The organism is Burkholderia sp. MSHR3999, assembly GCF_000833595.1.
Lineage (GTDB): Bacteria > Pseudomonadota > Gammaproteobacteria > Burkholderiales > Burkholderiaceae > Burkholderia > Burkholderia ubonensis.
The window spans coordinates 512569-569381 of record NZ_JRFO01000007.1; the positions used below are offsets into that span (position 1 = coordinate 512569).

A 56813-nucleotide genomic window follows, 5' to 3' on the forward strand; every position below is an offset into this window, starting at 1 on the left:
TGTCCACGCCGTTCGGACACGCGTTGCGGCTGTTGGGCGACGTATTGGTTTATTGAGGTCTCCCATGACGCTTGCCAATTTTGTCAAAACACTCGTCGGCGGGAATCGCGACGATTCCCTCAAAAAAGCGCGGCTCGACGCGTGGGATGCGTGGCTGCAACCACTCGCGGGCGACTCCGGCGTCGGTCGCGACCCCGGCTACGAGGACGCGTTCTTCGAACTGCGGGATGAAACGCAAAAGCTCTCCGGCATTGACGACGGACTGATCGTCCGATCTTGCGAGCAGCTGATCAAGGAAACCGGAAAGGACCTGCGACTGGCCGGCTACTACGCATTCGCCCGGCTGAGGCAGGATGGGCCGGCCGGCTTCGCGGACGCACTCGAATTGGCAGCCGCGCTCGTCGACCGATTCGGCGCGGCAGTGCTGCCCGCGCGCGCCGAGGCGAAGAAGGGCGCGCTCGAGATGCTGGCGACGACGCGCATGCTCGATCTGCTCGACAGCCGCGGCGCGTTCGCGCCGGTCGATCTCGAGCGGGCGCTCGCCGCGCTCGATGTGTTGTCGGCCGACATGGCTACCTGGCCCGAAGCCGCGCGCCCGAACCTCCAGCCACTCGTTTCCCGGTTCGCGCGCAACGATGAATCCGCACGGAACACGACCCAGGAGCCGGTGACGTCGTCTGCTGTGACGTCTCACGCTTCGTCGAACGCAATCGCGTCGACGCGCGACCTGCTGGATCAGGCGCGAAAGATGGCGGTGTGGCTACGCGATCAGGAAAGCGGCTATCTGCCCTCGGTTCGACTCGTGCGCACCGTCCGCTGGGACACGCTGCACGAGGTTCCGCCGGCGGATGTCGCGGCCCGGACGCGTCTCATGCCGCCGCGCAGCGAGCTGCGCCAGCAGATGAAGCGGCTCGTGTTGCAGAAGCAGTGGCACGAGTTGCTCGAACGTGTCGAAGGCGCGTTCATGGAGGGCGTGAATCATCTTTGGTTCGACTTGCAGTACTTCCAGCACGTCGCGCTCGATCACGTCGGTGCGCCGTACAGCACTTGGCGCGCGTTGCTGCAGGCGGATTTCGCGCTGTTCCTCGAACGGTTGCCGGGCATCGAGCGGTTGGCGTTCAACGACGGCACGCCGTTCGCCGACGATACAACGCTCGAATGGATCGCACGGCATGCCGTCGTGCGTGACCTCGAAGCGGGCGAGACCGTTGCGCCGCTGCCGGTGTCGGCCGATAGCGAGGGCGATGCCGCCGGCGACTGGCCGGAAATCGAGGCGCAGGCGCGCGAGCTGGCTGCGCGCGAAAGTGTCGAGGCTGCTTTCGCGTGGCTTGAAACGCTTCCCGGCATGAGGACCGATCGCCATCGCTACCTGCAACGGCTCGTGATGGCGCGCCTCGCCGATCATTCCGGCCGGCCCGATACGGCGCTCGCGCTGCTTGCGGAACTCGACGCGTCGTCCCGATCGCTGCCGCTGATGCGCTGGGAGCCGGCGCTGGTCTTCGAGGTCAAGCAGCAGCTGGTCCGGGCGTTGAAGGCGACGAGCAACCGCAAGGACGCGGACAAGCCGGCGCTCGCACGCCGCATCGTTGAATTGCAGGCGGAACTGACCGTGCTCGATCCGGCCCGCGCGCTGACTCTTTCGTAACGATATTCAATGGACAACGACGATCCCATCCTGCGCTACTACGAAGCGGAAATGCGCTACCTGCGCGAGTCCGGCAAGGAATTCGCGAAAGCGCATCCTGACCGTGCACGCCTGCTCAACCTCGACCGCGTCGGCGATCGCGATCCCTATGTCGAGCGGCTATTCGAAGGCTTCGCGTTCCTGACCGGCCGGCTTCGCCAGAAGCTCGACGATGAACTGCCGGAACTTACCGAGGGGCTCGTGAGCCTTCTGTGGCCGCACTATCTGCGAATGATCCCGTCGTTGTCGATCGTCGAGCTGATTCCGCCCGCGGAAAAATTGCAGAAAACCGAAATAGTGCCGGCCGGCGTGCCCGTACGCTCGGCGCCGATCAACGTGCCATCCCCGGAGGGGGCGGAACGCACGACACCGCGAGCGGTCCAGTGCATGTATCGAACCACGCAAGCCGTCGCGTTGCAGCCGGTCGTGATCACGCACGCCGGACCGGCCGTGCGCCACGACGGCTGTTCGGTGATCCGGATCGGCTTCGCGGTCGAAGGATCTGCGCTGCGCACGGAAACGGATCTGTCGCGGCTGCGCCTGCACCTGAGCGCGGATTTGCCGACCGCGTTCGCGATGCACCTCGCGCTCACACGACAGATCGATGCAATCCATTGGCGCATTCCGGAAGTCCGCGACGGCGAAGCGGTGCCGCTCGCCGGCATCACGATAGAGCCTGCCGGCTTCTCGACCGAAGAACGGTTGTGGCCGAAGGCCGATGCGGCTTTCTCCGGGTATCAGCTATTGCTCGAGTACTTCACGTTCCGCGAGAAATTCCTGTTCGTCGATCTGTGCGGCTTGGACATCGCGAAACTGCCCGAAAAATCGACCCGTTTCGAACTGGAGATCGTGCTGAAACATGCGTGGCCGTCCGACCAGCGCTTCAGCGCGGAGAACGTGAGGCTGTTCTGCAGCCCCGTGATCAACCTGTTCGAACTCGATGCCGAACCGATCGAGATCGACCATCACGAAACCGAGTATCGCGTGGTGCCGGCCGGCCATCAGGGCGAGCATGTCGAAACCTATTCGGTCGACGCGATCGCGACGTTCGACCACGACACCGCCGAGCGGTACGAGTACGTTCCGTTCGCGACGTTCAGGCACCGCGGCGGCATGCTGCGGCACGAGGCGCCGGAGCGCTATTTCCACACGCGTGTGCGACCGGGCGCGTCCGGGCTGCACGAAACGTGGGTGATTCTCGGTGGTCATGCGTGGGAAAGCATGGACACGCTGCCCGAGGAAAGCCTGTCGCTGCGTGTCACGGGCACGAACGGCTTGCTGCCGCGCAAGGGGCTGCGGGAGGCGAGCCTCGATGAAATTTCGGTCAGCACGCAGAACGTCGCCGGCGTGCGCAATCTCGTGTCGCCGACGTTGCCGCTGTATCCGCCCACGGGAGACCGGTTCCAGTGGCGTGTGTTGTCGCACCTGGCGCCGAACTTCCTGTCGATGATGGATGCAGAGGTGCTGCGCGGCGCACTCGCACTCTACGATTGGACGAACGACGAACTGAATCGCCGGCGTCTTGCCGGAATTCTCTGGGTATCGCAGGAGCTGATCGAGGAGGTGTCGGGCGGCTCGGTCGAGCGCGGCGCGCTGATCGAGGTCACGCTCGACAGTCATGCGTTCGCGGGCGACGGCGACGTCATGCTGTTCGGCGAGCTGTTGCACCGGTTCTTCGCGCTGTATGCCGACATCAACCTGTTCACGAAGCTCGCGATCATCAGCCTGCCGACGCAGGCCCGGATCGAATGGCCGCGCAGCAAGGCGCAGCGGGCCCCGTTATGAGATCGGTCGAATTGCCCAATCTCGATCCGCTGGTCGCGTCGCTGCTGGCGCGCGCGCCGCGCATGAGCTTCATGCAATTGTGCAGACTGCTCGAACTGCGCGTGTCGGACCGGCCGGTCTTCGGCATGCAAGATGCGGTCAAGCATGAGCCGGTGCGTTTCCGACCGAGGCCGCGCATGGGTTTTCCGGCTGGCGAAGTCGCGTCGGTCGAGTTCGATGACGGGTCTGACGCATTCGGTCTCGATGCTCGACCGACCCTGCGCACGACGTTCATGGGGCTGTATGGCGTCGACGCGGCGGTACCGTCGCACATGATCGACGAGATCGCGTTGCGCGAGGAGGGGCACGAGGTCGTCGAGGCATTTCTCGACCAGTTCAATCATCGGTTCGTCACGCTGCTGTACCGCGCATGGAAAAAGTACCGCTATCCGGAGAGCTTTCGACCGGGTGGCAGCGACGAGCATTCGCGCAACCTGCTGTCTCTGGTCGGGTTCGGTTGGGGCGACAAGCCGAAGCGAGCCGGCTTACCCGATTCGCGGATGCTGGCGCTGCTGGGGCTGTTGATTCAGCGAACCCGCACACCGGAAGGGCTGGCGGGCGTGATTGCGCTGGCGATACCGCGTGTCGGCGTTCGCGTTGACGAGTTCTGGCCCGTCGTGACGTCGACGGGGCGGCCGCAGCCGCTCACGGCGGTGGATCGCATCGCGCAGACGCAAGTGAATGGCGAGCGCAAGGGGCTGGGTCGCGGCTACGTGCTCGGCAAGCGAATGGCATATCGCGGCCGCGCGGTTCGTGTGACGCTGCAGCCTGCCGATGCGCAACAGGCTCAGGCACTGCTGCCGGGCGCATCGCTGCATCGCGAACTGATGGCCTTCATGCAGCTTTATGTCGGCGTCAAGGCAGATGTGCATCTGCGGATGGAAGTGTCGTCGCGACTTGCGCCATTGCCGGCAATCGGTCCGACGCATCACGGCTCGGCGCCACGCCTCGGCTGGACGACCGTGCTGCCTGCCGATGAAGCGCGCCTGATCAATATCGCGCTTGGGGTCTATCAGGCATTTCCTTCCCCTGGACCGAACCCGTACCTGACCCAACATGCCTGACCAGGAAACTCTCATGACCATCCGTTTTGCCGTTTCAACCATCGCAGCCGTCGTGCTGCTGTCTGCCTGCGGCGCGTGGCAATCCGTCTCGGATGCGTCGACGAGCGCCTATCGCGCCGTGTTCTTCAAGCAGGTGAAGGTGCTGAATGTCGATTTCACGGCACGCGCCGCGCTGAATCCCGACGAATCCGGCCGGGCGACGTCGGTTGCCGTGCGTGTCTACCAATTGAAGGATCGAAAGATGTTCGACGGCGCCTCGTACGACGACCTATTGAAGAGCGACAGAACCGCACTCGCACAGGATTTGCAGGCGGATATTTCGACGATCGTGAATCCCGGTGCGTCGGCCAGCCTGTCTCAGCCGATGCAGCGCGATACGAAATATGTCGCAATCGTCGCGTTTTACCGCAATCCTGGGGACCTCGGTGCCTGGAAGCGTGTAATCGAAAAGAAAAAAATCGACGCCGACAAGCCGCTAAAACTTGAATTGTCGAAGAATGGCATTCGGGAAGGTGGCGATGCAGACGCGAAGGAGACCAGATAACCGGCGTTGGTGCAGCATTTCAAGTATCGGCAGGAGTTGTTCGGAATCTGATACTGGAGGCATACCGGGCCTCGACGCAGAACCTCTGGCGATTCCAGCCGCAAGCAACACCGTTCGATTGGCCAATACGCGTGCGCTTCAACGTGATGAACCGTTGTCGCTACGCAGTCGTACAGCAGCGTCGCGCATCATTTTCAACAGAGAGCAATAACCATGCACCCAGAACAAACAAGCAATCCCGAGTCGGGGGAGGACGACGCTCGCCATCGCATGCTCGTAGTGCTCGAGGTTGGCGGCTACCTGACGAAGGAGCAGGCCGGGCAGGCGCGCCAGCGGCTGAAGGACAAGCCGGACGAGATTCCGGTCAGCGACGACATTCGCCACCTGCTCGACTGGCTGATCGTCGAGGGTTACACGACCGAGGAAGCCGAAGCGAAAGCCACGCGCAACCTGATGGAAACGCGTTTCGACGACATCCGCGCCCAGATCGTCCTGCTCCAATTGCTGAAGGACCTCGACCCACCGCAATTTGGACGGCGTTTCGACGAACTGGTCGAGCTCGCTCAGAGCGAGCAGAAGAGGAAGCAGACGTTCATCGGCCTGGGCGGCCTGGCGGTGGCGCTTGCGACCGGCGCGTACCTGTTGTGGCCCGCATCGACACCCACGTGCGGTGCGTCCGAGACGGTCGAGACGCTGAACTCGATCATGTTCGACGTCCGCATGGACATGATTCGAAAGAACACGATGGCGACGCGAGACCTGGGTAGCGAGACCTATCCGCGCATCAGCAATCACCGGGAGATCGGTTACGACGAGTCCAATCGTTCTCGCGGTTGTGTCGCCGATATGAGCATAGCCGACCTGCACACGAACATCGGCTATGTCGTCCGGCCGAACGAGAAGGGCAAAGGCAATTTCGTTGTGCAGACGTTCCCGCCGGAATACGTAATCGCTCGCTATAACGAACAAGGTCTAAACCCGAAACTGGGCGCGCCCGTTGGCCGGGAAGCCATCAGCACCGCTTTCATGGCGGGTGTTGTCGGATTCGATTCGAAGGTATCGCGCATGTCGCCGAGTTACGGCAAGCTGCTCCCGGGCGACGACACGCCCACTACAATGGAGAGCAGCGTCCTGGGCGTTGTGCCGGCCGCGAATTGCAAGCAGATCGACAGCGATCATGTGTCGTGCCCGTTGTTGATCGACTATCGCGACAGGCTGCTCGGCGCGTTCGGCGCGCCGTCGATGCTGCAATTGAAAGGGGACTTCACCTTCGTCAAGGATGGCGGCGGCTGGAAAACGGCCGACGATTTCAGCGAGACGCTGACGAAGGCCCTTGTCGAACGACGCATCGCCAAGGTTTATGGCGAGGAAGTCGCCGAAAAAATGAACGCGCAGAAGTAACCGGCCTGCATCACGCGAAGCGCATTGGCGATACGAACGATACGAGCGGCAGGTCCGCATCTGCGATGCGGGCCGTGCGAGCCGATACCGCGCGCAATGGCCGGCCGGTCACGAAGCGAAGCGGGCGACCTGAGTGGAATCAACGGTCGCACGCGTCGCCCATCCTCGCAGTCGCACAGCAACGATGGCGATTCACTGCTCACTCACCGATCATCTTCCCGAACCGACGACGGATGCCGGCACAGCGCCCGCACCTCGAGGCTCATGTACGGAAACAGCGGCAACTGGCTCAACACGTCATGCAGCTGCTGCACGCTCTCGACGTCGAAAATGCTGACGTTCGCATACTGCCCCGCGATCCGCCACAGATGCCGCCAGACGCCGTTCTGCATCAGGCGCTGGCACATCGCCTTCTCTTCGGCCTTCAACGTAGCCGCCTTCACCGGGTCCATGTCGTGCGGCAGGTTGACGGTCATTTCCACATGAAACAGCATCACACGCTCCTTGCGTTATCGTTTTGCCGCGACGCCCGTCAGGCCTGCGCGCGCACGCGTTCGACTTCACTGTCAGGCACGTTCGAACGATCCTTGACCAGCGTGAAGTCGAAGTCGATCAGCGCGAACTGGCCATCGACGTCGTAAGGCTTGCCTTCCGCGCCTTCGGCCTGCTTGATCTTCGGGATCAGCCCTTCGCGCGTCGCGAATGCGAAGTCGTCCCAGATGTGCGGATCGCCTTCGATGTTGATCTGCGTCGTCAGCTTACGATAACCGTCCGCGGAAACGAAGAAGTGAATGTGCGCGGGACGATGGCCGTGGCGCCCGAGCTGGTCGAGCAGCTGCTCGGTCTTGCTGCCCGGCGGCACGCTGTAGCCGACCGGCAGCACGCTGCGGAAGCTGTAGCGGCCTTCGGCGTCGGTGCGGATCGAGCGGCGCAGGTTGAACGCCGGCTGCGACTGATCGAAGTACGAGTAGTTGCCGAGATGGTTCGCGTGCCACACCTCGACGAGCGCGTTCGCGAGCGGCTTGCCGTCGTCGCCGAGCACCCGGCCGCGCATCACGAGCGTCTGGCCCGGATCGGTGCCGTCGTCGAGGCGCGCATGGCCGACCGATTCCGGCGCGCCCGCGACATACAGCGGCCCTTCGATCGTGCGCGGCGTGCCGCCGTGGATGCCGGCCTTCGCTTCGGCCTCGTCCATCCGCACGTCGAGGAAGCGCTCGAGGCCGAGGCCCGCGGCGATCAGGCCGAATTCCTTGCCGGCCTCGTTCAGGTAATTGAGCGCGGTCCAGAACTCGCTCGGCTGCACGTCGAAATCCTCGATCGTGTAGCACAGGTCCTTCACGATCCGGTTGACGATCGCGCGCACGCGCGGGTTGCCGGGCTTCTCGGCGGCATCGTCGAAGGTCTTCAGCAGCGCGTCGATGGCGTCCTTGTTCATGCGTGTCTCCAATATCGGGTGGCTTGCGGGGATCAGCGGGCGCCGCGTCGCATCCGTTCGATGCGGGCCCAGTCGAAGGTGATGCCGAGGCCGGGCGCAGCCGGCAGGTGCAGCTTGAAGTCCTCGTAACGCAGCGGCTCGACGAGGATTTCCTCGGTCAGCAGCAGCGGGCCGAACAGCTCGGTGCCCCATTGCAGCGCGCCGAACGTGCTGAACAGCTGCGCGGACGCCATCGTGCCGGCCGCGCCTTCGAGCATCGTGCCGCCGTACAGCGCGATGCCGGCCGCCGCGGCGATCGCCGCGACGCTCGCCGCGCCCTGCAGGCCGCCCGACTGCGCGATCTTCACCGCGAACACGTCGGCGGCTCGATCCTGCGCGAGCGCGAACGCGTCGACGGGGCCGTGCAGCGCCTCGTCGGCCATGATCGGAATCTGCGCGAGCTGCGTGAGGCGCTTCAGGCCCGCGCGGTTGGTCGCGGCGATCGGCTGCTCGACGAGGCTCACGCCGGCTTCCGCCAGACGCGGGCCGGCCCAGATCGCTTCGGTTTCGGTCCACGCCTGGTTCACGTCGATCCGCACGTCGCCGCGCTCGCCGAGCGCGCGCTTGATCGCGATCACGTGCGCGACGTCGTCGGCCACCGCGTTCGAGCCGATCTTCAGCTTGAACGCGCGGTGGCGGCGCGCTTCGAGCATCGCCTCGGCTTCCGCGATGTCGCGCTGCGTGTCGCCGCTCGCGAGCGTCCACGCGACGTCCACCGCATCGGTCGTGCGGCCGCCGAACAGCTCGGACAGCGGCACGCCGAGGCGGCGCGCCTGCGCGTCGAACAGCGCGGTCTCGAGCGCGCACTTCGCGAAGCGGTTGCCCTGGAACAGCTTGCGCACGCGCGCCATCGCGGCGCCCGGGCGGGTCGCGTCCATGCCCTGCAGCAGCGGCGCGAAATAGGTGTCGATGTTGACCTTGATGCTCTCCGGGCTCTCCTCGCCGTATGCGAGGCCGCCGATCGTGGTCGCTTCGCCGACGCCTTCGATACCGTCCGAGCATCGAACCCGGACCAGCACGAGGGTCTGGCAATTCATCGTGGCGACCGACAGCTTGTGCGGGCGGATCGTCGGCACGTCGACGAGCAGCGTCTCGACGCGCTCGATGGTGGCGGCAGTTGCTATCATGCGATTCCTCCTGTTGGTGCACATGGTAGGAACATCCGCCCGGCGGCGTCCAACACTCTTTCCGACTACTTCCATACTTTCGAGGTATGCAATGGAATTGCGTCAGCTCCGGTATTTCATTGCCGTCGCCGAGGAAATGAACATCACGCGGGCTGCGGAGCGCCTGCACATGACGCAGCCGCCGCTGAGCCGCCAGCTGCAGGCGATCGAGGACGAAATCGGCCTGCCGCTGTTCGAGCGGGGCGCGCGGCCGCTGAAGCTGACCGAGGCGGGCCGGGTGTTCTACGCACAGGCGAAGCGCCTCGTCGACCAGGCGGACGAGCTCGGGCCGCTGACGCGGCGGCTCGCGCAGATGTCGGAGCGGATCGTGATCGGCTTCGTGCCGTCGACGCTGTACGGCGCGCTGCCGGACGTGATTCGCGCGTTCCGCGAGACACGGCCGGACGTCGAGCTGTCGCTGATCGAAATGTTCACGCTCGAGCAGCTCGGCGCGCTGAAAGGCGGGCGGATCGACGTCGGGTTCGGCCGCCTGCGGTTCGACGACGATCAGCTCGTGCGCGAGGCGCTGATCGAGGAGAAGCTGATCGCGGCGCTGCCGGCCGGGCATCCGCTTGCCGATCCGCATCGGCCGCTCGTGCTGGCCGACGTCGCGAACGAGACGCTGATCGTCTATCCGAGCACGCCGCGGCCGAGTTTCGCGGATCAGCAGTTGTCCGCGCTGCGCGACGGCGGGCTCGCGCCGGCCGGCGTGCACGAGGTGCGCGAATTGCAGACGGCGCTCGGGCTCGTCGCCGCGGAAGTCGGCGTGTCGCTGGTGCCGGAAAGTGTCGAGGGCGTGCGGGTGAAGGGCGTCGTGTACCGTCGCCTGCCGGAGCCGGTCGCGACGTCGCCTATCATCATGAGCCGCCGCGTGCATGACGAAAGCCCCGCGACGGCGGCGTTCTGCGCGATCGCCCGCGCGATGATCGCGCCGGCGGGCTGACGACCGCTGTTGCGCCGTATACCGCAACTAACGGTCGATTTCGGAGCCCTGCGCAGGCGCAGCCACAGACGCCGCCTCAGCGCTTCCCGTCGAGCGTCTCCGACGGCAACTCGCCGAACGTCTCCCGATACGCGATCGCAAACCGGCCGAGGTGCGTGAAGCCGCAATCGAGCGCGATGTCGGCGATCCGCTGCTCGCTGCCTGCGGCGCGCAGCAGGTCACGCGCATGTTCGAGCCGTGCGTGGCGCAGGTACTGCATCGGACTCATCCCGCGAAACTGGATGAACGCATCGCGCAGCGTGCGCTCCGGCACGCCGGCCGCGCCGACGATGTCGGCGAGCTGCAGCGGCTGCGCGTAGTGGGCCGCGACGAATTCCTGCGCGCGCCGCATGAAGCCGGGCACGGGGTCGTGGCGCGACGGGGGAATGGCCGACGGCGGGTGCCCTTCGATCAGCAGGTCGATCAGCAGGTGTTCGAGTTGCGATGCGACGCGCGGATTCGCGCTCGCGCGTTCGAGCAGGGCCGGCGAGCCCGCGACCAGCATCAGTTGCTGCCGCCACGCGGCGAGCGCCGCGTCGCTCACGCGCAGCACGGGGTCGAGCATTGCGCGCGGATCGCCGGTCAGCGCGCCGACGGTGGTCGCATCGATGCGCAGCACGAACTGCTCGCAGTCGGCCGACAGCTGCGCGTCGAAGCGCTCGCCGGGCGCACACAGCACGCCGGTCTGCCCGTCGACGCCGACCTGCCGGCCCATCGCACGCACGTCGGCCTGTCCGGACAGGCAGAACATCAGCAGGTAATAGCCGTCGACCGCGTCGACCTGCACGCGCATCGGTTCGCCGAACGCGATCGTGCCGATCCCGAGCCCGCCGATCCGCACGAAATCCATATGCGACGCGCCGTGCACGCGGCCGCTGGGCAGCAGCGCGTGCGGCTGCATCACGCGCGAAATCCGCTCGCGCGTCTCGTCGAGATCGCGGGATTCGAACAGCCGGTGCGCACGCAGCGCGAGCGGCTCGAACGACGTTGGGGGCATGGGCATCAGTCTGGTTTTGGACGCTTGCTTCGATCCGACGAATGGGGCGGGATCGCGTGCCGGCGTCACGCGTGCCGCCATCCTAGCGCAGAAACCTGCCGGAAGTGGATACTGCGCCGCCGCATTTGCAGATTCCGGATAGACGTCGAATATTAGCGTTTCAAAAATAGGCTCCATCAAGACACCCCAACCGGATCGACAAGGAGTCCGACATGGAGCAGACAGAATCGCCAGTCCTGTTCGCGGCGCGCGAAGACGCGTCCGACGTGACGTTTCCGCACGACGACGGCTCGCGCGTGCCGTACAAGGTGTTCAGCTCGCGCGCCGTCTACGACCGCGAGCAGGAGCGCATCTTCCGCGGCCCGACGTGGAATTTCGTCGCGCTGGAAGCGGAGATCCCGAACCCGGGCGACTTCAAGAGCACGTTCGTCGGCGATACGCCGGTCGTCGTCACGCGCGCCGAGGACGGCGCGCTCGCCGCGTGGGTGAACCGCTGCGCGCACCGCGGCGCGCAGGTGTGCCGCAAGGCGCGCGGCAATGCGAGCTCGCATACGTGCGTCTATCACCAGTGGAGCTTCGACAACACCGGCAACCTGCTCGGCGTGCCGTTCCGGCGCGGCCAGAAGGGGATGACCGGGATGCCGGCCGACTTCGATCCGAAGCAGCACGGGCTGCGCAAGCTGCGCGTCGACAGCTATCGCGGGCTCGTGTTCGCGACCTTCAGCGACGACGTCGCGCCGCTGCCCAACTATCTCGGCGAGCAGATGCGCCCGTGGATCGACCGGATCTTCCACAAGCCGGTCGAATATCTCGGCTGCACGCGCCAGTATTCGAAATCGAACTGGAAGCTGTACCTGGAGAACGTGAAGGACCCGTATCACGCGAGCATGCTGCATCTGTTCCATACGACCTTCAACATCTTCCGCGTCGGCATGAAGGCGCGCTCGATTCCCGATGCGAACCACGGGCTGCACAGCATCATCACGGTGACGAAGACCGGCGACGACACGTCGGCGGCCTACAAGCAGCAGAACATCCGCTCGTTCGACGAAGGCTTCCATCTGGAGGACGAATCGATCCTCGATCTCGTGTCGGAATACGACGAGGACTGCACGAACCACATCCAGCCGATCTTTCCGCAGCTCGTGATCCAGCAGATCCACAACACGCTGGTCGCGCGGCAGATCCTGCCGAAGGGACCGGACAACTTCGAGCTGATCTTCCACTTCTTCGGCTACACGGACGACACGCCCGAGCTGCGCGCGCTGCGCATCAAGCAGGCGAACCTCGTCGGGCCGGCCGGCTACATCTCGATGGAGGACACCGAGGCGACCGAGCTCGTGCAGCGCGGCACGGTGCGCGACGGCGACGCGACGTCGGTGATCGAGATGTCGCGCGGCAATCCGGACCAGCAGGACACGGTGATCACCGAAAGCCTGATCCGCAAGTTCTGGGTCGGCTACCAGAAGCTGATGGGCTATTGAAGCGGGAGCGCGAAATGACGGAAGACATGAAGACGTGGTTCGAGATCGCCATGCTGCAGAACCGCTATATCAGCCACCTCGACAACGACCGGCTCGAACAGTGGCCGGAGCTGTTCACCGAGGACTGCACGTACGAGATCGTGCCGAAGGAGAACGCGGACCTCGGGCTGCCGGTCGGGATCGTGCATTGCACGAACCGGCGGATGCTGCGCGATCGCGTCGTGTCGCTGCGGCACGCGAACATCTTCGAGGCGCACACGTACCGGCACATGACGTCGGGGCTGATGGTCGTCGCCGAGCGCGACGGCGAGATCGACACCGAGAGCAGCTACGTCGTCGTGCAGACGCGCAGCAACGGCGAATCGAACGTGTACCAGGCCGGCAAGTATTACGACACGGTGGTGCGCACGCCCGACGGCCTGCGCTACAAGACCAAGCGCGTGATCTACGACACGTCGCGCGTGCAGACGCTGCTGGCCACCCCGATCTGAGCGGAATGTGAGGAACGACATGACTGAAGCAACGCTGACCGAGTGGCACCCGCTCGGCACCATCGACGAATTCTCCGAAGACGAACCGGCGGCGCGCGTCGCCGGACAGAAGCCGATCGCGGTGTTCCGGATCGGCGACGAACTGTTCGCGATGCACGACCTCTGCACGCACGGCCACGCGCGGCTGTCGGAAGGCTACGTCGAGGACGGCTGCGTCGAATGCCCGCTGCATCAGGGGCTGATCGACATTCGCACCGGCGCGCCGAAATGCGCGCCGATCACCGAGCCGGTGCGGACCTATCCGATCCGGATCGTCGACGGGCAGGTGGAAGTCAATGTCGGCTGATCCTGTCCTGATCGTCGGCGCCGGCCATGCCGCGCGCCGCACCGCCGAAGCGCTGCGCGCGCGTGATGCCGACGTGCGCATCGTGATGATCGGCGCGGAGCGCGAGCTGCCTTACGACCGGCCCGCGCTGTCGAAGGACGCGCTGCTGAGCGACGGCGGCGAAGCGCGCGCGTTCGTGCGCGACGCCGCGTGGTACGACGCGCAGCGGATCGCGCTTCGGCTCGGCACGCGGGTCGACGCGATCGAGCGGGACGCGCAGCGCGTGCGGCTCGACGACGGTGCGACGCTGCCGTACCGGCGGCTCGTGCTTGCGACCGGCTCGCGGGTCCGCAGGTTCGGCGGGCCGGTGGACGCGGGCGTGCCGCTGCATTACGTGCGCACGGTCGCCGATGCGCGGGCGCTGCGCGCGGCGCTCGCGCCGGCCAAGCACGTCGCGGTGCTCGGCGGCGGCTTCATCGGCCTCGAAGTCGCGGCGGCCGCGCGTCAGCTCGGCTGCGCGGTGACGGTGATCGACCCGGCCGCGCGCCTGCTGCAGCGCGCGCTGCCGGACGTGGTCGGCGCGTTCGCGCGGCGCCTGCACGACGGGCGCGGCGTCGAATTCCGGCTGTCGGCGCTGCCGCGCGCGATCCGGCGCGGCGCGGCGGGCGGCGCGGTGGTCGAGACGGATGGCGGGGACGTGACGGCCGATATCGTGGTCGTCGGGATCGGCGTCGTGCCGAACGTCGAGCTCGCGCAGGCGGCGGGCCTCGACGTCGACAACGGCGTGCGCGTCGACGCGGGCTGCCGCACCAGCGATCCGGCGATCTTCGCGGCGGGCGAGGTGACGATGCACTTCAATCCGCTGCTCGGCCGCCATGTGCGGATCGAGTCGTGGCAGGTCGCGGAGAACCAGCCGGCCGTCGCGGCGGCGAACGCGCTCGGCGCGAACGAAACCTATGCCGAGCTGCCGTGGCTGTGGTCCGATCAGTACGACTGCAACCTGCAGATGCTCGGGCTGTTCGGCGGCGAGCGGACGACGGTCGTGCGCGGCGATCCGTCGAAGGGCGCGTTCTCGGTGTTCGGGCTGGGCGACGACGGCAGGCTCGTCGCGGCCGCCGCGGTGAACGCGGGGCGCGACATCGGCGCGTGCCGCCGGATGATCGCGGCGGACGCCGCGCCCGATCCGGAGCGGCTGGCCGACCCGGCGGTGAACCTGAAGGCGTTTCTCTGACGGCGGGGAGGGGGCGGCGCGGGCATGTCGCGTTTGTCGGCCGCCGCGAATTCGGGGATATTAGCGGCATCGCCGATTCGCCCGCCTCTCATGACGCCAGACAAAGCCCTCGAACTGAACCGCAGCAAGCGACGCGCGCTGTCGCTGCTGCTCGTCGCCGTCGCGGTGTTCGTGACGACGATCTTCCTGCCGCGCGGCATCTGGATCGACGGGATCAAGGCGGTGGCCGAGGCCGCGATGGTCGGCGCGCTCGCCGACTGGTTCGCGGTCGTCGCGCTGTTCCGGCGCGTGCCGATCCCGTTCGTGTCGCGCCATACCGAAATCATTCCGCAGAACAAGGACAAGATCGCCGACAACCTCGCGGCGTTCGTCCGCGAGAAATTCCTCGGCCCCGATGCGCTCGCCGCGCAGATCCGCCAGCACGATCCCGCGCAGAAGCTCGGCGCATGGCTCGGCGAATCCGCGAACACCGACGCGCTCGGCAGCTACGCGACGAAGCTGATGAGCTTCGCGCTCGACATGACCGACGATGCGCGGATCCAGTCGTTCGTGCACGACGCGTTCCGCGCGCTGGTCGACAAGGTGGACCTGTCGCAGTCGGCTGGTGCGATTCTCGATACGCTGACGAAGGACGGCCGCCACCAGGCGCTGCTCGACGACGCGATCGGGCAGGTGACGAACCTGCTCGACCAGCCGGAAAACCGCGCGGTGATCGCCGCGTACATCGTCGACTGGCTGAAGAGCCAGTACCCGACCGTCGAGAAGATCCTGCCGACGAACTGGCTCGGCGAGAACGGCGCCGAGTTGATCGCGAACGCGGTGAACCGCGTGCTCGAACAGGTCGCCGCGGATCCGGAGCACGAGCTGCGGCAGCGCTTCGACGCGACGGTCGTCAAGCTGGTCGAGCGCCTGAAGCACGACCCCGTGTTCATCGAGAAGGGCGAGGAGATCAAGCGCTACATCCGCGACGGCGATGCGTTCAACACCTACCTGAAGGATCTGTGGGACCAGCTGCGCGCATGGCTGAAGGCCGATCTCGCGCGCGCCGACTCGACGCTGCACCGGCAGGCCGCGACGCTCGGCGGCTGGCTCGGCGCGCGGCTCGCGGAAAGCCCGGCGTTGCGCGCATCGCTGAACGAGCACGTCGAGAAAGCCGTGTACGAGATGGCGCCGGATTTCGCCGACTTCCTGATGCGCCACATCCGCGACACGGTGCGCAATTGGGACGCGCGCGAGATGTCGCGGCAGATCGAGCTGAACATCGGCAAGGACCTGCAGTACATCCGCATCAACGGCACGCTGGTCGGCGGGCTGATCGGGCTCGGGCTGTATCTCGTGTCGCTCGCGCCGCGCTGGGTAGGCGGGTGGCTGTTTTGACGCGGCTGTGATTGCGGACGCGAGCTCTTGCGTGGATTGTTTTGCGGGACGCGCCCCTATGCGCGGGTGTGTTCGCGCGGTTCAACCTTCCGGTCGATCTCATTGCGCGTCGGCAGCGTTTTGAGGTCGTATGTGGCTTGCAGGTTCAGCCAGAATTCGGGTGACGTGTCGAAGTAGCGCGCGAGCCGGTAAGCGGTATCGGCCGTGACCCCGCGCCGTTCCTTGACGATTTCATGCAGGCGGGTAGCCGGTACGTTCAACGCGAGTGCAAGCGCGTTGACACTCATTTCCAGCGGCGTCAGGAATTCTTCTCGCAGGATTTCGCCCGGGTGGATCGGACGCATTCCATTCTTGAGCATGCGGTTCTCCAGTCAGTGATAGTCAAGGATCTCGACGTTGGCGGGGCCGTCGTCGGTCCATTCGAAGCAGATCCGCCATTGCTCGTTGATACGGATGCTGTGCTGGCCATCCCGATTTCCGTGAAGCGCTTCGAGCCGGTTGCCGGGCGGAGACCGCAAGTCGCGCAGTTCTTTCGCAGCAGCGACCATTTCCAGTTTCCGGGTAGCAACGGATTCGATCGTACGGAAGCGTTTGGGTGATTCGCCGGCGAAAAGCGACTGGGTATCCTTGCATCGGAACGATCTGATCATTACGGGCATGGTATTACGTTTTGCGTAATACGTCAACGAGTGTGAAATGGTCCCGGCAATGCATGCGCCGAAGCGTCGTTGCGTGCAATCGCCAACAGGACAACTAACAGATCAAGTATCGGCACGGCGAATGCACGATGGAGCGCATCGCAATTGCCCGCCTGCCGGTTTCTGTCGTACCGACGACTATAGGGCCGCACGCTGCATTTGTTGGCCCGATATGCCATCCGGACGAGCTGCTGCATCAACGGCACGCTGGTCGGCGGGCTGATCGGGCTCGGGCTGTATCTCGTGTCGCTCGCGCGCGCCCGGATCAGGCGTGTGCTTTCGAGCCGTGCAGTTGCAGGCCGAGCGCCTTGATGACCTTCAGGATCGTGCCGAAGCTCGGGTTGCCGTCGTGCGACAGCGCCTTGTACAGACCTTCGCGCGACAGGCCCGCATCGCGCGCGACCTGTGACATGCCGCGCGCACGCGCGATCACGCCGAGCGCGTGCGCGATGAAGGCCGGATCGTCGCCGGCCTCCTGCAGACAGGCTTCGAAGTATTCGGCCATGTCGTCTTCGGTCTTCAGGTGTTCGGCCGAATCCCACGGCCGGGTCTTGATCTTGTCCATCGACTACTCCGTATCGAGATCGAGATGCTCGAGCATCGCGAGCGAGGCGCGTATGTGCGCCTGTTGCGTCGACTTGTCTCCGCCGCAAAGCAGGATCACCCAAGCCGATCCCCGCTGCACGTAGTAGACGCGATACCCCGGGCCGTGGTCGATGCGCGCCTGGATACGGCGTTTCGCGATGCGATCCTGCAGCGCGTCGAACCAGGCGTCGAAGAACTCGGTGGTTCGGATGGTGAATACAGGAGGAATGTAGGGCATCGATCGAGATGTGTCAACCACGGTTCACAGATTGTCAACGGGTCGCCGTGCCCCTTTTCCGTCGCTCGGAGGGCGGCGCGACGTCTGACTATAGAGCCGTCTGCGTTGTTTGCCGGTCCGATTGGCCGTTGGGACGATCCCGCCGCGGCGATCGGACGGGGCGGTGACGGAAGTCGGGAATGTCCGAATCCGTCTACAATCAAAAGCGTCTTTGCCGCCGGCGCGCATGGGTTGCGCGCCTGCGGATCCGTTCGTCCTCCGGTTTCCGGAGACGCCGCCGCGCGCTGCGCGGCGGGCAAGTGCAGTGCGGTCAGTGTCTGGCAGGTAAAGCGTCCGCGCGCCGTAGGCCGGCGTGCGTCCCGAGTACCGCGCGCCCGTAGGCCGGGCAGGCGGCATCAACCGAGAGTCCCCCCATGAAAGCATCGGATCTGTTCGTGAAGGCGCTGGAAGCCGAAGGCGTCGAGTATGTGTTCGGCATTCCCGGCGAGGAAAACCTCGATCTGCTCGAATCGCTGCGGCGATCGCGGATCAAGCTCGTGCTGACCCGGCACGAGCAGGCGGCCGGATTCATGGCGGCCACCTACGGCCGCCTGACGGGCAGGACGGGCGTTTGCCTGGCGACGCTCGGCCCCGGCGCGACCAACTTCGTGACGGCGGCCGCGTACGCGCAGCTCGGCGGGATGCCGATGCTGATGATCACCGGGCAAAAGCCGATCAAGTCCAGCAAGCAGGGCCATTTCCAGATCGTCGACGTCGTCGACATGATGCAGCCGCTCACGAAGTTCACGCGGCAGATCGTGTCGATCGGCAACATTCCGTCGGCCGTGCGCGAGGCGTTCCGGCGCGCGGAAGAGGAGCGCCCGGGCGCGACCCACCTGGAGCTGCCGGAGGACATCGCGCACGAGGAGGGCGACGGCAAGCCGATCCCGGCAAGCTACAGCCGGCGTCCGGTCGCCGAGGAGAAGGCGGTCGCGCATGCGGTCGACGCGATCCAGGCCGCGCGCCATCCGCTCTTGATGATCGGCGCGGGCGGCAACCGCAAGACGACCTGCAAGATGCTGCTCGAATTCGTCGACAAGACGGGCATCCCGTTCTTCACGACGCAGATGGGCAAGGGCGTGATCGACGAGACGCACCCGCTGTGGCTCGGCAACGCGACGCTGTCGGACGGCGACTTCGTGCACCGCGCGATCGAGCACGCGGACTGCATCATCAACGTCGGCCACGACGTGATCGAGAAGCCGCCGTTCTTCATGCGCGCCGACGATAAGACCGTGATCCACGTGAACTTCCTCGGCGCGCAGGTCGACCCCGTGTATTTCCCGCAGATCGAGGTGGTCGGCGACATCGCGAACGCGGTGTGGCAGATGAAGGAGGCGCTCGCGCCGCAGCCGCACTGGGATTTCGCACGCTTCGCGATGATCAAGGCGCATTTCGACGCGCACCTGCAGAAGGGGCAGAACGATCCGCGCTTCCCGATGTATCCGGTGCGGATCGTGAACGACCTGTACCGCGCGCTGCCGGCCGACGGGATCGTGTGTCTCGACAACGGCATGTACAAGATCTGGTTCGCGCGCTACTGGCGCGCGCACGAGCCGAACTCGCTGCTGCTCGACAACGCGCTCGCGTCGATGGGCGCGGGCCTGCCGTCGGCGATCGCGACGAAGATCGTGCATCCGCAGCGCAAGGTGATCGCCGTGTGCGGCGACGGCGGCTTCATGATGAACTCGCAGGAGCTCGAAACGGCGGTGCGGCTGAAGCTCGACATCGTCGTGATGATCCTGCGCGACGACGCGTTCGGGATGATCCGCTGGAAGCAGGAGAACATGAATTTCCCCGACTTCGCGATGACGCTGCAGAACCCCGATTTCGTGTCGTACGCGCAGAGCTACGGCGCGCACGGCCACCGGGTCGAGGCGGCCGACGATCTCGAGCCGCTGCTGCGCGAGTGCTTCGCGTCATCGGGCGTGCACCTGATCGACGTGCCGATCGACTACTCGGACAACGAGCGCGTGCTGAACCGCGAGATCAAGCGTCTGTCGGCGCAGCTCTGAATTCACCGTTCACCGGAAGGAGGCGTTCCATGCTGAAGGAAACCTATCCGTACTACCTCGCCAACGTTGCCGTGTACGCGAACACCGATCTCGAGGTGACCGACAAGTACAGCGGCGAAGTCGCGACGCGCGTCGCGCTGGCCGACGCGAAGGCGATCGATGCGGCGATCGGCGCGGCGGTCGCCGCCGCGAAGCCGATGCGCGAGCTGCCCGCATACAAGCGCCAGGCCGTGCTCGACCACTGCGTCGCGCGCTTTCGCGAGCGCTTCGACGAGTTGGCCGAGGCGCTGTGCATCGAGGCCGGCAAGCCGATCAACGATTCGAAGGGCGAAGTGACGCGGCTGATCGACACGTTCCGCGTCGCGTCCGAGGAGTCGGTGCGGATCGACGGCGAAGTGATCAACCTGGAGATTTCCGCGCGCGCGCAGGGCTACACCGGCTACACGAAGCGCGTGCCGATCGGGCCGTGCTCGTTCATCTCGCCGTTCAACTTCCCGCTGAACCTCGCCGCGCACAAGGTCGCGCCGGCGCTCGCGGCCGGCTGCCCGTTCGTGCTGAAGCCCGCGAGCCGCACGCCGATCGGCGCGCTGATCATCGGCGAAGTCCTCGCGGAAACCGACCTGCCGAAGGGCGCGTTCTCGGTGCTGCCCGCGCATCGCGACGGCGCGGACCTGTTCACGACCGACGAGCGCTTCAAGCTGCTGTCGTTCACGGGCTCGCCCGCGGTCGGCTGGGCGCTGAAGGAGAAGGCCGGCAAGAAGAAGGTCGTGCTGGAGCTGGGCGGCAACGCGGCGGCGATCGTCGACGCGGACCAGCGCGAGCGGCTCGACTACGTGGTCGAGCGGCTCGCGTTCGGCGCGTACTACCAGTCGGGGCAGAGCTGCATCGGCGTGCAGCGGATCATCGTGCACGCCGGCATCTACGACGCGCTGCGCGAGAAGCTGATCGCGAAAACCCGCTCGCTGAAGATGGGTGATCCGAAGGACCCGGCGACCTTCGTCGGCCCGATGATCTCCGAATCCGAATCGCGCCGGCTCGCGGGCTGGATGGACGCGGCCGTCGCGGCGGGCGCGCAGGTGGTCGCGGGCGGCAAGGTCGACGGCGCGATGTTCGAGGCGACGCTGCTCGAGAACGTCGGCCGCGAGCAGGACCTGTACCGGAAGGAGGCGTTCGGCCCGGTCGCGATGCTCGAGAAGTTCGACGACTTCGACGACGCGCTCGCGCGCGTGAACGACAGCGATTTCGGGCTGCAGGCCGGCGTGTTCACCGATTCGCTCGCGCACGCGCAGCGCGCGTGGGAAGAGCTCGACGTGGGCGGCGTCGTGGTCAACGACGTGCCGTCGTTCCGCGTCGACAACATGCCGTACGGCGGCGTGAAGGACTCGGGCCTAGGCCGCGAAGGAATCCGCTACGCGATCGAGGACATGACCGAGCCGCGCCTGATGGTGGTGCGGCGCAGGTAGCGCGGCGCGGGGGAAATCGGGCGGCGCGCGAATGCGCCGCCCATCCGCTGAACGGTCTCGACCGCACGCACGGCATCGTGATGTAATCGCGCGACACGGCGCGCCGGGGCATGACACCGGCCGCCGGCGGATTATTTCTTCACGAGGTCGATTCATGTCCCCCGTATCGGCATTCAAGCTGGTTCTGCTGTCTTTCCTCGCGATCGTCGCGCTTGAATGCATCGCCAAGCGGTTGCGCTTGCCGCCCGCCGCGGCGCTGCTCGTCGGCGGCGTTGCCATCGCGTTCATTCCCGGCCTGCCGCCGATCAACCTCGACCCCGATCTCGTGCTGGTGGTGTTCCTGCCGCCGCTGCTGATGGACGGCGCGTATTTCTCCGTGTGGGAGGAGTTCAAGCGCAACCTCGGCGGCATCCTGCTGCTCGCGATCGGCGCGGTCGCGTTCACGACGCTCGCGGTCGGGCTCGCCGTGCACTGGGTCGTGCCGTCGCTGCCGTGGGCGGCCTGCTTCGCTCTCGGCGCGATCGTGTCGCCGCCCGACGCGGTCGCGGCGAAGGCCGTGCTCGAACGCGTCGCGCTGCCGCGCCGGCTGATGGTGCTGCTCGAAGGCGAGAGCCTGCTGAACGACGCGGCGGGCCTCGTGCTGTTCCGCTTCGCGGTCGTCGCCGCGTTGACCGGCGCGTTCAGCTTCCAGCACGCGCTCGTCGGTTTCGCGGAGCTGGGCGTGGGCGGCGTCGTGGTCGGCTTCGTGATCGGCTGGCTCGTCGTGCGATTCCTGAAGCTGCTCGACGACGACTACCTCGTGATCACCGTCGCGGTGCTTTCCGGCTGGATCGGCTACATCGCCGGCGAAATGCTCGAAGTGTCGGGCGTGATCGCGACCGTGGTGGTCGGCATGATGCTCGGCTGGCACCAGCACGAGGTGTTTTCGGCGGCGGTGCGCACGCGCGCCACCGCGTTCTGGCAGGTCGTCGTGTTCCTGCTCGAGGCGCTCGTGTTCGTGCTGATCGGGCTGTCGCTGCGCGGCGTGATCCACCGGCTCGGCGGTTTCGAGCCGGTGATCGGCACGATGATGCCGGCCGTGCTGGCGGTGCTGGCCGCGGTGGTCGTGTCGCGCTTCCTGTGGATCTATGCGGTCGAGGTGCTGAAAGGGCCGACGCGCCGGCTCACGCGCAGCGCGTGCCGGCCGGACTGGCGGGCCGCGACCGTGATGAGCTGGGCCGGGATGCGCGGCGTCGTCACGCTCGCGATCGCGCTGTCGCTGCCCGACGCGATGCCGGGCCGCGACCTGATCCTCGTCGCCGCGTTCGCGGTGATTCTCGTCACCGTGCTGCTGCAGGGCACGACGATCGGCCCGCTGATCCGGCTGCTGCGCCTGCGGAAGCAGCACGCGCATGCCGAGCATCACCTGACCGAACCGCAGGCGTGGGCGCGCGTCGAAGCCGCGCAGCTCGCGGCGATCCAGCCGCTCGTGCGCGACGCGAACGGCGTCGTGATCCATCCGCGCCTGCTCGAGCAGTACACGTATCGCGCGGAGTTGACACAGCGCCTGCAGCACGAGCCCGCGTTTCCGGACAGCGATCGCGCTGCGCACTACGACGTCGTGCTCGCCGCGATCGCGGCCGGCCGCGCGGAATTGTTGCGCCTGCATCGTTCCGGGCAGATCCACGACGAAATGCTGCACGCGCTCGAACGCGATCTCGACCTGCAGGAAGTGTCCGCGCAGCACGCGCGCGGATGAACGCCGGGCGGGCGCGGCGCGCCCGCCGTCTTTCCCGCCTCGCCCGTCGGCAGCGCGCGAGCATGCACGCGCCTGCTGCATTCGCAAGCGTCATTTCAATTTGGTAAATGATCGGATTTAATCCGACGCGAGGGGATTTTTGCCCGCGTGGCTTAACCAAACAGGACGCAGATAGATGTTGTGCTCTAATTTCATTTAGAATCAGCTGCTTATGTTTATTGAGAGAAATCGCGCGGGGCGAGCGCCGGGTGTCGACGGGGAAAATCGGCATCCGGTGGCCTTGCGCGTCAGCGCCGACGGGCCCGGTCGGCGTCAGCAAGCGGATCATTCCTCCGCAAGAATAAGATCGTGCTTAAGTCGGATAATCAACTCTCATGAAAGAATCGATTGGGGATTCCGCGTTTGAAACAACATTTATGAACGAATCGAGTGGTGAAAAGGTATCGGATTACCTCGAGTCCGGTTTATCGGTCCTGCTTGTCGACGATCAAGCTTTCGTCGGTGAAGTGATTCGCCGGGCGTTGCGCAGTGAACATGACATCGATCTGCATGTTTGCAACGACGCGCAGCGGGCGATGGCCGTCGCGCGCGACGTGAAGCCGACGGTCATCCTGCAGGACCTGGTGATGCCGGACATCGACGGCCTCGACCTCGTGCGCGCGTGGCGCGCGGACGCGGCCACCGCGCGCGTGCCGATCATCGTGCTGTCCGCGAAGGAGGAGCCGGTCGTCAAGCGCGAAGCGTTCATCGCCGGCGCGAACGACTATCTCGTCAAGCTGCCCGACGCGATGGAGCTGACGGCACGCATTCGCTACCATTCGAATTCCTACCTGATGTCGCGCCAGCGCGACGAAGCGCTCGATTTCCTGTCGCACGACATGCGTTCGCCGCAGACGTCGATCCTCGCGCTGCTCGACGTCTACCGGGCCGAGCACGGCGACATGCCGCCGATCATGGAGCGCATCGCGGGCCACGCGCGGCGCGCGCTCGCGCTGGCCGACGGCTTCATCCACCTGACCCGCGCGCAGTCGGAGCGCCGCGCGCACGAGGTCGTCAGCCTCAACGAGATCGTGCTCGACGCAGCCGACCAGCTGTGGGAAAAGGCCGCCGGGTTCGGCAGCCGGGTCGTCACGCAGGTGCCGGACGCCGAATGCGTGACGATGGGCGACCGGCTGATGCTGACGCGCGCGGTCGCCAACCTGATCGACAACGGGCTCAAGTACGGCCCGGCCGGAACGGACGTGCATTGCACGCTGGCCGGCGACGACGGCGCATGGCTGATCGGCGTCGAGGACGGCGGCGCCGGCATCGCGCCGGCGCAGCGCGCGTCGGCGACCGAGACGTTCGTGAGGCTCGAGTCCGCGCACGGCGCGGCGCGCAGCGGCTTCGGGCTCGGGCTCGCGTTCGTCCGCGCGACGGCCGCGCGGCATCGGGGCCAGATACTGATGCGCGATACCGCGCGCGGCTTCATGGTCGCGCTTCGGCTCCCCGCACAAGTGGAGCGGTGAACCCGCGGGCCGTGCGGCCTTGCCCGCAGGCCCCGCCGCGCGCATGCGCGCCCGCTCTCCACGCGCACCGGTCGCGCCGCCTCCGGCGGGCGCCGGCCGGCGCGGACCTTTTCTCAACGCAGACTTTGAAAGCCCACGACGAACATGGCCACCGTGACGCCCCGCGCGACCAATGAAAGCTTGCATCCGACGATCGGCGCCACCCGGCTGACCCTCGGCAACCGCATCCTGCTCAGCTTCGGCGTGCTGTTCGTGCTGATGCTGCTGACGGCCGGACTGTCCTACGAGCGCCTGCGCGCGATCAACGCCGAAGCCGTCAGCATCGAGCGCGATTCGCTGCCGGGCGTGTATCTCGCGTCGTCGCTGCGCGGCGCGGTCAACGAGTCGTTCATGCTGCTGCAGCAGGCGACCTTCGTCGAGACCGATCCCGACGCCGCGCGCCGCGACCTCGCGAAGATCGCCGACGTGACGAAGGAGATCGACAAGCTGTCGATCCACTATCAGAACACGACGTTCCGCGAAGACGACCGCGCGCGCTTCCTGTCGTTCCGCTCCGCGTACGACCGCTACCTGCCGCTCCTGAACGAGGCCGTGCAGAAGAGCCGCGGGTCGCGCGGCGACGCACCCGCCGCATATGCGGCCGTGCTGCCCGCGTGGGCGGAGGTGGTGCGCAACGCGAATACGATGGTCCAGGAGAACCGCACGTTCGCGGACCAGTCCGCGAAGCTGATCCGCGAATCGGTGCAGGGCACCGAGGTGGTGCTGGCGGTCGCGCTGACCGTCGTGCTGCTGGCCGCGCTCGCGCTCGGCTATGTGCTGTATCGCGCGATCACGGTGCCGATGGCGCGGCTCGTCGAGGTGCACGACGTGATGCGCACCGGCAATCTCACGCGCCGCCTCGCGCTGAACCGCCATGACGAATTCGGCACGCTGGAGACGGGCTTCAACCGGATGGCCGACGAGCTGACCGAGCTGGTCGGGCGCGCGCAGCAGTCGTCGCTGCAGGTGACGACGTCGGTCGCCGAGATCGCGGCGACGTCGCGCGAGCAGCAGGCGACCGCGAACGAAACCGCCGCGACGACGACCGAGATCGGCGCGACCTCGCGCGAGATCTTCGCGACGTCGCGCGACCTGCTGCGCACGATGAACGAGGTGGCGGGCGTGGCCGAGCAGTCGGCGACGCTCGCGGGCGTGAGCCAGAGCGGGCTCACGCGGATGGGCGAGACGATGCGCAGCGTGATGGACGCGGCCGGCTCGGTGAACGCGAAGCTCGCGATCCTCAACGAGAAGGCGCTCAACATCAACCAGGTCGTCGCGACCATCACCAAGGTGGCGGACCAGACCAACCTGCTGTCGCTGAACGCGGCGATCGAGGCGGAGAAGGCCGGCGAGTACGGGCGCGGCTTCGCGGTCGTGGCGACCGAGATCCGCCGCCTCGCGGACCAGACGGCGGTCGCGACCTACGACATCGAGCAGACGGTGAAGGAGATCCAGTCGGCCGTTTCGGCGGGCGTGATGGGGATGGACAAGTTCTCCGAGGAAGTGCGCCGCGGGATGCTCGACGTGCAGCAGGTCGGCGCGCAACTGTCGCAGATCATCGCCGAGGTGCAGACGCTCGCGCCGCGCTTCCAGATGGTCAATGAAGGGATGCAGACGCAGGCGAGCGGCGCGGAGCAGATCACGCAGGCGCTGTCGCAACTGTCGGAAGCCGCGCAGCAGACGGCCGAATCGCTGCGCCAGTCGTCGCAGGCGATCGACGACCTGACGCTGGTCGCGAACCAGCTGCGCACCAGCGTGTCGCGCTTCAAGGTGGACGCGTGACGCGCGCGGACGCCCTGCACGGCGCGCCGGCGCTGTTCCTGCTGTTCGAGCTGGACGGCGAACGCTATGCGCTCGACGCCGCCGCGATCGACGCGGTGCTGCCGCTCGCGACCGCGAAGGCGGTGCCCGGCGCGCCCGCGTGGGTCGCCGGGCTGCTGATGCGCGACGGCGCGCCGGTGCCGGTCGTCGACGTGCCGATGCTGGCGCTCGGACGGCCCGCGCACGCGCTGCGCTCGACGCGGCTCGTGATGGTCCGATACAGGGTTCGTGATTGCGCGAACGACGCGGACGCCGGCGAGCGGATGCTCGGCCTGATCGTCGAGCGCGCGACGCAGACGATGCGGATCGAGCGCGGCGCGTTCCGCGCGAGCGGCGTCGCGACGCCGCGCACGCGCTGGCTCGGCCCGGTCGCGAGCACGCCGGACGGCATCGTGCAGCAGGTGTCGGTGCGCGACATCGTCGATTCGGTCGCGTGCCTGCACCTGTTCGACGACGCATCGGCCAACGGAGGGGCCTCGACATGACAGACGCCGCTTCGCGTTTTCGCGCGTGGCTCCTGCGCGAGACCGGCATCGATCCCGAGTCGCTCGGCCACGATTTCCTGCTGCGCGCGGTGACCGAGCGCATCTACGCGACTCAAACGGCGCACGGCGAGCGGATGCCCTGCGCCGCGCGGCCGCCGGTCTCGCCGGACGCGCTCGACGCGTACTGGCAGCGGCTGAACGCCAGCGCCGACGAGCGGCGCGCGCTGATCGAGCGGTTCGTCGTGCCGGAAACCTGGTTCTTCCGCGAGCGCGAGGCGTTCGCGACGCTCGTGCGGCTCGCGGTCGAACGCCTCGCCGCGCATCCGGGCCGCGTGGTGCGCGTGCTGAGCGCGCCGTGCTCGACCGGCGAGGAGCCGTTTTCGGCGGCGATGGCGCTGCTCGACGCGGGGCTCGATCCCGCCCGCTTCACGATCGACGCGATCGATCTCAGCGACAACGCGATCGAGCAGGCGCGGCTCGGCCGCTACGGACGCAATGCGTTCCGCGGGCACGCGCTGGAGTTTCGCGCGCGGCATTTCACGCCGGCGGCGGACGGCTGGCAGCTCGACGAGCGCGTGCGCGCATGCGTGCAGTTCCGGCAGGGGAACCTGCTCGAGCCGGTCGGCGACGCGCTCACACGCTACGATTTCGTGTTCTGCCGCAACGTGCTGATCTATTTCGAACGCGACGCGCAGGATCGCGTGATCCGGTCGCTGCAGCGCCGCCTAACCGACGACGGCGTGCTGTTCGTGGGCCCGGCCGAGACCGGCGTCGCGATGCGCCACGGGATGCGCTCCGCGCGGATTCCGCTCGCGTTCGCGTTCCAGCGCGCGAGCGTCGCCGAACGGCTGGCCGACGGGCTCGCCGCCGCGCTGCCGCCGGCCGTGCGGCCGTGGCGCGCCGACCGCTTCACGGCGGCGCGCGTCGCCGCGCCGCGCGTGGCGCCGTCCGGGTGGTTCGCCGGTGCGGCGGCGCACGCGCCCGCGCTCGCCGCCGCGCCGCAACGGGCGGTGGACGGCGGTCATGGCAGCCATGGCGGAGACGTGCAGGCGCAGGCGGCCGGGGGCGATCCGCCGACGCTGGAGCATGCGCAGGCACTTGCGAACGCGGGCGCGTTTGACGAAGCCGAGCGCGTGCTCGCGCGGTTCACGGCACGCGCCGGGCTGCATGCCGACGCGTTCTACCTGCGCGGGCTGATCGCGGACGCGCGCGGCCGGGCAGCGGAGGCGGGCGACTTCTACCGCAAGGCGCTGTACCTGCGGCCGACGCACCACGAGGCGCTCACGCATCTCGCGACGCTGCTCGACGTCGGCGGCGACCGCGCGGGCGCGCAACGGATGCTCGAGCGCGCGCGGCGCTCGGCGGGATAATACGAACTCGGCATGACAAACATGATGAACCGCGAGGCCGCTGACCCAACCGACGACACGGCGATCGACGTCGACGACTGCTGGAACCGGATCGGCACGCGCGGCGACCGGTCGTGCGAGCGGCTGGTCGAGTACCAGCGCTGCCTGAACTGCCCCGTCTACGCGCGTCACGCGGCGAAGCTGCTCGAGCGGCCGGTCAGCCGCGCCGAGATGGCCGACGCCGCGCGCCGCATGGGCACGAACGGCGCGTATGGCCCCGGGCGCGAGCGCAGCGACGCCGGCGCCGACGCGCGCCACGCGGCGCTCGCGTTCCGCGTCGCCGACGAATGGCTCGCGTTGTCGATCGGCGTGCTGCGCGAGATCGCCGACACGCGCCCGATCCATTCGCTGCCGCACCGCCGCCACCCGGCGGTGCGGGGCGTCGTCAACATCCGCGGCACGCTGCGCATCGCGATCTCGCTCGGCGCGCTGCTCGGGCTCGGTGCGGCCGGCGGCGGCGCCGACGGCGGCTTCACGCGGCTGCTGGTGGTCGCGCATCACGGCGAGCCCGTCGTGTTTCCGGTCGACGAAGTGGAGGGCGTGGTGCGCTTCGGCGCATCGGAGTGGGTGCCGGTGCCCGCGACGGTCGGGCGCGCGAGCGCCGGCCTGTCGCGCGGCGTGCTGGCGTGGCGCGGCAAGTCGATCGGCCTGCTCGACGACGACCGCCTGTTCGAAGCCGTGACACGGAGCATGCGATGAGCGCCGATGACGACCTGAGCCGCCTGTCGCTGCTCGAACTGTATCGCGAGGAGACGCGCACGCAGACCCAGGCGCTGTCCGAGCGCCTGCTCGCGCTCGAATCCGGCGCGCCCGACGCGGCGGCGCTCGAAGCCTGCATGCGCGCCGCGCATTCGCTGAAGGGGGCCGCGCGCATCGTCGGCGTGCCGCAGGGCGTCGACATCGCGGGGCGGATGGAAGAGTGCTTCGTCGCCGCGCAGGGCGGTGCGTCGGCGCTGACGGCCGCACAAGTCGATGCGCTGCTGGCGGGCGTCGATCTGCTCGTGCGGGCCGGCGATCCGCAGGCGCAGCCGGTCGCGCCGGCCGAGATCGAGACGTTCGCCGCGGCGCTGGCCGCGGCCGGCGTTCCGGGCACGACGCAAACGTTGACGGCGGTGTCGCCGCCGCACGACGACGTGCCGCGAGAATCCGGCCAGCCGGCGCGCGAGGCGGCGCAATTCGGCGGCGACGCCGCGCCGCCCCCGGCCGCGAGCGCCGCCGATCCGGCGCAGTCCGCGCGCGGCGTAGGCGCAAACACGGGCGCAATCCGCCGGGTGCGCGCGGACAGCCTGAACCGGCTGCTGAGCCTGTCCGGCGAATCGCTCGTCGAGTCGCGCTGGCTCAAGCCGTTCGCCGAATCGATGCTGCGCGTGAAGCGCGCGCAGCGCGACGCCGCGCGTTCGCTCGACACGCTGGTCGAGCGCTTCGCCGGCGAGCTCGACGCGGGCGTGCTCGCGTCGCTCGGCGAAGTGCGGCACATGCTCAACGACCTGCAGCGCTCGTTCTCGGAGCGGATGGACGCGCTCGACCGCTTCGAGCGGCGCAGCACGCATATCGCCGAGCAGCTTTACGACGAGGCGCTGCAATGCCGGATGCGGCCGTTCGGCGACGCGACGCGCGCGTACCCGCGCATCGTGCGCGACCTCGCGCGCTCGCTCGGCCGGCAGGTGCGGTTTTCGATCGTCGGCGAGGCGACCCAGGTCGATCGCGACATCCTCGACCTGCTCGACGCGCCGCTCGGCCACCTGCTGCGCAACGCGATCGACCACGGCGTCGAGCCGCCCGACGTGCGGCGCGCGCGCGGCAAGCCGGCCGCCGCGAGCGTGACGCTCGAGGCGCGCCACAGCGCCGGGTCGCTGCTCGTCAGCGTCAGCGACGACGGGCCGGGCGTCGATCTCGACGCGTTGCGCGCGGCGGTGGTGCGCCAGCATCTGACCGACGACGAGACGGCCGCGCGGCTGTCCGACCAGGAGCTGCTGGAATTCCTGCTGCTGCCCGGCTTCTCGATGCGCGACGCGGTGACCGACGTGTCGGGGCGCGGCGTCGGCCTCGACGCCGTGCAGGAAATGGTGCGCGGCGTGCGCGGCGCGGTGCGGATCTTCAACGAGCCGGGCGCGGGCATGCGCTTCGTGCTGCAGTTGCCGCTCACGCTGTCGGTGATCCGCAGCCTGCTCGTCGAGGTCGGCGGCGAGCCTTACGCGTTTCCGCTCGCGCACGTGCGCCGCACGCTCGAGCTCGAGCGCGCCGACATCGACGTGCTCGAAGGGCAGCCGCATTTCCCGTTCGACGGCCGGCGCGTCGGGCTCGTCGCCGCGCACCAGCTGCTCGACGCGGGCGAGCCCGATGCGCCGCGCGCGCGCACCGCGGTGGTGGTGGTCGGCGGCGAGCCGGAGCCGGTCGGCGTCGCGGTCGACCGCTTCCTTGGCGAGCGGATGCTCGTCGTGCAGCCGCTCGACAGCCGCCTGCACAAGATCCAGAACATCGCGGCCGGCGCGCTGCTCGAGAACGGCGACCCGGTGCTGATCGTCGACGTCGAGGACCTGATTCGCTCGGTCGACAAGCTCGCGCGCGGCGGGCAGCTCGCGACGCTCGTGCGCGGCCCGCAGCATGCGCTCGCGGACCGGCGGCGGCGCGTGCTCGTCGTCGACGATTCGCTGACCGTGCGCGAGCTCGAACGGAAACTGCTGGAGAAGCGCGGCTACGACGTGACGATCGCGGTCGACGGGATGGACGGCTGGAACGCGGTGCGCGGCGAGGCGTTCGACCTGGTCGTCACCGACGTCGACATGCCGCGCATGGACGGCATCGAGCTCGTCACGCTGATCAAGAACGATCCGCGGCTCAAGCGCGTGCCGGTGATGATCGTGTCGTACAAGGATCGCGACGAGGACCGCCGCCGCGGGCTCGACGCCGGCGCCGACTACTACCTCGCGAAGGGCAGCTTCCACGACGAGGCGCTGCTCGACGCCGTGCACGACCTGATCGGGGACGCACGCGGATGAACATCGGCATCGTCAACGACCTGCCGCTCGCCGTGGAGGCGCTGCGGCGCGCGATCGCGCAGCGGCCGGAGCATCGCGTGCTGTGGGTCGCGACCGACGGCGACGAGGCGGTGGATTTCTGCGTCGCGCAGCCGCCCGACCTCGTGCTGATGGATCTGGTGATGCCGAAGCTCGACGGCGTCGCCGCGACGCGCCGCATCATGGCGCGCGCGCCGTGCGCGATCCTGATCGTGACGGCGAGCGTCAGCGCGAGCACGTCGTCCGTCTACGACGCGATGGGCGCGGGCGCGCTCGACGCGGTCGACACGCCGACGCTGGCGCTCGGCCTGAGCGTCGACGCGGCGCAGCCGCTGCTCGCGAAGATCGACCAGATCGGCCGGCAGCTCGAAAGCCGCGCGGCGGCGCTCGCGCCGCCCGTATCCGCGCCGGCGCGCGGCGAGCCGACGCTGGTGGCGATCGGCGCGTCGGCGGGCGGGCCGACCGCGCTCACCGCGCTGCTGCGCGCGCTGCCGGAAAATTTCCCGGCGGCGATCGTGATCGTCCAGCACGTCGACCAGGCGTTCGCGGCCGGGATGGCGCAGTGGCTCGACGGCTATACGCGCCTGCCGGTGCGCGTCGCGCGCCAGGGCGGCGTGCCGCAGCCGGGCGAGGTGCTGCTGGCGGCGACCAACGACCATCTGTGCCTGTCGCCGCGCGGCGTGCTCGGCTATACGCGGCATCCGGCGGAAACGCCGTACCGGCCGTCGATCGACGTGTTCTTCAACAGCGTCGCCGACGGCTGGCGCGGCGACGCGATCGGCGTGCTGCTCACCGGCATGGGGCGCGACGGCGCGCTCGGCCTGAAGGCGATGCGCGCGAAGGGCTGCCATACGATTGCGCAGGATGCGGCGACGAGCGCGGTCTACGGGATGCCGAAGGCCGCCGCCGCGATCGGCGCGGCGAGCGCGATCCTGCCGCTCGACCGGATCGCGCCGCAATTGGTCGCGCGCGTGATGGGCCGATCGCGCGGCTGATTGCGCGGCTGATTGCGCGGCCGGCCTCGCGCGTTGCGCGGGGCGTCGGCCGTCGCGTAGAATGCGCGCTTCGGAGATGGCATGCCTCCCCGGGGTCCGGGCTTGCTCGCCACGAGCACGCACAGGCCCTCAACCGCCGGTCGTCCGGCTGATGATGCCTGCGCGTTCCTGGGTTTCGGGAGGTCGCAGGCCGTTCATGCACCGTCCATGCGGCATCCCGCCGCCCAGGTTTGATGTTCGTCGAATCTGGAATCACCCGATGTTCAACACTTCTGCCGACTTCCTCGCGACCGTGCGCTACGTGTGCCGCTGGCTCGCGCTTTCGGCGCTGCTCGGCGCGCTCGCCGGGTCGGCGTCCGCGCTGTTCCTGATCGCGCTCGACTGGGCGACCGGCACGCGCGTCGCGCATCCGTGGCTGTTGTGGGGGCTGCCCGCCGCCGGGTTCGCGACCGGCTGGATCTATCACCGCTTCGGCCAGTCGGTCGCGCGCGGCAACAACCTGCTGATCGACGAAATCCATGATCCGAAGGCGCTCGTGCCGAAGCGGATGGCGCCGCTCGTGCTGGTCGCGACCGTCGTCACGCACCTGTTCGGCGGCTCGGCGGGGCGCGAAGGCACCGCCGTGCAGATGGGCGGCGCGCTCGCCGATCGCGTCACGCACGCGTTGCGCCTCGACCGCGAGCACCGGCGCGTGCTGCTGATGGCCGGCATCGCGGCCGGCTTCGCGTCGGTGTTCGGCACGCCGCTCGCCGGCGCGGTGTTCGGGCTCGAAGTGCTCGCGATCGGGCGCGTGCGCTACGACGCGCTGCTCGCGTGCGTCGCGTCGGCGATCGTCGCGGACGTCGTGTGCCGGCTGTGGGGCGTGCATCACACCGCGTACGCGATCCCGTTCGTGCCGCCCGTCAGCGCGGCGGGGCTCGGCGCGACGGTCGTCGCGGGCATCGCGTTCGGCGTGGTCGGCCGGCTGTTCGCGCATGCGACGCATGCGCTGTCGGCGCTGTTTCGCCGGCGCATCCGCCACGCGCCGCTGCAGCCGGTGGTCGGCGGTCTGCTCGTGGCGGTCGCGGCGAGCGCGCTGAACGTGCCGCGGTATCTCGGCCTCGGCATCCCGACGATCGAGGCGGCGTTCCACGGCCCGCTGCCGGTCTACGATTTCGCGGGGAAATTCGCATTCACCGTCGTCACGCTCGCGTCGGGCTTCAAGGGCGGCGAGGTGACGCCGCTGTTCTACATCGGCGCGACGCTCGGCAATGCGCTCGGCCAGGTGCTCGCGCTGCCGGTGCCGGTGCTGGCCGGGCTCGGCTTCGTCGCGGTGTTCGCGGGCGCGGCCAACACGCCGGTCGCATCGACGATCATGGCGATCGAGCTGTTCGGCGCGGATATCGGCGTGTATGCGATCGTCGCGTGTGTCGTTGCATATCTGTTTTCGGGGCACGCGGGGATCTATCGCGCGCAGCGCGTGGCCGTCGAAAAGGGCGTGCACGGGCCGGGCGAGTGACGCGTGAGCGGCGGGGCGGCCATCCTGTATGGCCGCCCCGCGTCGCGTCCGGCTTGCCGTCAGGCTTCGGCCGGCTGCCCGCGCGGTTCGGCGCCGTCGGACGCATGGCCGCGCGGCGTGTCCGCGAGCCCCTTCGCCAGCTCCAGCGCCTGCCGCTCGAACAGCCGCCGGTAGAGGCCGCCGTCGATCCGGATCAGCGCGTCGTGGCTGCCTTCCTCGATCACCTTGCCGCGATCGAGCACGAGCAGCCGGTCGAGCGCGCGCACGGTCGACAGCCGGTGCGCGACGACGAGCGTCGTGCGGCCTTCCATCAGCCGCTCCATTGCCTGCTGGATCAGCACTTCGCTTTCGCTGTCGAGGCTCGACGTCGCTTCGTCGAGGATCAGGATCGGCGCATCCGCGAGGAACGCCCGCGCGATCGCGACGCGCTGCCGCTCGCCGCCCGACAGCTTGACCCCGCGCTCGCCGACCAGCGTGTCGTAGCCGTCCGGCAGCGCCGCGATGAACGCGTGCGCGCTCGCCTGCCGCGCGGCGCGCTCGATGTCGGCGCGGCTCGCGCCGGGGCGCGCGTACGCGATGTTCTCCGCGAGCGTGCGGTGGAACAGCACCGGTTCCTGCTGGACGATCGCGATCTGGCTGCGCAGCGTATCCTGGCGAGCATCGGCGATGTCCTGGCCGTCGATCGTGATGCGGCCGCCCGACACGTCGTACAGGCGCTGGATCAGCTTGATGAAGGTCGTCTTGCCGGACCCCGAATGGCCGACCAGGCCGACCCGCTCGCCGGGCGCGATGCGCATCGAGAAGTCGTCGTACAGCGCGACCGGATGGTTGCCGTAGCGGAAGGTCACGTGCTCGAAGCGGATCTCGCCGCGCGTGATCCGGATCGGCTGCGCGCCGGGCTTGTCGTCGATGCCGAGCGGCTGGCGCTCGAGCGCGACGAGTTCTTCCATGTCGTTCACCGAGCGCTGCAGGTTGCGGATATGAAAGCCGATATCGCGCAGGTAGCCCTGCAGCATGAAGAACATCGTCAACGCGAACGCGATGTCGCCCACGCTCGCCGCGCCGCTGGCCCACAGCTTCAGCGCGACGCCGATCATCGCCGCCTGGATCGCGACGAGCATCGCGCCCTGCAGGCCGCCGTTGAAGGTGCCGCGCATCCACGAGCGCCGCGTGCGCTTCTGCCACTTGCCGATCACGCGCGCGAGCCGCGCTTCCTCGCGCACCTCCGCGCCGAACGCCTTGACGACCGCGTTGCAGCTGACCGCGTCCGCGAGCGCGCCGCCCATGCGCGTATCCCACAGGTTGCCGAGCCGCGCGGCGGGCGCGACGAAGCCGAGCGACATCGCGACCGTCACGGCGATGTACAGCAGCGAGCCGAGACCGACCACGAGCCCCATCGTCGGCCAGTGCGAGCCGAGCAGCACGGTCGCGCCGACCAGGATCGTCAGCGACGGCAGCAGCGCGATCAGCAGCGTGTCGTTCAGCAGGTCGAGCGCCCACATCCCGCGCGTGATCTTGCGCACCGTCGAGCCGGCGAAGCTGTTCGCGTGCCAGTCGGTCGAGAAGCGCTGCACGCGCCGGAACGACGCGGTCGCGATCTCGCCCATCATCTTCAGCGTGAGCGCGATGATGTTCAGATAGACGCCCTGCCGCAGCAGCGTCGCGCCGATGCCGAGCGCGGCGAGCATGCCGAACGCCGACAGCGCCGCGTGCCAGGCGGCCGACCGGTCGGTGAGGCCGAGCGCCAGCGCATCGACGAGACGGCCGGCGAACAGCGGGGTGAGCACGTCGGCGAGCGCGGCGAGCAGCGAGAACGCCACGACGGCGGCGATGCGCGCCGGTTGCCGGCGCCAGTAGTGCAACGTGAAGCCGAAGACGGCCTGGAACGCATGGCCGCCCGATTGGGTGGTTTTTCTGGTCATGTGTCATTGCCCGGCGCATCGCGCGACGGGACTTTCCGGATCAGAGAACGTCGAAACGCGACAGCCGGACCCGCGTGCGAGACGCGGATCGAAAGAGTGGGCTGTCGGGAACGTGCGCGGGCCTTCAGGCGCCGGCGCGGACGGCTGGCTGGATCAGCCGAGCCGTGGGACCACGTTCGGGAAGGCGGACTGCATTCGGAACATCAGCACCTCCCTGAAGTGAATGGTTGAAAAGGCGTCGAAAAGACGTGGAGCGATTCTATCAGCAGTTGCAAGGCGGCTGCAATGTCTGACGAATGGCGCGTTGCCGCGCCGATACGGGCGTGCGCATCGATTAAACTGCTTGGCTGCGCGCCGTGCGAAGGCCTGACGCAGGCCCGGCGCGCGCCGGCCCAAGCGGCCGCCAAACACAGATTCGCAGATTCACGAAACATTCCTGGGGAAACGATGAGCGACGTTCAGCAAGGCATTCTGGCTCCGATCGATGCGGCGGCCCGATACCTCACTTTCACGATTTCCAGCAAAGACAACGTCGCGGCGGCGCTTGCCGCGCTGCGCGAGGTCGTCGACGGGCGCGAGACGGTCGTCGGCTTCGGCCATTCGCTCGCGTCGGGCCTGGGCCGCTCGATCGCGGGCCTGACCGAGTTTCCGGCCTTCACGGTGCAGGACCGGCCGCTGCCGGCGACGCCGGCCGACGTGTGGGTCTGGCTGCGTTCCGACGATCGCGGCGAGATCACGCTGCGCGCGCGGGCGATCGAGCGGCTGCTCGCGCCTGCGTTCGCGCTGGAGGACGCGGTCGATGCGTTCCGCTACGCGAACGATCGCGACCTGTCCGGCTATGAGGACGGCACCGAGAACCCGACCGGCGACGACGCGCTCGCCGCGGCGATCGTGTCCGGGCAGGGCGCGGGGCTCGACGGCTCGAGCTTCGTCGCGGTCCAGCAGTGGCTGCACGACTTCGACCGGATGGAGCGCATTGCGTCCGACGACATGGACGACATCATCGGGCGCCGTCGCTCGGACAACGAGGAGCTCGACGACGCGCCGGAATTCGCGCACGTGAAGCGCACCGCGCAGGAGAGCTTCGAGCCGGAAGCGTTCATGCTGCGCCGCTCGGCGCCGTGGTCGGATGCGCGCCGCGCGGGGCTGTACTTCGTCGCGTTCGGCCATTCGTTCCGCGCGTTCGACGTGCAGATGCGCCGGATGAGCGGCGCGGACGACGGGATCGTCGACGGGCTGTTCCGCTTCACGCGCCCGCTGACCGGCGCGTATTTCTGGTGCCCGCCGATGAAGGGCGGCAAGCTGGACCTGTCCGCGCTCGGCCTGTAAGCGCCGCGCGACGGAGTTGACGGGCGGGCCGTGCGCGCTGCGCGGCCCGCCCGTTTCATTGGGGCGGCGCGTCAGCGCAGCGTGGTCTCGATGCGCGTGCCGCGCTTGATGAACAGCGTCACAGGCGTCTTCTCGCTGATCTCGGCGAGACGCTGCCGCTGCGCGTCGTCGAGCGGGCCGTCGACGGTCACGACGCGGCGCACGTACTGCTGCCCTTCGCGGTCGGCGTGCAGCTCGGTGCGCACGTCGATGCGCGCGGCCGGCCACGCCTTGCGCTGCAGGTACATCCGCAGCGTCGCGGCCGTGCATTGCGCGAGCCCGGCCAGCACGAACTCGTACGGGGCCGGCCCGCGGTTGCGGCCGCCTTCGCGCTCCGCTTCGTCGCCGGTCAGCGCATGCGAGCCGGCTTGCAGGTTGACGACGTAGTCGGGCGCGTCGGCTTCGAGGACGGCGGCGGCGTGAATCAGCGACATGGCGGAGCTCCGGTGGCGAGAAACGAAAAGCGGCCGTGCTGTGCGACGACCGGACGCCCAGCATACCCGTTCACGCGCGCGGCGTGCCGGTGCGTGCGGGGTGAGCCTGCGGGACGCAGCCGCGCACGAGCGCGCTCACGCGTTCGCGGAACCACTGATGCGCGCGATCCGCATCGCGCGACTCATGCCAGTACGCGAGGATCGGAAACGGCTGCAGCCGCAGCGGCAGCGGCCGCACCGCGATCGGCAGCAGGTCCGTCATTCGCAGCGCGTACGAATGCGGCAGCGTGAGCAGCAGGTCGCCCGCCGCGGCGATCTGGCAGGCCGCGAAGTAGTGCTGGCAGACGAGCTGGATGTGCCGCAAGCGCCCGTCGTTGCCGAGCAGCACGTCGATCGCAGGGGGCTCGCCGTGCGACGACACGGCGACGTGCCGCGCCGCGAAGTAGTCGTTGCGCCGCAGCGGGCCGTTCGCGAGCGGATGATCGCGCCGCATCGCGACGACGAGCGATTCGTCGAGCAGGTATTCGCTCGCGATGCGCGGGCCGACCGGCAGGCGGCGCTCGACGACGAGATCGAGATCGCCCGCCGCGAGCTCGCGCTCGACGTCGCGGATCGGCACGCGCCGGCTCACGAGCCGCAAGCCCGGCGCTTCCTGCGCGAACGCGGCGACGAGCCGCGGCAGCGCGATCGATTCGAGCACGTCGCGCAGGCCCACGGCGACGCTCAGGTCGAGTGTCGCCGGGTCGAACGCCGGCTGCGCGCGCGCCGTGTCCTGCAGTCCTTTCAGGTGGCGCTGGACATCGGCGATGACTGCGCGGGTGCGCTCGGTCGGCACGACGCGGTTGCCCTGGCGGACGAACAGCGGATCGTCGAACTGGGTGCGCAGGCGATTGAGCGCGTGCGTGATCGCGGGTTGCGTCAGGTGCAGCGCGCGGGCCGCGGCGCTGATCCCGCCATGCACGTAGACGGCGTCGAGCACGCGGAACAGGTTGAGGTCGAGACGGAGATCGACGGGCACGGGACGCGGGAGTGGTGGATCGCGGAGGTCGATTCTAATGGATGCGCGTCATGGCGCCGCGCGGCGTGCGGGCGTTCGACGCGTTCGGCGCGGACCCGGCGGACGAAAAAAAAGCCGACCGGCGGCCGGTCGGCGCAATGGGGCCCGACCGCACGAGGGACGAGCCGGAACCCAGGCCAGATATCCGTAGGATATGCGTCCGATCCAGATGGGGCTGGATCGGCGCAGCGAGTATAAGAGGCGCACGCGCACACGGATATGTCGACGTCCTGTCGAGTTCCGACAATGCATGGACGGGTTCCCGCCGCAATATGTGTATTCAAAGGACTTTCAATTTTGAAGCGAAAACGTTTGCACGTTTGCGATTGCGTCGTTGGTTTAATTGCTCAATTTTGATTGATTTAAGTGAAGGATGCTTTCGGATGGATTGTGTTTAAGAAATATTGAGATCGTTAAGTTGAATTGGAGGGATTGGCGCAAGCGCCACGGGGCCTCGTTTGCATCGATATTAAGCAGCGGCCGGGCGGAATATAGGATCGCGCGTTGCTCCGCTCCATAGTGGAATGGCGGGAATCAGGTGGCGGGTCGTCTTGTTTCAATCCGCCATAACCCTGTCCGGGTCGGACAATACTGTCAAGAAACGTACCTCAGAAGATATGATGCGAACGCTTTGGAACAGGTGGCTGTCGCGCGCAAGCTTCGAAAAATACATAAGCGTGTCTGAGAGAAAAGGCAGTAAGAGTCGAGGGCTCGGCAAGTGGATGCAAATGAACAACGCATAGTCGTCATTTTTTTGAGCGCGGGGTTTTCGATGGCACAGGCCGCGCGTCTGGTCGAGGCCTTCAATCTCGCCAACCGCTCGCAGACCGTCTGCGCGGCGTATCAATTGAGATTCGTGTCCGCGAACGGCGGATTGCTCCAGTCTTCATCGGGCGTGCAGGTCGCGACCGATGCGCTGGACGACGATCATGGCAGGCGCGCCTATGCGTTCTTTCACCTGCACGGCGATCACGCGCTCGTGGCGTGGAACGAGGACCTGCTGCGCCGGCTGCGGGACCTTCAGGCGAATGCCCGCTGGGTCGCGGACGGGATGAAGCTCGCGACGATCGCGGCGTCGAAGTGGGAGAGCGCGTGCGAAGACGCCGCGTCGCTCGCCACCGCGAGCCTCGTATCGGCGGCGAAGGACGTCGAGCCGTCCGAGCAGGCGGCGGATGTGCTGTCGGCGGTCATGGACATGTTTCGGCACGATCTCGGCGACGGCGCGGTGGAGGAGATCACCCGCCATATCTCGCGGCCGGTGGACGAGCGGTTCGTCCAGTCGATGTGGGCGATCCGGGAACTGAGCGCCAGCCCGTCGATCCGCACGTCGATGCAGCAATTGCGCGCGCAGAGCGTCAACCGCATCTCGATCGCGGGCGCCGCGCAGGCGGTGGCCATGAGCGAGCGCAATTTCCTGCGACGCTTCAAGAAGGAAGTCGGCGTGACGCCGACGGAATTCGTCCTGTATGTGCGCCTCGAGCGTGCGTGTCACATGCTCGTTCATACGAGCCTGCCGGCCGACAAGGTCGCCCGGCGCATCGGGCTGGGCAGCGGCGAGCGCATGGCGAAGCTGTTCCGCCAGCGCCTGTCGATGTCGCCGACCGAATACCGCACCAGCGAGCGCGCGCGGATCTCGAAGGTCGGCATCGCACTGCCGTATGCGCCGTCGATGCAGCGGTCCTGCGGGCTCGCGCCCTGACGGGGGCGAAGCGGTTCGCGGCGTGATCGAGGTCGGGCCGCGCGGATTTCACGGCGTTTTCCCCGAGGCGGCAAGGATGGCGAAGCACCGCGGTTGACGCTCGCCCCGACGGGCGAACGGCGAGCGGTGTTGGCGCCGGGCGGGCCGGCTTTCGTACAATCACGGCGTTCCGGTCTCAGTGACGCCGCGTCATGCCCTTTTTTCCCACCACCGCCACCGCCCCGTTCTGCCCGTCGGAAGTGAAGGGCAGCATCGCGATCGACGCCCGCGCGTCGCGGCTGACGAAGCTCAGGCGCTTCTTCGGCCCCGGCCTGCTCGTCGCGATCGGCTACATGGACCCCGGCAACTGGGCCACCGACATCCAGGCCGGCTCGCAGTTCGGCTATTCGCTGCTATGGGTCGTCGCGTTCTCCAGCCTCGCCGCGATCTTCCTGCAGATGCTCGCCGCGCGCCTCGGCCTCGTCGCCGGCAAGGATCTCGCGCAGGCCAGCTACGACCGCTACGGCCCGTTCGGCCGCGTCGTCCAGTGGGTGACCGCCGAGGTGTCGATCGTCGCGTGCGACATCGCCGAGGTGCTCGGCTGCGCGCTCGCGTTCAAGCTGCTGCTCGGCGTGCCGGTCGCGTGGGGGATCGTGCTGACCGCGCTCGACACGATGATCGTGCTCGGCCTGCAGGGCAAGGGCTTCCGCCAGATCGAGGCGATCGTGCTCGGGCTGATCGGCACGATGGCGTTCTGCTTCGTCGCGCAGGTCACGATGATGCCGCCCGACTGGCACGCGGTGTTCAACGGGCTCGTGCCCGGCGATCCGGGCCACGACCGCAAGGACGCGATCGTGCTCGCGCTCGGCATCGTCGGCGCGACGATCATGCCGCACAACCTGTACCTGCATTCGTCGGTCGTGCAGACGCGGCGCGTCGTCGGCGGGGCGCGCGGCACGATCCGCGACACGCTCGCGCTCGTGCGCGTCGATACCTGCGTGTCGCTGTTCGTCGCGATGCTCGTCAACGCGGCGATCCTGATCCTCGCGGGCGCGGCGTTCCATGCGACCGGCCGCACCGACGTCGCCGACATCGAGCAGGCGTACCGGCTCATCACGCCGATCGTCGGCGGGGCGGCCGCGCTGCTGTTCGGCATCGCGCTGCTCGCGTCCGGGCAAAGTTCGACGCTCACGGGCACGATCGCGGGCCAGGTGATCATGGACGGCTTCCTGCACATGAAGATCCCGTGCTACCAGCGCCGGCTGATCACGCGCGGGCTCGCGCTGATTCCCGCGCTGATCGGCGTGCTGTGGCTCGGCGACGGCTCGGTCGGCCGGCTGCTCGTCTGGAGCCAGGTGCTGCTGAGCCTGCAGCTGCCGTTCGCGATGTGGCCGCTGATCCGCTCGGTCAGCGATCGCGCGGCGATGGGCGAGCACGCGATCGGGCGCGGGATGCAGGTGGCCGCGTGGGCGCTGTTCGCGGTCATCACCGGCACGAACCTGCTGCTGATCACGGGCGTCGCCGGGTGAGCGCGCGCGGGGCGGCCGGGGTGCGCGCCGCTTCGCCGGTCATGAACGTGGCCTATGACTGGCCATAACGAATATTCATTTCATCGATCTGCGGCATTCGCGTACGCTGGCCGTGCGTTTGCCGCCGGGCGCACGCTGCGCAGGGCTGCGGCGGCGCCGGATCATTTACGGGAGTCGGACAGATGACTGTGGTTTCTTCACGCCTCGCAGGCAAGTGCGCGTACATCACCGGCGCGGCAGGCGGCCTCGGCCGCGCGATCGCGCGGCGCATGGTCGAGCAGGGCGCGCGGGTGTTCCTGACGGACGTCGCCGACGCTGCGGTGCTCGACGCGTTCGCGCTGGAGCTCAACGCCGGGCATGCCGCGCCGGTCGCGTTCGCCGCGACGCAGGACGTGCGCGACGACGCGCGCTGGCAGGCGCTGCTCGCGCAGGCGAACGACGCGATGGGCGGCCTGTCGGTGCTCGTCAACAACGCGGGCGTCGGCTCGATCGGCGCGCTCGACCAGCTCGAGCTGAAGGAGTGGCGGCGCGTGATGGAGATCAACGTCGAGAGCATCGTGCTCGGCTGCAAGTACGCGCTGCCGTATCTGAGCGCGAGCCGGCCGGCGTCGATCATCAACATCTCGTCGGTCGCCGCGTTCAAGGTCGAGCCCGAATTCACCGCATACAACGCGTCGAAGGCGGCGGTCGCGAGCCTCACGAAGTCGGTCGCGATCGATTGCGCGCGCAAGGAGCTCGACGTGCGCTGCAATTCGATCCATCCGGCGTTCATCCGCACGGGGATCGTCGAGCCGCTGTTCCGCCAGCTCGGCGAACGCGACGCGACGCGCCGGCTCGCGCGCGGCATTCCGATGCGGCGGCTCGGCGAGCCCGACGACGTCGCGCATGCGGCCGTCTATCTCGCGTCCGACGAAAGCCGCTTCGTGACCGCCGCCGAGCTCGTGATCGACGGCGGCATGTGCGCGGTCTGACGCGCGCGATCCGAATCCAACACCCGGGAGGAGAACCTCGTGTCGACGCTCGTCAACCGCCAATTGCTGCTGAAGACGCGTCCGGAAGGGCGCGTCGGCCGTGAACACTTCTCGCTCGTCGACACGCCGGTGCCGCCGCTCGCCGACGGCGAAGTGCTCGTGCGCGTGTTGTATCTGTCGATGGACCCGACCAACCGCGTATGGATGAGCGATGTCCCGCAGTACCTGCCGCCCGTCGCGATCGGCCAGGTGATGCGCGCGCTCGGCATCGGGCGCGTCGTCGCGTCGCGCGCCGCCGGGTTCGCGCAAGGCGATCTCGTGCAGGGGCTCGTCGGCTGGCAGGACTACGCGGTCGTGCCGGCCGGTGAGGCCGCGCAGTTCGTCAAGCTGCCCGCGCAGGCGGGCCTGCCGCTGCCGACGCTGCTCGGCGCGTGCGGGATGAGCGGGCTGACCGCGTACTACGGCCTCACCGAGATCGCGCCGGTGCAGCCGGGCGAGACGCTCGTCGTATCGGCCGCGGCCGGCTCGGTCGGGTCGATCGCCGGGCAGATCGGCAAGATCCACGGTGCGCGCGTGGTCGGGATCGCGGGCGGGCCGGACAAGTGCCGCTACCTGACGGAGACGCTCGGCTTCGACGCGGCGGTCGACTACAAGGCCGACGACTTCCGGCAGCAGTTGAAGGCGGCGACGCCGGACGGCGTGCACGTGAACTTCGAGAACGTCGGCGGCGACGTGATGCGCGCGGTGCTGTCGCGGATGGTGATCGGCGGGCGCATCGCGCTGTGCGGCACGATCGCGAATTACAACAGCGGCCGCGCGGCCGACGACGTCAGCGTGCTGATCTCGAAGCGCCTGACGATGCGCGGCTTCCTGATCCTCGACTACCGCAACAGCCGCGAAGCCGTGCAGACGCTCGCCGGCTGGCTGCGCGACGGCCGGCTCAAGGCCGAGGAAACCGTCGCCGACGGTCTCGAAAACGCGCCCGACGTGCTGAACCGCCTGTTCGACGGCGATCATCGCGGCAAGCTCGTGCTGCGGGTCGATCCGCACGCGTGAGCAGCATGAGCCGAGGGCAGCGCGCGCGAGCGCGTGCTGCCGCGACGGCCAGATTGTCATGAAACGTCATATCGGGACGGTGTCTGTATTGTCCGATCTCGTTTTCGGACTGGTCTGATATGTTGTTCCAACGTTTCTCCCTAAAGTGAATGCCGACATGCAAGGCGGCATGACCCGTGCGTCACGCCGCCGTTTCCGGATGAACGGCACAGGGAGAGGCGGCAGATGCAGGCAGCGCGGCAGGGGGAAGCAACGGCGATCACGAACGCAACGGGCGCAACGGGCGCGGTATCGCGCAAGCGCACGCTGGGCGCGCTGCTGGCGGGCATGTGCGCCGCGCTGTTCGCATCGGGAGCAGGCGCGGCCGGGCAGGTGAGCTTTTCCGGCGCGCTCGTCGCGCAATACGACGTCACGCTCGCGGCGCCGTCCGTCGCCGTGAGCGAACGGGCAGCCGATGCCGATGCACGGGACGCTTCAGTGGCGGTGACGTTCGATGCGCACGACCGGCGCTTGCCGGGCGCGCGCATCGTGCTGGCCGATGTGCTCGGCGTGCCGTTGGGGCAGCCGGAAGTGTCCGGCGTGCGCGCGACGTGGCGCGATGCGGCCAGCCGGCGGATCGTGCCGCCGCGCGCCGACGGCGCGTATCGGGTCGGGCCGCATGGCGGAACGATGACGGTCGCGGCGCCGGATGCCGGCGCGGCCGGGCCGATCGTGATGAAGATTCTTCATCCGTGACGGGCGGATCTCGTTCGTATTTCCCGGCCCGGATGTGGATATTGCATTGCGCGGCCTGTCATTCGCAACCGGCCGGCGATAATGTGCTGCAAGCCGCGCCCGCGGGCGCGGCTTGCGTCACTCGGCTTGTTCGGCGCGCGCGAAGATGTCCCAGCTCGCCATGAACAGCGCGGCAATGAGCGGCCCGATCACGAAGCCGTTGATGCCGAACAGCGCCATTCCGCCGAGCGTCGAGAGCAGCACGACCCAGTCGGGCATCTTGGTGTCCTTGCCGACGAGGATCGGCCGCAGCAGGTTGTCGACGAGCCCGATCACGCCGCCGCAGAACGCGACGAGGATCACGCATTTCCAGATCTCGTCGATCATCAGCAAATAGATCGCGGCCGGCACCCAGACGAGGCCCGCGCCGATCGCGGGCAGCAGCGACAGGAACGCCATCAGCGCCCCCCACAGCACGACGCCCTCGATCCCGAGAATCCAGAAGATCAGCCCGCCCAGCGCGCCCTGCACGAGCGCGACCGCGATGTTGCCCTTCACGGTTGCGCGCACAACCGTCGTGAATTTCGACAGCAGCAGGTGCTTGTGCTCGTCGTCGAGCGGCAGCGCGCGGCGCACGCGGCGGCCGATCTCGCCGCCGTCGCGCAGCAGGAAGAACACCATGTACAGCATCACGCCGAAGCTGATCACGAACTGGAACGTGTTCTGGCCGATGACGAGCGCCTGGGCCGCGACGAACTGGCTGATCTGCGCGGCGCCGTCGGTCAGCTTCTTCTGGATGCCGGTGAGGTTGGTCACCCCGTATTTCGCGAGCAGCCGCTGGATCGACGTCGGCAGCGCATGGATGACGTCCTGGTAGTACTGCGTGTAGTTCGGCTGCGCGGTCTTGATCTCCTGGTACACGTACGCGATTTCCTGCACGAGCGTCGCGGCGACGAACACGAGCGGCAGGATCACGATCAGGATGATCAGGGTCAACGTCAGGAGTGCGGCGAGATTGCGCCGCTTGCCGAAGCGGGCCGCGAGCCAGCGCTGGACCGGCTGGAACAGGATCGCCAGGATGGTGCCCCAGAAGACCGCGCCGAAGAACGGCGTGAGAATCCAGCAGAGTCCGACGGTGACGACGAACAGGAGCAGATAGAAGAATTTTTGGTGGTCGTTTCCGCTAACCATGGTGGCAACCGCGTGAGGGTGAAATCCGTCGGCCCGGCGTGTCCGGGACGGCCCGAACCGGAGTATGCCCGCAAAGGCGCGGAAGTCATAGTTGCCGCGGACGGCGTGCGCATGAAAACGCCGCGGGCTAGGGCCTGTTCACGCTAATAACGGGCTTGCGAACGTGCCTTTCCGCCCGCAGGGCAAGGAGAGAGGAGGCGCAATAGCCGTAGCTATTGCAACGACGAACGACGCCGCCATGCGGGCGGAAAGGCACGTTCCCCTGATCTTGAAAATTCATTCGTGGGGGCCGGCCTACGGGGCTGGCCGCCAGAAGGGCCGATCGCCGCGTCATGCTCCTCACGAATACGTCGAGTATTCGCTTCGTCGCATTCCTTGCGCTCGGCCCTTCTGGTGGCCAGCGCAAGCCCGTTATTAGCGTGAACAGGCCCTCAGCCAGCGGCGCTGGAGGAACGACGCGGGTGCGGCGCGCGGCCGCCCGGCGTCAGAGGTTGAGCTTCGTGACCTTCGTGCCGTTCACCGACAGGTCGCCCATCAGGCCGGCATTGGTCAGCACCAGCACCTGGACCGGCGCGGTGGCCGTATTGGTGTCGACCGCGCCGTTCGCGCCGACCTTGACGACCGCGACCGACGCGTCGGCACCTGCCGACCAGCCGTCCGTCTTGCGGAACGAGTCGAGCGCGTCCTGTGTCATGAACAGGAACACGATCGCCTTCGACTGCGCGCCGGCCTGCAGGCCGACCGACAGCGACGACGTGTTGTAGTAGCCGATCGTGCTGCCGCCGACACGCAGCGCGCCGTTGCCGGACTGGCCGCCGACGATGAGGCCCGCCTGCAGTACGTTCGGGAACACGAGGATGCCGCGCGATTTCGCGACGAGCTCACGCGAGCCCGGCACTGTCGAATAGAGGCGCGACAGCGTCGCGTTGACGCTCGCGTCGATCGATTCGCGCTTCGACGCGCTCGCCGCGGCGGGCGGGCTCTTGTCGGGGGTGGTGGTGCAGCCGGCGAGGGTGAGGCTGCCGAGCATGACGGCCGTGGCGGCCTGGAACACGAGAGTCTTTCGCATGTTTGTTCTCCTTCGTTGTCGGGTTGGGAACGACGCAATGGCCGATCGGGATCAACGACGAGCAAGTAGCAGGCCCGCCACGAATGCGAGGCCGGCGACGACGCCCGCGGTCTGCCACGGTTTGTCGTGCACGACCTGCGACACGCGCTCGGCGGAATCGCGCAGCCGGGCGGCCGCGGAATGTGATGCGACGTCGAGCGTGCTGCGCGCTTCATCGAGACGCGACTGCACGCGCTTGCGCAACGCGGCGATGTCGCCGTCTCCATCGTTCTTCAGCAAATCCTCGAGTTCGTTGACGAGTTCGCGCAGATCGTCCTGCATATCCGCGTTCAGGTTACGCGCAGTGGAACGGGTGCTGCGCCCCACGCGGCGTCCGGTGCGGCGGATGTCGGACAGGCCGCGGTCAAGCTTGTGTTCGAGCGAGTCGGTGAGCGCCATGATGTTCATCCTCCGTGAACCAAGCAGAATTGAAGACACGAAAAAGTCGCTCCAACTGATGTGATTCGCCCGACGCGGGGGAGTTTCGTCACACGCTTTCAGTTTCGTCGGTGCACGCCGCGCAAAGCCCCGCCAGGCATGGCGCGACGGGACGGGATTTTTTTTCGCCCGCAGGGCCGGCTGTGCAGTCAACGACGCGCGGCCGATTCGGGTGAATCCGTCGTGCAGGTAAAAGTGACGGAATTTGTAAGGCATGCAGGTAAATTTCGCCGGCGATGGCCGCAGGCGCGATCCTCGAGCGCGAGATCGATCACGACCGGATCGTGGTCCGACGAGCGGTAGGGGTCGGGCGCGTAGTAGCGCGCTTGCTGCTCGCGCGTCTTGTAGCCCGGCGTGTATTGCAGCGCGACCGGTTCGTCGGCGTTGATGTGCCAGACGTGCACGGCCTTCACGCGCGCGGCGAGCGTCGATGTCGCGAGCGCGTGGTCGAGGTAGCCCGCTTCGCCGCCGAACACGTAGCTGTACGCGTCGTCGCCGCGAAAACGCGCGACGAGGTTCGCATAGCCGCGCGCTTCGAGCGCACGGATCGGATCTTCCTTCGCGTAGCTGTTGAGGTCGCCGATCAGCAGCACGCCTTCCGCGGTCGCGCCGGTGGGATTGCCCGCGAGCCAGCCGGCGATGCGTGCGGCCGCGCGCGTGCGGGTCGCGTTCCAGCAGCCCTGGCCGTCCGCCTGGTCGAGATCGGCGCCCGCCGCGTTCGGGCAGTTCTTCGATTTCAGGTGATTGACCGCAACCGTGAAGGCGCGCGTGCCGCCGATGCGCGTGAAGGTCTGCGCGAGCGGCGCACGGTTCAGGTTGCCGATCGCGAGCGTCGCCGCGCGCCCGGCCGGTTCGACCGCGCGGCTGTCGTAGAGCAGCGCGACCGCGATCGCGTCGCCGCCAAGGCGCGCGGCGCCCGGCTCGACCACGCGCCAGCCGTCGCCGAGCTGCGCGGCCAGGCGGCGCACCGCGCTGGCGTCGCCGTAGCCGTTGTTCGCGATCTCCATCAGGCCGATCACGTCCGCGCGCAGCGCCCGCAGCGTCGCGACGATCTTCGCTTCCTGCCGCGCGAAATCGGCCGGCGTCTTCGCGCCGCGGTTGGCAGGCGCGTCGAAGCCGCCGCCGCGGCCGTCGCCGTTGAAGTAATTGAACACGTTGAACGACGCGATCCGCACGTCGGCGTCCGGATGCCGCGCGGGCGCGGCGGTGCGAGGATTCGCTGCGCGCTTGAATACCGGCGCGGCCGCACCCGGCACCGGCTGCAGCCGCCACGTGTTGTAGCGGCGCTCGAGCACGCCTTCGACGCCGCGCACCGTGTAGCCGGCGCGCAGCGTGTTCGCGGCGCTCAGCGCGGGCGGCGGGTAGCGCGCGGTCGCGGGGTTCTGCTTGCTCGAGCCGTCGTCGAGGACGATGCGGTTGCGCGCGTTCGCGTTCGCCTGCGCGGCGGCCCGGGCCGGCTCGACGAGATGCGTCGGCGCGCGCAGCCGGCCGTGGCTGAGCACGATGCTGCCGTAGCGGCCGAGTTCGTGGGTATCGCTGACCGTCAGCGTCTGCGGCAGCCGCACGAGCATGCCCGCGTGAGCGGCGAACACGGACGCGGCGTCGACCGGCAGCGTGAGCGTCGCCGGCGTGACTGTCCGCCCGCGCGCGCAGACGGCGATTCCGCCCGACAGCGTGAGCTGCGTCTGCCCATATTTCTCCTCGATCCTGCCGGTCACGTGGACGACGTCGCCGGCCGTCGCGCGCGCCTTCGGTGCATAGACGAACAGGCCCTCCGACACGCCCGGCCGGCGCCGGCGCTCCGCGTCCGCCTGCTGGACGAAAAACCCGCCGGAGCCGTCGGCGCCGCCGAAGTCCGCGGTGACGACGGCTTCGATCGACGTCGACTGCCCGGCCAGCGGCGACGGGCCTGCGCCGCCTTGAATCGCGGCGATGGGCGTCGCCGCGCCGCCGCAGCCCGCGCTGACCGGCGGCGCGTCCGCGAGCGCCGGGGCGGACGTGACGAGGGAAGCGGCAAGGGCGTATGACGGCAAAGAGAGATCCATGGCGCGACTCGGCTGAAAAAATCGAAAAGTCAGGGTCGCATGGTGACAGGAAGATGTAAGGAAGTGGTCGAAATAGGCCGTCCGGACAGGTGTCGGGCGGCGACCGTCCGGCGGAGAATGGCGCAATGCGGTCGCGTGACGGCGTTCAGGCGTCCGCGCCCGGCGCGATCGAATGGACCGCCGGGCGGCACCGGCCCAGAATGGCGGGCCATCGATGAAGCGGGCCATGCGGCGTGCCCTGCGCCCGCAGCCACGCCACCGGACTACCCAGAGGAGAATTTCATGGCGTACATGCTGTTGATTGTCGAACCGACCGGCCAGCGCGCCGGGCGCACGCTCGCAGAAGGGCAGTCGCTCTACGCGCGGATGCAGGATTTCGCGCAGGGCCTGAAGGCGCGCGGCGTGCTGCGCGCGGTCGAATCGCTCGAAACGTCGGAGCGCGGCACGCGCGTGCAGGTGCGCGACGGCGAGACGCGCCTGATCGACGGGCCGTTCGCGGAGGCGAAGGAGATGGTCGGCGGCTTCTTCCTCGTCGACGTCGACACGCACGCGGAAGCGGTCGAGATCGCGCGCCAGTGCCCTGCCGCGCAGTGGTGCACGGTCGAGGTGCGCGCGGTCGGCCCGTGTTTCCTGTGACGGCGAGCGAATCGTCTTGGTGTTTACCCTGATTCGTCGTGCCGTGCGTCGATCCGCCGGCGACTCGCGCGTCGTTCGGATAGGGCGCCGGCGCGCGGCGCTTCCGACCATCGAAACAAGGAGCGAACGATGCGATTCATGATCATGATCCGGGCGAACGCCGTCAGCGAATCCGACGCATTGCCGGACAACCGGCTGGTCGAGGCGATGACGGTCTATCACGAGGAACTGGCGAAGGCCGGCGTGCTGCTCGATGCGAACGGCCTGCGGCCGAGCGCGCGCGGCTGGCGCGTGCGTTACACCGGCGGCAAGGGCACGGTGGTCGACGGCCCGTTCGCGGAAACGAAGGAACTGATCGCCGGCTACACGCTGATCCAGGTGCGCTCGCGCGACGAGGCGCTCGAATGGACGCGCCGCTTCCCCGCGCCGTTCGGCGCGGAGATGGACTGCGAGATCGAGGTGCGCCAGCTGTTCGAGCTGGACGATCTCACGCCGAGCGACGCGGTCGAGCGGTTCCGCGAGCTTCAGGCCGCCCGCGGCTTCGGCCGCTGAACGCACATTCACGAGGAGCGCAAGCGATGCACAAGCAGATCTTCATCAACCTGCCGGTGGCCGACCTGCCGCGCGCGCAGGCATTCTATGCGGCGCTCGGCTTCGAGCCGGTGCCGGCCTATACGAACGACAAGGGCGCCTGCATCCGGATCAGCGACGCGATCTTCGCGATGCTGCTCGTCAGGCCGTTCTTCCAGACCTTCACCGACAAGACCATCGTCGATCCGGCCACCCACGTGCAGGTGCTGCCGTGCCTGTCGTGCGAGAGCCGCGCCGAGGTCGACGCGGTCGTCGCGAAGGCGCGCGCGGCGGGCGGCACGACGCCCCGTCCGCCGCTGGAGTATCCGGGCATGTACGGCCATTCGTTCGCCGATCCGGACGGCCACGTGTGGGAGCTGACGCATATCGCGCAGGACGCTACCGCGCCGGGGCCGGCGTCGTGACGCAGGCGGCCACGCACCGGGCGATCGAGGCCGTCTGGCGGATCGAGGCGCCGAAGATCATCGCGCGGGCCGCGCGCGTGGTGCGCGACGTGGGCGTTGCGGAGGAGCTGGCGCAGGACACGCTCGTCGCGGCGCTCGAGCACTGGCCCGTCGACGGCGTGCCGGACAATCCGGCCGCCTGGCTGATGACGGCCGTGAAGCGCCGCGCGCTCGACCGGGTCCGCCAGGAATCGCTGCATGCGGCGAAGCGCGACCAGCTCGGCCGCGAGTTCGACGCGCTCGGCGCGCACGTGGTGCCCGACATCGCGGAGGCGCTCGCCGATGCGCAGGACGACGACATCGGCGACGACCTGCTGCGGCTGATCTTCACCGCATGCCATCCAGTGCTGTCGACCGACGCGCGCGTCGCGTTGACGCTGCGGCTGCTCGGCGGGCTGACGACGGACGAGATCGCGCGCGCGTTCCTCGCGCCGGAGCCGACGATCGCGCAGCGGATCGTGCGCGCGAAGCGCACACTCGCGGCGGCGCACGTGCCGTTCGAGGTGCCGGCGGCCGACGCGCGGCCGGCGCGGCTCGCGTCGGTGCTCGAGGTGATCTACCTGATCTTCAACGAAGGCTACGCGGCGACCGCCGGCGACGACTGGATGCGTCCCGCGCTGTGCGACGAGGCGCTGCGGCTCGGCCGCGTGCTCGCGGGGCTCGCGCCGGACGACAGCGAGGTGTTCGGCCTCGTCGCGCTGATGGAGCTGCAGGCGTCGCGCACGCACGCGCGCACCGACGCGCAGGGTCGCCCGGTGCTGCTGCTCGAGCAGGATCGCAGCCGTTGGGACCCGCTGCTGATCCGGCGCGGCCTCGCGGCGCTCGAACGCGCGACGAAGCTCGGCGGCGTGCGCGGGCCGTATGCGCTGCAGGCGGCGCTGGCGGCCTGTCATGCCCGTGCGCGACAGGCGTCGGAAACCGACTGGGCGCAGATCGTCGCGCTGTACGACGCGCTTGCCGAGGTCGCACCGTCGCCCGTCGTCGAGCTGAATCGCGCGGTGGCGGTGGGCATGGCGTTCGGGCCGGCCGCGGGGCTCGAGCTCGTCGACGCGCTGCGCGACGACCCGGCGCTCGCGCGCTATCACTGGCTGCCGAGCGTGCGCGGCGACCTGCTCGCGAAGCTCGGGCGCACCGACGAGGCGAAGGCCGAATTCCGCCGTGCGGCGGAGCTGACCCGCAACGCGCGCGAACGCGAATTGCTGCTCGAGCGCGCGGCCGACGCGTGAGCCCGCCGCCCGGCTATCGCGCGGATTGAAAATGCCTATTGGGGGATGCCGGCGTCAACGCCTAGATTAAAGAGCACGATGCCGGCGTGCCGCCCGCATCGTTCCCCACATATCCACGGCTGGCTCGGCGCTCGGCCGCGCCGGCATGCACGGAGGCGCAGATGGCTCAACTCAAGGGCAGCAAAACCGAAGAGAACCTGAAGTATGCGTTTGCGGGCGAATCGCAGGCGAACCGCCGCTATCTGTATTTCGCGTCGAAGGCGGACGTCGAAGGGCAGAACGACATCGCCGCGCTGTTCCGCTCGACCGCCGAAGGCGAGACGGGCCACGCGCACGGCCACCTCGAATATCTCGAAGCGGTCGGCGATCCGGCGACCGGCCTGCCGTTCGGTTCCTCGCGGCTGAACCTGCAATCCGCGATCGCCGGCGAGACGCACGAGTACACCGACATGTATCCGGGCATGGCGAAGACCGCCCGCGAAGAAGGCTTCGACGAAATCGCGAACTGGTTCGAGACGCTCGCGAAGGCCGAGCGCAGCCACGCCAACCGCTATACGAAGGCGCTCGACGCGCTCGTCGACTGACCCGCGCGACCGGCGTCCGCCCGCCGTTTGCCGTGCGCCGCCGCTCGCAGCTCACGTGACGCTCGCGTGACGCGGGCGGCGCGCGAGCGCGCGCCTCTTCGTCCCGCTGGAGCGCCCCATGCCACACAAGGAAGGCAGTCTCGAAGCCCCGACCCGGCATCCGCTCGACTGGCAGTCCGACACGTTCTACGACCAGGCGGCCATCGATGCCGAGATGACCCGCGTGTTCGACATCTGCGCGGGCTGCCGCCGCTGCGTGTCGCTGTGCGGCGCGTTTCCGACGCTGTTCGATCTCGTCGACGAGACGGAGACGGGCGACATCCACGAAGTGCCGAAGGACGCATTCGGCAAGGTCGTCGACCAGTGCTACCTGTGCGACCTCTGCTACATGACGAAATGCCCGTACGTGCCGCCGCATGCGTGGAACGTCGATTTCCCGCACCTGATGCTGCGCGGCAAGGCGGCGCGCTACCGGCGCGGCGACGTGAAGCTGCGCGACAAGGTGCTGTCGAACACCGACGCGCTCGGCCATTTCGCGGGCATCCCGATCGTCACGCAGGCCGTCAACGCGGTGAACCGCACGCCGCCCGCGCGGCACGCGCTGGAAGCGGCGCTCGGCGTCGACCGCAAGGCCTGGCTGCCGGAATTCGCGCCGCGCAAGTTCCGGCGCGCGGCAAGGCGCTCGGACGGCCATCCGGTGCGCGACGGCGAGCGCACGCCCGGCAAGGTCGCGATCTATGCGACCTGCTACGTGAACTTCAACGAGCCCGGCATCGGCCACGACCTGCTCGCGATCCTCGCGCACAACGACATTCCGTACGAGCTCGTGACGAGCGAGGCGTGCTGCGGGATGCCGCTGCTCGAACAGGGCAACCTCGCGGGCGTCGCCGCGAAGAAGGACCAGAACATCCCCGTGCTCGAGCGCTACGCGCGCGACGGCTATGCGCTGATCGGCGCGATTCCGAGCTGCGTGCTGATGTACAAGAGCGAGCTGCCGCTGATGTTCCCCGGCGACGCCGCGGTGCGCGCGGTCGCCGACGCGTTCTGGGATCCGTTCGAATACGTGATCGCGCGGCATCGCGACGGCCTGCTGAAGACCGATTTCAAGACCGGCCTCGGCACCGTTTCGTACCACGTGCCGTGTCATGCGCGCGTGCAGAACATCGGCCGCAAGACCGCCGACGTGCTGTCGCTCGTGCCCGAGACGCGCGTGAACGTCGTCGAGCGCTGCTCGGGCCATGCGGGCACGTTCGGCGTGAAGAAGGAATTCCACGCGGACGCGATGCGGATCGGCGGGCCGGTGTTCAAGTCGATGGCGCAGCCGCAGCCGGATTTCGTGTCGTCCGACTGCGCGCTCGCAGGCCATCACATCGTGCAGGGCATCGACGAGGCGGGGCTCGCGCAAGCGCCGCTCGCGCATCCGCTCACGCTGCTGCGTCGCGCGTACGGCATTTGATCCAGATCAACTCCAGATCAACGAAGGACAGCTCATGGCGCTCACCCGCGATTCCCTGCTGACGCTCGAAGCGTACGCGAAGATCCGCAAGGCCGAACATGCGCGGCTCATCGAGCACAAGCGACGGCGCGCGGTGCAGCTCGGCAATCACCTGCGCTTCCTGTTCGAGGACGAGACGACGATCCGCTATCAGGTCCAGGAGATGCTGCACATCGAAAAGATCTTCGACGAGGCGGGCATCGAGGGCGAGCTGGACGCGTATCGGCCGCTGGTGCCCGACGGCGGCAACCTGAAGGCGACGATGCAGATCGAATACGCGCACGAGGCCGAGCGCCGCGCGGCGCTCAAGCGGCTGATCGGCGTCGAGGATCGCGTGTTCCTGCAGGTCGACGGCCACGCACCGGTCTACGCGATCGCGGACGAGGACCTCGATCGCGAGACGGACGAGAAGACCTCCGCGGTGCACTTCGTCCGCTTCGAGTTCGACGCGCCGATGCGCGCGGCGCTGAAGCAGGGCGCCGCGCTGTCGATCGGCTGCGATCATCCGGCCTACGCCGTGCCGGCACGGCGTATCGAAGAAGACGTCGCGGCATCGCTCGTCGGAGATCTGCGCTAGCTGCGCGACAAGGCGCGACAAGGCGCGACTAAGCGCGACTGCGCGCGACGATCTGCAAGCGCCTGCGCGCCACTGCATCGAAACCTGCAGCGGCGCTTCGCTGCATTCGCATTCCTGCAATGACGCATGCGGCGTCAGATCCCTGTCACTGTCCGGCGAGAAACAATATAAAGATTTTGCACAAGGAAAAGTCCAATCAAGTGCAATCGAATGAATTACCGATCGGAAAATATCTCGTTACGAATTTTCCGTGAATTACCGATTCTGAGCCATTGATCCGGTGAATATTACTTGAAGGGGTCTGAACCGTATCGGCGGCGCCGCCGGGCGGGCGCGGCAGGCATCCGGAACAGCCCCGCCAGACGGGGCTTCGCAGGCGGTCGAATAAAGTTCGCGTAAAGAAATTCATCTATAAATTTGATCTTGATCGATCCCATGTTGTTTCATTGCGTAACATAAAGTCATTGTCATATTGAGATAAACCCTAGGGATGGTATGCTTCGTCCACAAATTTTTCCGCAATGGAGTGAGACCGGGAGCCGTGCGTCATTGCCGCGATTCGCGGCACCGCCTTAGTGCGTGTTGCGATGGCATGCACAACCCGAACAACCATAACGTGCAACCTGGCCGCCCCGCGAGCGATCGCGACGGCGCCGCCAATCGCAGCCCGGCCTGGCTGCGTGGAGAGATCTACTATGTTCTTCGATGAGCTAAACGATGAAGAGTGGGTTCGTCTTTCGACGCTGATCGCCGATGAACCGATTCGGCTGAATCGTCGCGGCCGCCCGCGCGCGGAACCGCGCGTTGTCGCCAATGCGGTGCTCTGGATCCTGACGACCGGCGAGGCGTGGTCCAAGCTGCCCGGCCGCTATCCGTCCGGGCCCACGTGTCGCCGCCGCTACGAGGAGTGGCTCGCGAACGGGACGCTGCTGCAGATGATCGACGTGCTGACCCAGTTCAGCGGCCGCACGTTCGCGTACGTCCCGCCGCCGCCGGTGCCGGTCGCGCCCGCGCGCCGCGCCGAACCCGCGCCGGAGAACGACCGACTGCGCGGCGTGTTCTGGCAGAACCCGGAATCGTGGCAATTGCCGCAATTGCAGGGCATGCAGGCAAACGTTTGGCGTCGCGACGATGCGACGTCGCGCAGCGAAACGGACGTGCCGGCGCAGCCGGCGTTCATCGTGCCCGGCGCGCCTGCCGCCGCCGAGCCGGCCGCGGGCCTGAGCGAGCGCCATCATTCGCGCGCGTCCACCGCGAGCTTCACGACCGAGCCGCAGGTGGATACGTATCGCGGCTATACGGTCTACGGCATCGCGCAGCCGGTGCAGAACCTGATGTATCGCGCATGGGCGGAGATCGTGCACGACGAGCGTCGCGTCGAGCGTTCCGGCCTGATCGGCCCGCGTTTCACCGACGCCGAGGAAGCGGAGCAGTACGCGCTCGAATGGGCGCGGCAGTGGATCGACCGGCACGGCGCGGGCGGCGAGCCGGCGCGCGCGCCGCAGAGCGTGCCCGTGCTCGCCGGGCTGTCCGCGCTCGCGCAGGCGGAATCGGAAATCAAGCGCTTCGTCGCCGAGCGCCACTCGGCGTCGCTGGCCGACGGCCGCAACGATCCGGTGCAGAGCGACCGGCTCGCCTATCGGGTCGGTTGAGGTCGATCCCCGCGCGCGATGCTTGCAACAAGGGGCGCCGTCGTCGACGGCGCCCTTGTTCATCCGGCACCCGTCACTGCCGTCCGTAGGTATCGTCGAAGCGCACGATGTCGTCCTCGCCGAGGTACGAGCCCGATTGCACCTCGATCAGCTCGAGCGGCATCTTGCCCGGGTTTTCCAGCCGATGCGACACGCCGAGCGGGATGTACGTCGATTCGTTTTCCGACAGCAGGAACGTTTCGTCGCCGCGCGTGATGCGCGCGGTGCCGCGCACGACGATCCAGTGCTCGGCGCGGTGGTGATGCATCTGCAGCGACAGCCGCGCGCCGGGCTTCACGACGATGCGCTTCACCTGGAACCGCTCGCCCGTGTCGACCGAATCGTAATGGCCCCACGGGCGATGCACCTTGCGGTGGTCGGTCGCTTCCGCGCCGCGCTCCGCCTTGATGCGGCCGACGATCTTCTTCACGTCCTGCACGCGCGATTTGTCGGCGACGAGCACCGCA

Annotated in this window: 53 protein-coding genes and 1 riboswitch (2 of these 54 only partly in view); of the genes, 37 read left to right on the forward strand and 16 right to left on the reverse strand. The window is 68.1% G+C overall.

All coding sequences use genetic code 11. The features are described 5' to 3' along the window. The 6 genes from KY49_RS25760 to KY49_RS25785 form a co-directional block, all read left to right on the forward strand. A protein-coding gene (locus tag KY49_RS25760) for an ImcF-related family protein (RefSeq protein WP_042587274.1) crosses the window boundary here: on the forward strand, positions 1-56 show its 3' end. The gene continues 3682 nt to the left of window position 1, outside the view; the window shows 56 of its 3738 coding nt (coding positions 3683-3738); its start codon lies off the left edge, out of view; its stop codon occupies positions 54-56. An 8-nt stretch (positions 57-64) separates the two neighbouring features. After that, positions 65-1645, forward strand: a complete 1581-nt coding sequence (gene tssA, locus KY49_RS25765) for a type VI secretion system protein TssA (protein WP_042587275.1) — start codon at positions 65-67, stop codon at positions 1643-1645. Positions 1646-1654: 9 nt separating this feature from the next. Next, positions 1655-3469 carry a type VI secretion system baseplate subunit TssF gene (gene tssF / locus KY49_RS25770; protein ID WP_042587276.1) on the forward strand — a complete coding sequence of 605 codons (1815 nt, stop codon included), beginning with the start codon at positions 1655-1657 and terminating at the stop codon, positions 3467-3469. Continuing rightward, positions 3433-4572 (forward strand): type VI secretion system baseplate subunit TssG, encoded by a 1140-nt coding sequence (gene tssG, locus KY49_RS25775; protein ID WP_042587277.1) that lies wholly within the window; start codon positions 3433-3435, stop codon positions 4570-4572. The genes tssF and tssG overlap by 37 nt, the downstream gene beginning before the upstream one ends. Positions 4573-4585: 13 nt before the next feature. After that, positions 4586-5116: a type VI secretion system lipoprotein TssJ gene (gene tssJ / locus KY49_RS25780; RefSeq protein ID WP_042587278.1), complete on the forward strand. Its 531-nt coding sequence runs from the start codon at positions 4586-4588 to the stop codon at positions 5114-5116. Between the two features lie 213 nt (positions 5117-5329). Next, complete coding sequence (locus KY49_RS25785) at positions 5330-6517, forward strand: hypothetical protein (RefSeq protein WP_231636487.1); 1188 nt, start codon at positions 5330-5332, stop codon at positions 6515-6517. Positions 6518-6720: 203 nt separating this feature from the next. On the opposite strand, the gene catC is transcribed toward KY49_RS25785, so the two are convergent. The 3 genes from catC to KY49_RS25800 are packed head-to-tail and all read right to left on the reverse strand — an operon-like array spanning position 6721 to position 9118. After that, positions 6721-7011, reverse strand: coding sequence for a muconolactone Delta-isomerase (gene catC / locus KY49_RS25790; RefSeq protein WP_042587280.1), 291 nt, complete (start codon positions 7009-7011; stop codon positions 6721-6723). 38 nt (positions 7012-7049) lie between these two features. Further along, the gene (gene catA, locus KY49_RS25795) at positions 7050-7952 is read right to left on the reverse strand and encodes a catechol 1,2-dioxygenase (RefSeq protein WP_042587281.1); all 903 of its coding nucleotides are present in this window, start codon (positions 7950-7952) and stop codon (positions 7050-7052) included. A gap of 32 nt (positions 7953-7984) precedes the next feature. Then, positions 7985-9118 (reverse strand): muconate/chloromuconate family cycloisomerase, encoded by a 1134-nt coding sequence (locus KY49_RS25800; protein ID WP_042587282.1) that lies wholly within the window; start codon positions 9116-9118, stop codon positions 7985-7987. A gap of 91 nt (positions 9119-9209) precedes the next feature. Between KY49_RS25800 and KY49_RS25805 the strand changes: the two genes are divergently transcribed. After that, the gene (locus tag KY49_RS25805; protein ID WP_042587283.1) at positions 9210-10100 is read left to right on the forward strand and encodes a LysR family transcriptional regulator; all 891 of its coding nucleotides are present in this window, start codon (positions 9210-9212) and stop codon (positions 10098-10100) included. Positions 10101-10176: 76 nt separating this feature from the next. Here KY49_RS25805 and andR read toward each other — a convergent pair whose 3' ends face one another. After that, positions 10177-11136, reverse strand: a complete 960-nt coding sequence (gene andR, locus KY49_RS25810; protein WP_042587284.1) for an anthranilate 1,2-dioxygenase regulatory protein AndR — start codon at positions 11134-11136, stop codon at positions 10177-10179. 212 nt (positions 11137-11348) lie between these two features. Here andR and andAc point away from each other — a divergent pair, with 212 nt between their 5' ends. The 5 genes from andAc (at position 11349) to KY49_RS25835 (ending at position 16044) form a co-directional block, all read left to right on the forward strand. Further along, positions 11349-12620: an anthranilate 1,2-dioxygenase large subunit AndAc gene (gene andAc, locus KY49_RS25815; RefSeq protein WP_042587285.1), complete on the forward strand. Its 1272-nt coding sequence runs from the start codon at positions 11349-11351 to the stop codon at positions 12618-12620. Between the two features lie 14 nt (positions 12621-12634). Continuing rightward, entirely contained in the window at positions 12635-13111 is a 477-nt protein-coding gene (andAd, locus tag KY49_RS25820; RefSeq protein WP_042587286.1) for an anthranilate 1,2-dioxygenase small subunit AndAd, read from the forward strand. 19 nt (positions 13112-13130) lie between these two features. Then, the gene (andAb, locus tag KY49_RS25825; RefSeq protein WP_042587287.1) at positions 13131-13457 is read left to right on the forward strand and encodes an anthranilate 1,2-dioxygenase ferredoxin subunit AndAb; all 327 of its coding nucleotides are present in this window, start codon (positions 13131-13133) and stop codon (positions 13455-13457) included. After that, entirely contained in the window at positions 13447-14667 is a 1221-nt protein-coding gene (andAa, locus tag KY49_RS25830; protein ID WP_042587288.1) for an anthranilate 1,2-dioxygenase system ferredoxin--NAD(+) reductase, read from the forward strand. Before andAb ends, andAa begins: the two co-directional genes overlap by 11 nt. A gap of 90 nt (positions 14668-14757) precedes the next feature. After that, positions 14758-16044 carry a DUF445 domain-containing protein gene (locus KY49_RS25835; RefSeq protein WP_042587289.1) on the forward strand — a complete coding sequence of 429 codons (1287 nt, stop codon included), beginning with the start codon at positions 14758-14760 and terminating at the stop codon, positions 16042-16044. 56 nt (positions 16045-16100) lie between these two features. Here the strand turns inward: KY49_RS25835 and KY49_RS25840 are convergent, their stop codons facing one another. The 4 genes from KY49_RS25840 to KY49_RS25855 all read right to left on the reverse strand — a co-directional run bounded on the left by KY49_RS25840 (position 16101) and on the right by KY49_RS25855 (position 17565). After that, positions 16101-16403, reverse strand: a complete 303-nt coding sequence (locus KY49_RS25840; RefSeq protein WP_045564533.1) for a HigA family addiction module antitoxin — start codon at positions 16401-16403, stop codon at positions 16101-16103. 12 nt (positions 16404-16415) lie between these two features. Next, positions 16416-16703, reverse strand: a complete 288-nt coding sequence (locus KY49_RS25845; RefSeq protein ID WP_197083606.1) for a type II toxin-antitoxin system RelE/ParE family toxin — start codon at positions 16701-16703, stop codon at positions 16416-16418. A gap of 304 nt (positions 16704-17007) precedes the next feature. Continuing rightward, a complete protein-coding gene (locus KY49_RS25850) occupies positions 17008-17307 on the reverse strand; it encodes an addiction module antidote protein (RefSeq protein WP_010089041.1) in 300 nt (99 codons plus the stop codon). Positions 17308-17310: 3 nt separating this feature from the next. Continuing rightward, positions 17311-17565: a type II toxin-antitoxin system RelE/ParE family toxin gene (locus KY49_RS25855; RefSeq protein ID WP_042587291.1), complete on the reverse strand. Its 255-nt coding sequence runs from the start codon at positions 17563-17565 to the stop codon at positions 17311-17313. Between the two features lie 413 nt (positions 17566-17978). Between KY49_RS25855 and KY49_RS25860 the strand changes: the two genes are divergently transcribed. The 11 genes from KY49_RS25860 (at position 17979) to KY49_RS25910 (ending at position 33592) form a co-directional block, all read left to right on the forward strand. Next, positions 17979-19619 (forward strand): acetolactate synthase large subunit, encoded by a 1641-nt coding sequence (locus KY49_RS25860; protein ID WP_042587292.1) that lies wholly within the window; start codon positions 17979-17981, stop codon positions 19617-19619. Positions 19620-19648: 29 nt separating this feature from the next. Continuing rightward, on the forward strand, positions 19649-21082 hold the full coding sequence (locus KY49_RS25865; protein ID WP_042587293.1) for an aldehyde dehydrogenase family protein: 1434 nt from the start codon (positions 19649-19651) through the stop codon (positions 21080-21082). 154 nt (positions 21083-21236) lie between these two features. Continuing rightward, entirely contained in the window at positions 21237-22820 is a 1584-nt protein-coding gene (locus tag KY49_RS25870) for a Na+/H+ antiporter (protein ID WP_042587294.1), read from the forward strand. Between the two features lie 374 nt (positions 22821-23194). Next, entirely contained in the window at positions 23195-24328 is a 1134-nt protein-coding gene (locus KY49_RS25875; protein ID WP_042587295.1) for a hybrid sensor histidine kinase/response regulator, read from the forward strand. Between the two features lie 144 nt (positions 24329-24472). Then, on the forward strand, positions 24473-26149 hold the full coding sequence (locus KY49_RS25880) for a methyl-accepting chemotaxis protein (RefSeq protein ID WP_042587296.1): 1677 nt from the start codon (positions 24473-24475) through the stop codon (positions 26147-26149). Further along, on the forward strand, positions 26146-26673 hold the full coding sequence (locus tag KY49_RS25885) for a chemotaxis protein CheW (RefSeq protein ID WP_042587297.1): 528 nt from the start codon (positions 26146-26148) through the stop codon (positions 26671-26673). The genes KY49_RS25880 and KY49_RS25885 overlap by 4 nt, the downstream gene beginning before the upstream one ends. After that, complete coding sequence (locus tag KY49_RS25890) at positions 26670-28043, forward strand: CheR family methyltransferase (protein ID WP_042587298.1); 1374 nt, start codon at positions 26670-26672, stop codon at positions 28041-28043. The genes KY49_RS25885 and KY49_RS25890 overlap by 4 nt, the downstream gene beginning before the upstream one ends. A gap of 24 nt (positions 28044-28067) precedes the next feature. Further along, positions 28068-28781, forward strand: a complete 714-nt coding sequence (locus KY49_RS25895; protein WP_042588737.1) for a chemotaxis protein CheW — start codon at positions 28068-28070, stop codon at positions 28779-28781. After that, on the forward strand, positions 28778-31081 hold the full coding sequence (locus tag KY49_RS25900; protein ID WP_042587299.1) for a hybrid sensor histidine kinase/response regulator: 2304 nt from the start codon (positions 28778-28780) through the stop codon (positions 31079-31081). Before KY49_RS25895 ends, KY49_RS25900 begins: the two co-directional genes overlap by 4 nt. Continuing rightward, positions 31078-32094, forward strand: a complete 1017-nt coding sequence (locus tag KY49_RS25905) for a chemotaxis response regulator protein-glutamate methylesterase (protein WP_042587300.1) — start codon at positions 31078-31080, stop codon at positions 32092-32094. Before KY49_RS25900 ends, KY49_RS25905 begins: the two co-directional genes overlap by 4 nt. A gap of 63 nt (positions 32095-32157) precedes the next feature. After that, a riboswitch (Fluoride riboswitch) is annotated at positions 32158-32262 on the forward strand. Positions 32263-32353: 91 nt separating this feature from the next. Then, the gene (locus KY49_RS25910; protein ID WP_042587301.1) at positions 32354-33592 is read left to right on the forward strand and encodes a voltage-gated chloride channel family protein; all 1239 of its coding nucleotides are present in this window, start codon (positions 32354-32356) and stop codon (positions 33590-33592) included. Between the two features lie 59 nt (positions 33593-33651). On the opposite strand, the gene KY49_RS25915 is transcribed toward KY49_RS25910, so the two are convergent. Next, entirely contained in the window at positions 33652-35514 is a 1863-nt protein-coding gene (locus KY49_RS25915) for an ABC transporter ATP-binding protein (RefSeq protein ID WP_042587302.1), read from the reverse strand. 447 nt (positions 35515-35961) lie between these two features. Between KY49_RS25915 and KY49_RS25920 the strand changes: the two genes are divergently transcribed. Next, entirely contained in the window at positions 35962-36843 is an 882-nt protein-coding gene (locus tag KY49_RS25920) for a Dyp-type peroxidase (protein ID WP_042587303.1), read from the forward strand. Positions 36844-36914: 71 nt separating this feature from the next. Here the strand turns inward: KY49_RS25920 and KY49_RS25925 are convergent, their stop codons facing one another. Further along, positions 36915-37316, reverse strand: coding sequence for an OsmC family protein (locus tag KY49_RS25925; RefSeq protein WP_042587304.1), 402 nt, complete (start codon positions 37314-37316; stop codon positions 36915-36917). Between the two features lie 70 nt (positions 37317-37386). Then, positions 37387-38334, reverse strand: a complete 948-nt coding sequence (locus KY49_RS25930; protein WP_042587305.1) for a LysR family transcriptional regulator — start codon at positions 38332-38334, stop codon at positions 37387-37389. Positions 38335-39145: 811 nt separating this feature from the next. On the opposite strand from KY49_RS25930, the gene KY49_RS25935 reads away from it, so the two are divergent. The 5 genes from KY49_RS25935 to KY49_RS25955 all read left to right on the forward strand — a co-directional run bounded on the left by KY49_RS25935 (position 39146) and on the right by KY49_RS25955 (position 44342). Next, positions 39146-40072, forward strand: coding sequence for a helix-turn-helix domain-containing protein (locus KY49_RS25935; RefSeq protein WP_042587306.1), 927 nt, complete (start codon positions 39146-39148; stop codon positions 40070-40072). A 191-nt stretch (positions 40073-40263) separates the two neighbouring features. Then, positions 40264-41580 carry an Nramp family divalent metal transporter gene (locus KY49_RS25940; RefSeq protein WP_042587307.1) on the forward strand — a complete coding sequence of 439 codons (1317 nt, stop codon included), beginning with the start codon at positions 40264-40266 and terminating at the stop codon, positions 41578-41580. A gap of 182 nt (positions 41581-41762) precedes the next feature. Continuing rightward, positions 41763-42551, forward strand: coding sequence for an SDR family oxidoreductase (locus KY49_RS25945; protein ID WP_042587308.1), 789 nt, complete (start codon positions 41763-41765; stop codon positions 42549-42551). Positions 42552-42590: 39 nt separating this feature from the next. Beyond that, positions 42591-43607 carry an NADP-dependent oxidoreductase gene (locus KY49_RS25950; protein WP_042587309.1) on the forward strand — a complete coding sequence of 339 codons (1017 nt, stop codon included), beginning with the start codon at positions 42591-42593 and terminating at the stop codon, positions 43605-43607. Between the two features lie 225 nt (positions 43608-43832). Further along, on the forward strand, positions 43833-44342 hold the full coding sequence (locus tag KY49_RS25955) for a hypothetical protein (RefSeq protein ID WP_052495781.1): 510 nt from the start codon (positions 43833-43835) through the stop codon (positions 44340-44342). A gap of 117 nt (positions 44343-44459) precedes the next feature. On the opposite strand, the gene KY49_RS25960 is transcribed toward KY49_RS25955, so the two are convergent. The 4 genes from KY49_RS25960 to KY49_RS25975 form a co-directional block, all read right to left on the reverse strand. Then, complete coding sequence (locus KY49_RS25960; RefSeq protein ID WP_042587310.1) at positions 44460-45512, reverse strand: AI-2E family transporter; 1053 nt, start codon at positions 45510-45512, stop codon at positions 44460-44462. Between the two features lie 484 nt (positions 45513-45996). Then, the gene (locus KY49_RS25965; RefSeq protein WP_042587311.1) at positions 45997-46581 is read right to left on the reverse strand and encodes a BPSL1445 family SYLF domain-containing lipoprotein; all 585 of its coding nucleotides are present in this window, start codon (positions 46579-46581) and stop codon (positions 45997-45999) included. Between the two features lie 51 nt (positions 46582-46632). Then, positions 46633-47019: a DUF883 family protein gene (locus tag KY49_RS25970; RefSeq protein WP_042588739.1), complete on the reverse strand. Its 387-nt coding sequence runs from the start codon at positions 47017-47019 to the stop codon at positions 46633-46635. Between the two features lie 188 nt (positions 47020-47207). Beyond that, a complete protein-coding gene (locus tag KY49_RS25975) occupies positions 47208-49103 on the reverse strand; it encodes an ExeM/NucH family extracellular endonuclease (RefSeq protein ID WP_156162612.1) in 1896 nt (631 codons plus the stop codon). A 282-nt stretch (positions 49104-49385) separates the two neighbouring features. On the opposite strand from KY49_RS25975, the gene KY49_RS25980 reads away from it, so the two are divergent. From KY49_RS25980 to KY49_RS26015, 8 genes are all read left to right on the forward strand, one after another. After that, positions 49386-49739: a YciI family protein gene (locus KY49_RS25980; RefSeq protein ID WP_010089082.1), complete on the forward strand. Its 354-nt coding sequence runs from the start codon at positions 49386-49388 to the stop codon at positions 49737-49739. Between the two features lie 129 nt (positions 49740-49868). Next, positions 49869-50291: a YciI family protein gene (locus KY49_RS25985; protein WP_010089083.1), complete on the forward strand. Its 423-nt coding sequence runs from the start codon at positions 49869-49871 to the stop codon at positions 50289-50291. Positions 50292-50317: 26 nt separating this feature from the next. After that, on the forward strand, positions 50318-50734 hold the full coding sequence (locus tag KY49_RS25990; RefSeq protein ID WP_042587312.1) for a VOC family protein: 417 nt from the start codon (positions 50318-50320) through the stop codon (positions 50732-50734). Beyond that, positions 50731-51999 (forward strand): RNA polymerase sigma factor, encoded by a 1269-nt coding sequence (locus tag KY49_RS25995; RefSeq protein ID WP_042587313.1) that lies wholly within the window; start codon positions 50731-50733, stop codon positions 51997-51999. Before KY49_RS25990 ends, KY49_RS25995 begins: the two co-directional genes overlap by 4 nt. Positions 52000-52160: 161 nt before the next feature. Next, the gene (locus tag KY49_RS26000; protein WP_010089086.1) at positions 52161-52583 is read left to right on the forward strand and encodes a rubrerythrin family protein; all 423 of its coding nucleotides are present in this window, start codon (positions 52161-52163) and stop codon (positions 52581-52583) included. Between the two features lie 118 nt (positions 52584-52701). After that, on the forward strand, positions 52702-54039 hold the full coding sequence (locus KY49_RS26005; protein WP_042587314.1) for a heterodisulfide reductase-related iron-sulfur binding cluster: 1338 nt from the start codon (positions 52702-52704) through the stop codon (positions 54037-54039). A gap of 34 nt (positions 54040-54073) precedes the next feature. After that, positions 54074-54655 (forward strand): DUF3501 family protein, encoded by a 582-nt coding sequence (locus KY49_RS26010; RefSeq protein WP_042587315.1) that lies wholly within the window; start codon positions 54074-54076, stop codon positions 54653-54655. 695 nt (positions 54656-55350) lie between these two features. Beyond that, a complete protein-coding gene (locus KY49_RS26015) occupies positions 55351-56307 on the forward strand; it encodes a transposase (protein ID WP_042587316.1) in 957 nt (318 codons plus the stop codon). 73 nt (positions 56308-56380) lie between these two features. On the opposite strand, the gene KY49_RS26020 is transcribed toward KY49_RS26015, so the two are convergent. After that, positions 56381-56813: the final stretch of a mannose-1-phosphate guanylyltransferase/mannose-6-phosphate isomerase gene (locus KY49_RS26020; protein ID WP_042587317.1), read on the reverse strand. It continues 1094 nt past the right edge of the window; the window shows 433 of its 1527 coding nt (coding positions 1095-1527); its start codon lies beyond the right edge, outside the window — the gene reads right to left on this strand; the stop codon is at positions 56381-56383.

Bases quoted from the DNA above. Each gene is read 5' to 3' on its own strand.
- tssA (WP_042587275.1), top strand. From the start codon at position 65: ATGACGCTTGCCAATTTTGTCAAAACACTCGTCGGCGGGAATCGCGAC.
- tssF (WP_042587276.1), top strand. From the start codon at position 1,655: ATGGACAACGACGATCCCATCCTGCGCTACTACGAAGCGGAAATGCGC.
- tssG (WP_042587277.1), top strand. From the start codon at position 3,433: ATGGCCGCGCAGCAAGGCGCAGCGGGCCCCGTTATGAGATCGGTCGAA.
- tssJ (WP_042587278.1), top strand. From the start codon at position 4,586: ATGACCATCCGTTTTGCCGTTTCAACCATCGCAGCCGTCGTGCTGCTG.
- KY49_RS25785 (WP_231636487.1), top strand. From the start codon at position 5,330: ATGCACCCAGAACAAACAAGCAATCCCGAGTCGGGGGAGGACGACGCT.
- catC (WP_042587280.1), bottom strand. From the start codon at position 7,011: ATGCTGTTTCATGTGGAAATGACCGTCAACCTGCCGCACGACATGGAC.
- catA (WP_042587281.1), bottom strand. From the start codon at position 7,952: ATGAACAAGGACGCCATCGACGCGCTGCTGAAGACCTTCGACGATGCC.
- KY49_RS25800 (WP_042587282.1), bottom strand. From the start codon at position 9,118: ATGATAGCAACTGCCGCCACCATCGAGCGCGTCGAGACGCTGCTCGTC.
- KY49_RS25805 (WP_042587283.1), top strand. From the start codon at position 9,210: ATGGAATTGCGTCAGCTCCGGTATTTCATTGCCGTCGCCGAGGAAATG.
- andR (WP_042587284.1), bottom strand. From the start codon at position 11,136: ATGCCCCCAACGTCGTTCGAGCCGCTCGCGCTGCGTGCGCACCGGCTG.
- andAc (WP_042587285.1), top strand. From the start codon at position 11,349: ATGGAGCAGACAGAATCGCCAGTCCTGTTCGCGGCGCGCGAAGACGCG.
- andAd (WP_042587286.1), top strand. From the start codon at position 12,635: ATGACGGAAGACATGAAGACGTGGTTCGAGATCGCCATGCTGCAGAAC.
- andAb (WP_042587287.1), top strand. From the start codon at position 13,131: ATGACTGAAGCAACGCTGACCGAGTGGCACCCGCTCGGCACCATCGAC.
- andAa (WP_042587288.1), top strand. From the start codon at position 13,447: ATGTCGGCTGATCCTGTCCTGATCGTCGGCGCCGGCCATGCCGCGCGC.
- KY49_RS25835 (WP_042587289.1), top strand. From the start codon at position 14,758: ATGACGCCAGACAAAGCCCTCGAACTGAACCGCAGCAAGCGACGCGCG.
- KY49_RS25840 (WP_045564533.1), bottom strand. From the start codon at position 16,403: ATGCTCAAGAATGGAATGCGTCCGATCCACCCGGGCGAAATCCTGCGA.
- KY49_RS25845 (WP_197083606.1), bottom strand. From the start codon at position 16,703: ATGCCCGTAATGATCAGATCGTTCCGATGCAAGGATACCCAGTCGCTT.
- KY49_RS25850 (WP_010089041.1), bottom strand. From the start codon at position 17,307: ATGGACAAGATCAAGACCCGGCCGTGGGATTCGGCCGAACACCTGAAG.
- KY49_RS25855 (WP_042587291.1), bottom strand. From the start codon at position 17,565: ATGCCCTACATTCCTCCTGTATTCACCATCCGAACCACCGAGTTCTTC.
- KY49_RS25860 (WP_042587292.1), top strand. From the start codon at position 17,979: ATGAAAGCATCGGATCTGTTCGTGAAGGCGCTGGAAGCCGAAGGCGTC.
- KY49_RS25865 (WP_042587293.1), top strand. From the start codon at position 19,649: ATGCTGAAGGAAACCTATCCGTACTACCTCGCCAACGTTGCCGTGTAC.
- KY49_RS25870 (WP_042587294.1), top strand. From the start codon at position 21,237: ATGTCCCCCGTATCGGCATTCAAGCTGGTTCTGCTGTCTTTCCTCGCG.
- KY49_RS25875 (WP_042587295.1), top strand. From the start codon at position 23,195: ATGAAAGAATCGATTGGGGATTCCGCGTTTGAAACAACATTTATGAAC.
- KY49_RS25880 (WP_042587296.1), top strand. From the start codon at position 24,473: ATGGCCACCGTGACGCCCCGCGCGACCAATGAAAGCTTGCATCCGACG.
- KY49_RS25890 (WP_042587298.1), top strand. From the start codon at position 26,670: ATGACAGACGCCGCTTCGCGTTTTCGCGCGTGGCTCCTGCGCGAGACC.
- KY49_RS25895 (WP_042588737.1), top strand. From the start codon at position 28,068: ATGAACCGCGAGGCCGCTGACCCAACCGACGACACGGCGATCGACGTC.
- KY49_RS25900 (WP_042587299.1), top strand. From the start codon at position 28,778: ATGAGCGCCGATGACGACCTGAGCCGCCTGTCGCTGCTCGAACTGTAT.
- KY49_RS25905 (WP_042587300.1), top strand. From the start codon at position 31,078: ATGAACATCGGCATCGTCAACGACCTGCCGCTCGCCGTGGAGGCGCTG.
- KY49_RS25910 (WP_042587301.1), top strand. From the start codon at position 32,354: ATGTTCAACACTTCTGCCGACTTCCTCGCGACCGTGCGCTACGTGTGC.
- KY49_RS25915 (WP_042587302.1), bottom strand. From the start codon at position 35,514: ATGACCAGAAAAACCACCCAATCGGGCGGCCATGCGTTCCAGGCCGTC.
- KY49_RS25920 (WP_042587303.1), top strand. From the start codon at position 35,962: ATGAGCGACGTTCAGCAAGGCATTCTGGCTCCGATCGATGCGGCGGCC.
- KY49_RS25925 (WP_042587304.1), bottom strand. From the start codon at position 37,316: ATGTCGCTGATTCACGCCGCCGCCGTCCTCGAAGCCGACGCGCCCGAC.
- KY49_RS25935 (WP_042587306.1), top strand. From the start codon at position 39,146: ATGGCACAGGCCGCGCGTCTGGTCGAGGCCTTCAATCTCGCCAACCGC.
- KY49_RS25940 (WP_042587307.1), top strand. From the start codon at position 40,264: ATGCCCTTTTTTCCCACCACCGCCACCGCCCCGTTCTGCCCGTCGGAA.
- KY49_RS25945 (WP_042587308.1), top strand. From the start codon at position 41,763: ATGACTGTGGTTTCTTCACGCCTCGCAGGCAAGTGCGCGTACATCACC.
- KY49_RS25955 (WP_052495781.1), top strand. From the start codon at position 43,833: ATGCAGGCAGCGCGGCAGGGGGAAGCAACGGCGATCACGAACGCAACG.
- KY49_RS25960 (WP_042587310.1), bottom strand. From the start codon at position 45,512: ATGGTTAGCGGAAACGACCACCAAAAATTCTTCTATCTGCTCCTGTTC.
- KY49_RS25965 (WP_042587311.1), bottom strand. From the start codon at position 46,581: ATGCGAAAGACTCTCGTGTTCCAGGCCGCCACGGCCGTCATGCTCGGC.
- KY49_RS25970 (WP_042588739.1), bottom strand. From the start codon at position 47,019: ATGGCGCTCACCGACTCGCTCGAACACAAGCTTGACCGCGGCCTGTCC.
- KY49_RS25975 (WP_156162612.1), bottom strand. From the start codon at position 49,103: ATGGATCTCTCTTTGCCGTCATACGCCCTTGCCGCTTCCCTCGTCACG.
- KY49_RS25980 (WP_010089082.1), top strand. From the start codon at position 49,386: ATGGCGTACATGCTGTTGATTGTCGAACCGACCGGCCAGCGCGCCGGG.
- KY49_RS25985 (WP_010089083.1), top strand. From the start codon at position 49,869: ATGCGATTCATGATCATGATCCGGGCGAACGCCGTCAGCGAATCCGAC.
- KY49_RS25990 (WP_042587312.1), top strand. From the start codon at position 50,318: ATGCACAAGCAGATCTTCATCAACCTGCCGGTGGCCGACCTGCCGCGC.
- KY49_RS26000 (WP_010089086.1), top strand. From the start codon at position 52,161: ATGGCTCAACTCAAGGGCAGCAAAACCGAAGAGAACCTGAAGTATGCG.
- KY49_RS26005 (WP_042587314.1), top strand. From the start codon at position 52,702: ATGCCACACAAGGAAGGCAGTCTCGAAGCCCCGACCCGGCATCCGCTC.
- KY49_RS26010 (WP_042587315.1), top strand. From the start codon at position 54,074: ATGGCGCTCACCCGCGATTCCCTGCTGACGCTCGAAGCGTACGCGAAG.
- KY49_RS26015 (WP_042587316.1), top strand. From the start codon at position 55,351: ATGTTCTTCGATGAGCTAAACGATGAAGAGTGGGTTCGTCTTTCGACG.